This window comes from Clostridium sp. 1001275B_160808_H3, assembly GCF_015550425.1.
Taxonomy (GTDB): Bacteria; Bacillota; Clostridia; order Clostridiales; family Clostridiaceae; genus Clostridium.
On record NZ_JADNAT010000017.1, the window covers coordinates 1 to 57,671 of the forward strand.

Here is a 57,671-nt window from a genome sequence, read left to right on the forward strand (position 1 = left end):
GAAATGTGTAAAGATGAAGCTAGACACGGACAAGCATTCAAGGGATTATTAGACAGATATTTCGGACAAAACTAATTTGCCTGATTATTTATAGGGTATCGTTTAAAAAAGAGTGTTGTATTATTACGTTAATACAACACTCTTTTTGTAATGTGAAAATGAGGATGTTTTATATACAAAAATACAATATATAATCTCTTTAAATACTTATAAAAAGTGGATATAATTATAATAAATGATGTATAATGGACAGTGGATAATTGATGAATAAGATTCTTAGGAGTTTAGGAAAATATGTTTTTTATATTTTATAATTCAGCTTTGCTGAATTTTTTCATTAGTTATGCATTATTACTTATCAATTAGAAGTATTCTTGGAGGTGATAAGATGAGCGCATCTATTTTATTTATAATAGCCTATACCATTAATATTTTATCTGCAATATCATTAATATTTATAGAAAGAAAAGAACCTACTACTACATGGGCATGGTTGTTAATATTATTAGTTCTTCCAGGAGTTGGATTTATAATATATTTAATTTTTGGTCAAAACTTAAATAGACAAAAGATATTTAGAGAAAAGAAAGTAACAGATGAGAAAAAGGCAAAAGATTTAATTGAAAAATTTAAAGAAGAAAAAAGAGCAGAAAGAATATCAAAAGAATATGTGGATCTTATAATGATGAATTATAATCATTCAGGAGCATTATATACAACAGGTAATAGCATTAAGAGTTACATTGATGGAGAAGATAAATTTAAGGACTTAATAAATGATATTAGGTCTGCTAAAGATTTTATACATATTGAATATTATATATTTAGATTAGATGGACTAGGAAAATCTATACTAAATGAATTAAAGAAAAAAGTAGATGAAGGTGTAGAAGTAAGACTTTTAATAGATGGAATGGGGTCTAAGTCCATAAGAAATAAAGATATAAAGTACATAAGAAGCTTAGGAATAAAATTTGCAGTATTTTTCCCAGGAATATTACCATATATTAATATACGTTTGAATTATAGAAATCATAGAAAGATTGTTGTAATAGATGGAAACATTGGTTATGTAGGTGGCTTTAATGTTGGAGATGAATATATAAACAAAGGAAAGCAATTTGACTTTTGGAGAGATACGCATATAAGAGTTCAAGGAGAAGCTGTAAATGAGCTTAACAAGAGGTTTATTTTAGACTGGGATTATGCGTCAGAAGAAGAGCTTAAAAGTTATGAAAAATACTTCAATAAGCAAGAAAGCTATGGTGATGTTGGAATACAAATAATATCATCAGGTCCTGACCATAAAGAAGAATATATAAAGAATGCATATATGAAGATAATTAATAATGCAAAGAAAAATGTATATATTCAAACTCCGTATTTAGTGCCAGATGAACCAATGAAAGAAGCGCTGAAGATTGCAGCATTATCTGGAGTAGATGTAAGACTAATGGTACCAGGAGAGCCAGATCATTTCTTTATGGAATGGATATTAAGTGCTAATATTGGAGAATTAATAGCGTGTGGAGTTAAAATATATAGATATCAAAAAGGTTTTATACATTCAAAAACTATGGTTGCTGATGGAAAGGTGTGTAGTATTGGTACTGCAAATCTAGATATCAGAAGTTTTCAATTAAATTTTGAGATAAATGCATTCATATTTGAAGATAAATTTGCAAAGGAACAAGAAAAAATCTTTTGTAAAGATATTGAAGAGTGTAATTTAGTAACTATGGAAGAGTATAATAATCGAGGAAGATGGTTAAGGATAAAAGAAGCCTTAATAATGTTAATTGCTCCAATATTATAAAGTTAAAAATATATGAAGCTCTTTCATTATATTGACAAAAGGTTGCTGTTTGGTATAATTAGGTAAAGAAATTTTGATTACTTAAGAGGGCTCATTTGAGGTCTCTTTTTTAATATAAAAATCTAAATAGCTTAGTTTATATAGATTATTATCTAAATCATCAAATATTAATTATCAGATATTAATTAATAAAAAGGGGGCAAGTTCATGATAATTATTTTAAAACCAAAAACAACTGAAGAGGAAATAAGAAAGCTTACAGAAGAACTTGAAGTACAAGGGGTAAAGGTTAATCCTGTTATAGGAACAGAATTAATAATCTTAGGACTTGTAGGAGATACAAGCAAAATAGATCCTCTTAAAATTGAAGCAAATAATAATGTTGAAAAGGTAATGCATGTGCAAGAGCCATTCAAAAAAGCTAATAGGTTATTCCATCCAGATAATACAGTTGTAAAAGTAAATAATAGTGAGATAGGTGGAAATAAAATAGCTATGATAGCTGGACCATGTTCAGTAGAAAGTGAAGAGCAATTGACATTTATAGCAAATGAAGTTAAGAAATTAGGGGCAAATTTCTTAAGAGGTGGAGCTTTTAAACCAAGAACTTCACCATATAGTTTCCAAGGATTAGAGTATGATGGTTTAGAATTATTAAAAATAGCAAGGGAACAAACAGGGTTACCTATAGTTACAGAAATAATGTCACCATATGATGTTGAGATATTTGAGAGAGATGTAGATGTAATTCAAGTTGGAGCAAGAAATATGCAAAACTTCGATTTGTTAAAAGAATTAGGAAGGACAAATAAACCAATACTATTAAAAAGAGGCTTATCTGCGACGATAGAAGAGTTTTTAATGAGTGCTGAATATATAATGGCTGGAGGAAATGAAAATGTAATTCTTTGTGAAAGAGGAATAAGAACATTTGAGACTTATACAAGAAATACATTAGATTTAAGTGCAATACCAGCAATTAAAAAATTAAGTCATTTACCAGTCATTGTAGATCCAAGCCATGCAACAGGAAAAAGATATATGATATCACCTCTTGCAAAGGCGGCAGTTGCAGTAGGAGCAGATGGCCTTATAATAGAGGTACACAACGACCCAGCTAAAGCTTTATGCGATGGTCCACAATCAATAAAACCAGAAGATTACGGAACATTATTTGATGAATTAAAAGCTATTGCAGCAGCCGTTGGAAGAGAAATATAGGTCAATGGATAATGGACAATGCATAATTAAGGAATAAACTCCTTTAGGAGTTTATGAATTAAGAAATATTTTTTTATAAACTTCGGAGAAGTTTTTCCTAAATTATCAATTGTCCATTATGAATTATCAATTGTAATTGTCAGTTGTCCATTATCAATTATTAATTGGAAAGCAGGTGTTTTAATGAAGTTATCCGTAAATTTAATTCATAGTAGCTATGATATTATTATAGAAAAAGGAATAATAAATAAATTATCAAATGAGATAAAGAATCTTTTTAAAGGTAATAAGATATTTATTTTAACTGATAAAAATGTTGATAAGTTTTATGGGGAGCTAGTATTAAATAATTTAATTAGTGCTGGCTATGAGGTTAAGAAGGTAGTACTTGATCCTGGTGAAGAAAGTAAGAGTTTTTTCACTTTACCTTTAATTTATGATGAGCTTTTAAATTTTAAGTTTACTAGAAGTGATTTAATTATGACTTTAGGTGGAGGAGTTATAGGAGATTTAGGTGGATTTGTTGCATCTACTTATTTAAGAAGTGTACCTTTTGTACAAATACCTACAACTTTATTAGCACAAGTAGATAGTAGCGTAGGTGGAAAAGTTGGAGTAGACTTAGAGAAAGGTAAAAATTTAGTAGGAAGTTTTTATCATCCTAAGAAAGTAGTTATAGATCCAGAGGTTCTAGAAACTTTAAGTGATAGAGTATTTAATGATGGAATGGCAGAAGTTATTAAATATGGTTGTATAAAAGATAGAGAGTTTTTTAAAAGTCTAATCAATTATAGTGATAAGAAGGAAGTTATGAACAATATAGAATACATCATTCATAATTGTTGCAAAATTAAGACAGAAGTTGTGGAAAAAGATGAAAAAGATACTGGGGAAAGAATGCTTTTAAATTTTGGTCACACAATAGGTCATGCAATTGAGCAGTATTATAATTATAGTAAATATACCCATGGAGAAGCTGTTGCAATTGGGATGTATGAAATAACTAAATTAAGTGAAGAATTAGGAATAACAAAGAATGGTACAAAGGATATAATTAAAGATATATTAATAAAATATAATCTTCCATATGAACTAACAATAGATATTAAAGAAATATTAGAAACTATGAAGCTTGATAAGAAAAACTTAGGAAACAATTTAAATTTGATTTTCTTAAAAGAAATAGGCGATAGCTTTATATACAAAACAACAAGTAAAATATTTCAGAAAAATGAAGAAATGGAAGAATGAAAGAATTAATGAAATAACTCGGTAAACAGAGTTATGATTATATAGGTGAATATTAGAAAAGAGAAAAAGAATGAAAAGGGAAAGAATGAGAAGTAAAATATAAGAAATTAATAGTGAAAAAATTATTACCATTAACTTTTTCGTTTTTTAACTCTTTAATTCTTCCCATTACAAATAAGGTGGTGTTTTATGAATAGTTTAAGATTATCGAAATCTAGATTAAATGGAACGGTGAAGGTTCCACCTTCTAAAAGTATGTCACATAGAGCTATTATTTGTGCTGCTTTAGGGAGTGGGACTTCTGTAATAGAAAATATAGATTATTCAGATGATATTAATGCAACTATAGATGCAATGATTGCATTGGGAGCTGTTATAGATAGGGATACAAATAAGGTGACAATAAGTGGGATATATAGAGAAGATTCAATAATCAATCCAGTTAGAGCGATTGACTGTAATGAGTCAGGCTCTACTTTGAGATTTATTATACCTATATCTTTATTATTTGCTGGAATGACTAAGTTTGTTGGAAAAGGAAACTTAGGTAAAAGACCTTTAGACACATATTTTGATATATTCAAGGAACAAGGTATCAAATATCATAGTGTAGAAAATGATTTAAATATGATTGTCAAGGGGGTATTACAGCCAGGAGAATTTAATTTGCCTGGGAATATAAGTTCGCAATTTATCACAGGACTTTTATTTTCACTTCCTTTATTAGATGGTGACTCTAAAATCAATATAAGTACTAGAATAGAGTCAAAGGGATATATTGATTTAACATTAGATTGTATGAAGGATTTTGGAATAGAAATAGAAAATAAAGATTACAAAGAGTTTATAGTTAAAGGAAATCAAAAGTATATATCTAGAAACTATAGAGTTGAAGGCGATTATTCGCAGGCAGCATTTTATCTTGCTGCAGATGCACTTGGATCAAATGTAACTATTAGTGATTTAAAAAAGGATTCCCTTCAAGGAGATAAAGAAGTAATAGATATACTAGAAAGAATGGGAGCAAAATTTATAGTTGATAGGAATCATATTAAGTGCAAAGTAGAAGAAGAATTGGCATCCACTATAATAGATGCATCACAATGCCCAGATATAATTCCAGTAATATCATTAGTAGCAACACTTGCAAAAGGAAGAACTGAAATTGTTAATGCAAGCAGACTTAGAATTAAAGAGTGTGACAGATTAAAGGCTGTGGCTACTGAACTTAATAAGTTAGGAGCTAAAATAGTAGAAAAGGAAAATGGTCTTATAATAGATGGTGTAGATGAACTTGAAGGTGGAGTACAGGTTTGGAGCTGGAAGGATCATAGGATAGCAATGACTTTAGCGATAGCATCAACTAGATGTAAAAATCCTATTGAATTAACTGATTATGATTGTGTAGCAAAATCTTATCCAGGCTTTTTTGAAGATTTTAAAATGCTAGGAGGAAATGTAGATGAGTGGGGTATGGGGCAATAATATAAAAGTTTCTATATTTGGAGAATCCCATGGAAATGCCATAGGAATTAATATAGATGGTTTGCCATCAGGTTTTGAAATAGATATGGATAAAGTTCTTTTAGAAATGAATAGAAGAGCTCCAGGGAAAAATGCAATGTCAACAGCAAGAAAAGAAAGTGATCTTCCAGAAATATTAAGTGGATATTTTGAAGGCAAGACTACAGGAACACCTCTTTGTGCAATAATAAGAAATGCTGATACAAGGTCAAAAGATTATAATAAAACAAAGGATTATATGAGACCTGGGCATGCTGACTATACAGGATATATGAGGTATGATGGATTTAATGACTATAGAGGTGGTGGTCATTTTTCAGGAAGAATAACTGCAAATTTAGTTTTTGCAGGAGCTGTATGTAAGCAGATATTAGAAAAAGAAGGTATATTTATAGGTGCTCATATATCTTCAATAAAAGATATAGAAGATAAAGATTTTAATAGTACAAATATATCTAAAGAGCAGATATTAAATTTAAGAAAAATGGAATTACCATTAATTGATGATTCTTTAGCTGAAAAGATAAAGCATACTATATTACAAGCAAAGTATGATGGAGATTCAGTTGGAGGTACCATAGAATGTGCTGTTACTGGAATAAACCCTGGAATAGGTAATCCATTTTTCGATTCAGTAGAATCTACATTAGCTCATTTAATGTTTTCAGTACCAGCAGTAAAAGGAATAGAGTTTGGTAAGGGATTTGAAATGACTAACATGTTTGGGTCAGAATGTAATGATGAATATTATTATGATGGAGATAAGATAAAAACAAAAACTAATAATAATGGTGGAATACTAGGTGGAATTACAAATGGAATGCCTATATTATTTAAGGTTGCAATAAAGCCTACAGCATCTATTATAAAAGAGCAAAATACAATAGATATTAATACAAATGAAAATGTTAAGTTTAGAGTTGAAGGAAGACACGACCCATGTATAGTTCAAAGAGCTGTACCTGTTATTGAGGCTGTAACAGCAATAGGCTTACTTGACTTAATAAAGGGGAGATAATTAATGAGTGAATTAGAAGAGTATAGAAAAGAAATTGATTCTATAGATAAAGAATTAATTTCTTTATTTGAAAAAAGAATGGATGTTGCAGTTAAGGTTGGTGAATATAAAAAGAAGAATAAGTTACCAATTTTTAATGGTAAAAGAGAAGAAGAAGTTATAGAAAAAAATATAAAAAAGCTTAATAATAGTTCATATATGGACATTGGAAGAAGCTTTTTTGAAAATTTAATGGAATTAAGCAGATCCCTTCAATCTAATGTAATACAAGAAAATAATAATATTCAAAATAACCTAATTGGAGAAAACTCAAATTTTATATTTGGATATCAAGGAGTTAAAGGATCTTTTAGTGAAGAAGCTCTTTTAAAGTACTTTAAAAACTGCGATAATGCAAAAAACTATGATGAGTTTGTAGATGTATTTGATGCTTTAAAAAATAATGAAATACAATATGCAATTTTACCTATTGAAAATTCATATACAGGAGCAATTACTGAAGTATATGATCTTCTGGTTAAGTATGGATTTTATATTATTGGAGAAGAATGCATTAAAATAGATCAGCATTTAATTGGAGTAAAAGGATCAGATATAAATAGCATACAGGAAATATATTCACATCCTCAAGGATTTGAACAGAGCAAGAAGTTTTTAAGTAGATATCAAAATATGAAGTTAATACCATATCATAATACAGCAATAAGTGCTAAGCTAATTTCAGAGTTAAAAGATACTAAAAAAGCTGCTATAGCAAGTAAAAGGGCAGCACAAATTTATGGACTAGATATATTACAAGAAAACATAAATGATAAAAAGGATAATCATACTAAATTTATAATTATAGGAAAAGAATTAAAATATAATGATGAATGTAATAAAATTAGTGTAGTATTTTCTTTGGAAGATAAGGCTGGTACACTTTATAATTTATTAAGATACTTTGCAGAAAATAATATAAATATGATTAAGATAGAATCAAGGCCAAATAAGCATGAATCTTGGAAGTATTTACTTTATGTTGATTTTGAAGGCAGCCTAGAAAATTGTGAAGTTAAAAATGCTTTAAAACTTATAGAACAAAATAGTGGATACTTTAAAATTATTGGAAGCTATAAGGCGAGTTTATAGTATATAAATTAACTCTTAGCACATAAGTAAGATTAATAATAAAATATAAGCTGAATTAAAAAATAATAAACTATAATTTTTAATATAAGGGTTACTTTTTAGAGTATCCCTTTTAATTTTTTTAAAAGGTAATAGTTTAGAAACTTAATATACTAATAAATTTTTTGCTTATTAGTATATAATTTAATGAATAAATGTATTGCCTATAAGGATTTAAGCTATGGATGAAACTTATAATCTTTATAAATAAAATAATAAAAAAATAGTAGTAATTAGAAAAATTTAGGTGTATAATTATAATATAAATAATATTTAGAATTTTAAGAAAATAATATTGAAATTAAAAAAGAAGGAAGGGTAACCTTTCTTTTAAAATTACCATTCTTATAAACGTTTACAAAGTGATAGGAGGCATTTTTATGGTGGGTTTTGATGTGAGGGAAATTAAATTAAATGATTATGAGGATATTCATAGGCTTAATTCAAAGCTAGATTATTCAAACATAAAATCCATAGCAGAAGATAAAAGTTCTATAGTTCTTGTAGCACAATTAAATGATGATGTTATAGGTTATGTTAATAGTAATCTTATTGAGGACATAAATTATAATAAAAGATTAGATATTAACGATATAATTGTTGATGAAAAATATAGAGGATTAGGAGTAGGGCATCAACTAATATTAGAGCTTGAAAAGAATGCAAAACAAAATGAAGTAATGTATATAGTAAACAGTAATAAAGAATATAATGAAGAAGAAGTTAAATTTTATAATAGACAAGGGTTTAAATTAGATAATAAAAGGCAATTTATAAAAAATGAATATATTCAATAGCATATAAGCAGTGATACTTAGAAAGTGTTTCACTGCTTTAATTTTTTAGAAAAATCTTTTTTTAATATTCAAGTTAATATTCTTTAATTTATAATGATATTAAGCAAATCAAAGTGTATATGTCTAAGATTATGATGATTTAATAGAATCAGAACTATAAATAATATTGTACATATCCATTTTTATAAAAAATATTTGATTATGTTATAATATTTATAATCAAGAAAATAGTTAAATAACATAATATAAATTAAGATAGAGATAGGGGGGACGGTTATGGAGTTTTATGGATTATTAGGAGAAAAGCTTTCACATAGTTTATCACCAGAAATTCATAGTGAATTACTAAAATTTATAAATAAAGATGGGGCATATAAATTATTTGAAGTGGAAAAAGAAAGACTAGAAGAGTTTACAGAAGCTTTAAAACTATTAAAGATAAAGGGTACAAATGTAACTATACCCTACAAAAAAGATATAATGAAATATATTGATAAGATATCAGAAGAAGCAGAAAAAATAGGTGCAATAAATACTATAGCTTTAGAAAATGGAAAGCTATATGGATATAATACTGATTACTATGGTTTTGGATATATGTTAAAAGTTAATAATATAAGTATAGAAGGAAAAAGTGCAGTTATTTTAGGAAATGGAGGAGCTTGCAGAGCAGTAACGCATTATTTGTTAGATAATAAAATATCGAATGTTAAGATTGTAAGCAGGAAACCAAAAAAAGAAGAATTTGATTTACAAAATGTAGATTTAATAACTTATGAAGAATTAAAAGAAATCAGTGGAGATATTTTAATAAATTCTACTCCTGTAGGCATGTATCCTGATATTAATGCATCACCAGTATCAGAAGATGTAGTAAAAAATTTTAATGTTTTAGTTGATTTAATATACAATCCCATGGAAACTAAGTTTTTGAATATAGGGAATTCATTATCTAAAAAAACTACTTGCGGATTATATATGCTTATAGGTCAAGCAGCTAAGGCACAAGAAATATGGCAAGGTATATCGATTGATGAAGAGATAATAAAAGAAATATATGAAAAATTAAAGTTGAAGTTCATCTAGTTATAGGAGAATATAAATGGATAAAAATATAATTTTATTAATTGGAATGCCTGGATGCGGTAAAAGTACTATAGGTGAGGAGTTATCAAATAAAATAAATTATGACTTTTGTGATATGGATAAATATATAGAAGAAATATCTAATAGTACAGTAAAGGAATTATTTAATATTAGTGAAGAATATTTTAGGGATTATGAAACAAGATCTTGCAAAGAATTAAGTAATAAAAGTAATATAGTAATTTCTAGTGGTGGTGGAGTAGTAAAAAGAAAAGAGAATATAGATTTCTTTAAGGATAAAGGAATAATAATATTTATAGATAGACCAATAGAAGATATTTTAAGAGATGTTGATATATCATCAAGACCACTATTATCAGAGGGTAGGTCTAAACTTTACAACCTATATTCTGAAAGATATAATTTATATAACGATTATTGTGATGTGAGAATAATTAATGATACAACTATAAAAGAAACTTTAGATAAAATCATTAAAATAATTTAGCAATAAGTATTTTTAGGAGGGGTTAGATGAAGGTACTAGTTATAAATGGTCCTAATTTGAATATGTTAGGAGTAAGAGAAAAAGAAATTTATGGAACTAAGGACTTTCAAGATGTTTGTAATTACATCAAAGAAGAGGGGCAAAAAAGAAATATTGATATTGAGTTACTTCAAAGCAATATTGAAGGTGAAATAATCAATGGAATTCATAAGGCATATTATGAAAAATATGATGGTATAATAATAAATCCTGGTGCATATACACATTATAGCTACGCTATAATGGATGCAATAAAAGCAGTAAATATAAATACTGTTGAAGTTCATTTATCAAACATACATGCAAGAGAGGAATTTAGGCATAAATCAGTAATAGCAGCAGCATGTATAGGACAAATATGCGGTTTTGGAGAATTTGGGTATGTAATGGCCATGGAAGTGCTGAAAAAATGGAAAAGTTAAAAGTGAAGAGTTAAAAATATAATTTTAGAAACTTTTGAGAAGTTTCTTCATAAATTGTCAATTATCAATTATAAATTTTTAATTGTAAGAGTAGTATGGAGGGATAGGTATGATTATTGTAATGAATCCGAATTGTAGTGAAGATGAAGTATTGAAGGTTAAGGAAGAATTGGAGAGTAAAGGTCTAGGAGTTCACTTATCACAAGGAGAAACTTTCTGCATTTTGGGTGTAGTTGGGGAAACTCGATCTATAGATTCTGATAAGCTTCTTAGATTTGCTGGAGTAGATAAAGTTCTTAAAGTTGAAGAGCCTTATAAAAAGGCTAATAGATTATTTAAGCCAGATGATACAGTAATTGATGTAAAAGGTAGTTTAATTGGAGGAAATAACTTAGCTATTATGGCAGGACCTTGTTCTGTTGAAAGTGAAGAACAAATAATAGAAATAGCTAAGAGCGTAAAGGAATCAGGTGCAACATTTTTAAGAGGTGGAGCATTTAAGCCAAGGACTTCTCCATATAGTTTTCAAGGGTTAGAATTAGAAGGTTTAGAACTTCTAAAAAAGGCTAGGAAGGCTACAGGACTACCAATAGTAACGGAAATAATGTCAACAGATTATATAGATATATTTGTTAGAGATGTAGATGTAATTCAAGTTGGTGCAAGAAATATGCAAAACTTTGATTTATTAAAACAACTAGGTAGAACAAACAAGCCTATTTTATTAAAAAGAGGTTTATCTGCGACAATAGAAGAATGGTTAATGTCTGCTGAATATATAATGGCAGCTGGAAATGAAAATGTAATATTATGTGAAAGAGGTATAAGAACATTTGAAACTTATACAAGAAATACATTGGATTTAAGTGCAATTCCAGTAGTGAAAAAGAAATCACATCTACCAGTTATAGTAGATCCAAGTCATGCAGCAGGATACTGGTACCTTGTAGAACCATTAGCTAAAGCTGCAATAAGTGCAGGAGCTGATGGATTAATGATAGAAGTCCATAACAACCCACAATGTGCATTAAGTGATGGACAGCAATCAATAAAGCCAGAAGCTTTTAAAAAGATAATGGATAAAGTTAAGATACTAGCAGAAATGGAAGGAAAGAAATAATTGATAATGCACAATTGACAATGGACAATTAGGTAATAAACTTCAGTAGTAGTTTAGGAAAATAGAATTTCAACGGACAATTGAAAATTAAAAATGGATAATTAAGGAATAAAATCCTAAAGGAGTTTAGAAATTAAAAATACTAAAAAACTTCGGAGAAGTTTCTCCTTAATTATCCATTGTACATTATCAATTATCAACTGGAATTGTCCATTGTCCATTATCAATTATATTTAGTTGGGGTGTTTTTATGAGAATTTTAATAGTAGGGCTTGGTGTTATAGGTGGAAGTTTTGCTATGGCGCTTAAAGCAGCAGGATATGAAGAAGTCTATGGAATTGATAGTAATTTAAGTACTTTGAGCAAGGCAGAAGAACTAGGAATAATTAAGAAGGGCTATGTTAATGCTAGTAAAGTTGTAGGAAAGGCTGATTTAATTATTCTTGCAATATACCCTATGCTTATTAAAAGATTTATTGAAGAAAATAGAAACTTATTTAAGTCAGGGGCAATAGTTACTGATACTACAGGAATAAAAAAGCTTTTTATTGATGACATATTAAATATATTACCTTCAGATATAGATTTTATATTTGGACATCCTATGGCTGGGAGAGAAAAGAGAGGTATTGATTATGCATCTAAGGAAGTTTTTAAAGGGGCAAATTATTTAATAACTGTAACTGATAAAAATAAAGAAGAAAATCTAAAGGTTCTAGAGGATATTATTTACGATATGGGGTTCAAAAGAATTAAAAGGATAGATCCTATATTTCATGATAAAATGATAAGTTTTACAAGTCAGCTTCCTCATGCAATAGCGGTTGCATTAATTAATAGCGATGAAGAAGGTAGAGACACAGGAAGTTTCATTGGTGATAGTTATAGAGATTTGACTAGAATTGCAAATATAAATGAAGATTTATGGAGTGAATTATTTATTGGAAATAAAGAAAATTTGATAGAATCAATAGATAATTTTATAAATGAGATAAATTATATAAAATCAGCTCTAGTTGAAAGTGATGAGAAAAGATTAAAAGAATTATTTATAAAATCAAGTAAAAGAAGAGAAAAATTATAAAAATTAAGCTGCTTCCATAATTAGAAGTAGCTTAATTTTTATAATATTTTTTCAATATAAAGGTCAGTAGTTTTACTTAAGTCAATGAATTCGTCTTCACATAGTAAAAGTGGAGATGAAATGTTATTTAAGTTCATTTGAATTATTTTACACTTACTTTTATTATTTAGTAATACATTTTGTCCTATATAAAAGTTTGCCATTCCTTCTAAAAATGTACAACATAGGCTATAGTCTAGTTTTGTTAGACTTTCATCTTTTATGATCTTTAATGATTCTAGTGGCTTTTTTCTTTGCTTATATATTCTATTTGAGTTAATTGCATCAAAAGTATCAGCTATTGCTATAATTTTAGCAAAATCATGAATTTGATTTCCTTTAAGTCCAAGTGGATATCCAGTTCCATCACATCTTTCATGATGCATTAAAACTGCATAAAGTACTGATTGACTTATAAATGGAATTTGCTTTATTTCATTATAAGCAATAGTAGGGTGAGTTTTTATTATTTCAAAATCTTTTTTAGAAAGAGGATCTTTTTTTCTTATTATATCTTCATCTAATTTTGTTTTACCAAAGTCATGTAATAAAGATGCATAAATAAGTGAATGAAGTTTATTATCAGTTAATCCGTGCCATTTTCCAAGTAAATAACTTAATGAAGCCACATTTACAGAGTGTCTATAGATACAATCTTCATCGCTACCATGTAGAACAATATTTTTTAAAACACTACTGCTAAGTTTAAGTTCCTGAGATAACTTTTTTGCGTATTCGTTTATTTCATTTGTATTTGATGCTTGAAGAGTTTTAGCATTATCAAATATTAGCTTAACATCTATAGAAATATTACTAAGGGTTTTTTCAGCTTTTTTTAAAGCAATTGTTTCTTTTGAATTATCTTGATCATTAGTATATATTTCAACAGTGTCAAAAGCACAAATAGAATTTAGTTTATCTAACATTTGTTGATTAATTGTTATTCCTTCGCCAACAAGAACAGTTCCATTAGATACTATCTCACTAGCTATGACCATGCCTGTTTTTAAATCTCTCACATTTATAAATTTCTTTCTGCTACTCATTAAACTAACCTCTCATAATAAAATTTTATATGGCAATTACATCTAATACAGTTTTATACATTTAATACAAAATTATGGTTACATGTTATATTTCGGACACCGATACTGAAATATTATACTTATTACAAAAATTTGTCTAAATATACAATATAGATATATGACCATTTTGAATAAATAACTATAATATAGTAATTTAAATAGTGGAATAAGTTACTTTGTTTCTATTTTCATTATGATATAATATTTTATATGATTTTTAGAGGGAGTGTATTTAGATGAAAGAATTAGAAACTAGAATAATTGATATAGATGTTGATAGTATAAGAGAAAAGCTTAAATTATTAGGAGCTGAAAAAGTAAAAGAAGAATATCAAACAAATAATATATATGATTTTGAAGATAATAGACTATTAAATGTAAAAGGATATGCAAGAATAAGAATAACAGATGATAGAATGTCAAATAAAGAAGTAGTGTATATGACTACAAAAAAAATGTTAAGCCAAGAAACGTTTAAAGTTATGGAAGAAAATGAAACTATAGTTGAAGATAAAATAGCTGCAGAAAAAATATTTTTATCTTTAGGATTGAATTTAAAGCAATCTATCAAAAAATATAGAGAAAGCTATAAATTAAATGAATCTTTAGTAGAAATAGACATAAATGATAAAAGCTTTTGTCCATTTCCGTATTTAGAAATAGAAACTACGTCAGAAGAAAAATTAGAAGAAATACTAGAACTACTTGGTTATACAATAAATGACACAACATCAAAAACAATTTATGAAATATTAGAGGAAAAAGGCATAACATCAAAGAATGGAAAAGGACTTTAAAATTAAGATAATAATGTAGTATTTTGTATTTATCTGTAACAAAAGTTGAGCCTCTTTAGTAAATTATAATTAAGGAATCTAAATACTAAGGAGGATATATATATGGACTGGTTTAGTGAACTTAATCCAGTTATTCAAGGATTATTTGCAACTTTATTTACTTGGTTTATTACAGCTTTAGGAGCATCATTGGTTTTTTTCTTTAAAAAAGTAGATAAGAAAGTTTTAAATACAATGTTAGGGTTTGGTGCTGGAGTAATGATGGCTGCTAGTTTTTGGTCTTTATTAAATCCAGCAATAGAACTATGTAATGAACTTGGATATAGTGGATTTGTTATTCCATCACTGGGATTTCTTTTAGGGGGACTATTCTTAATTTTTGCTGATAAATTGATGGATTCATATTCTTATGGTGTAATTACCAACAAAGGAGAGGAAGATTTACCTAAAACAAGCAAATACAAAAAAAGTATACTTCTAGTTCTGGCAGTAACGCTTCATAATATTCCAGAAGGTTTAGCAGTGGGTGTTGCATTTGGTGGTGTTGCAGTTGGAATACCAGGAACATCATTAATAGCAGCAATGACTTTAGCCTTAGGAATAGGACTACAAAACTTTCCAGAGGGAGCTGCTGTATCTTTACCATTAAGAAGAGACGGTATATCAAGATCAAAAAGCTTTTTATATGGTCAAGCGTCAGGTTTAGTAGAACCAATAGCGGGTGTAATTGGAGTAATAGCTGCATTATCAGTTAGAAGCATACTACCATTTTTATTATCATTTTCAGCAGGAGCCATGATTGCTGTTATAGGTGCAGAGTTATTACCAGAAGCATCAATGGAGAATAAAAAACTAACAACATTGGGTTTAATATTTGGCTTTATAGTCATGATGGTTTTAGATGTTGCTTTAGGATAATATAAGTAATGATGGAATTTAAAAGATTATAAAGAAGAAATTCTGTCTAAAAATTTAGACTAGGCTAAAATTGTTAGACAAAATTAAAAGGTAGAAAGAAAATCTTTCTACCTTTATATTTAATAGAATTATGCTTTGTTAACTGATCCGAATAATTCCATTTTTTCTTTAACTGTAGCTTTTATAGCTTCAAATCCTGGAGCTAAAAGCTTTCTTGGGTCAAAGCCTTTTCCTTGAAGGTCTTTTCCAGCTTCAATATACTTTCTAGTACCTTCAGCAAATGCTAATTGACACTCAGTGTTAACGTTGATCTTAGCAACACCTAAAGAAATAGCTTTCTTAATCATTTCTTCTGGAATTCCAGTACCACCATGTAATACTAGAGGAACATTGTTTGTAACATTGCTTATAGCTTCTAAAGCATCAAAGCTTAATCCCTTCCAGTTTTCAGGATATTGTCCGTGGATGTTACCAATACCAGCAGCTAACATAGTTACTCCTAAGTCAGCAATTGCTTTACATTCAGCAGCATCAGCAATTTCGCCTGCACCTACAACTCCATCTTCTTCTCCACCGATTGAACCAACTTCTGCTTCTAAAGAAAGTCCTTTTTCAGAAGTTAATCTAACCATTTCCTTTGTCTTAGCTATGTTTTCATCGATTGGATAGTGAGATCCATCAAACATTATTGATGAGAATCCAGCTTCCATAGCTTTTAAAGCTCCTTCATAGCTACCGTGATCTAGGTGAATTGCAACAGGGACAGTGATGTTTAACTCTTCCATCATGCCATTTACCATTCCAACTATAGTCTTGAAACCACACATGTATTTAGCAGCTCCTTCTGAAACTCCTAATATAACAGGTGAATTATTTTCTTGAGCAGTTTGTAAAATAGCTTTAGTCCATTCTAAGTTGTTAATATTGAATTGACCTACAGCGTATTTTCCCGCTTTAGCCTTGTTTAACATTTCTTGTGCTGAAACTAACATGGTATAAACCTCCATAATTTTAAATTTTATTACAATATAAGCTGTAAAGCTAAAATATATCAAGAATATATATTCTACATATTTATTCTTGTCAATAGTATTATAACCCAAAATAAATTTAATTGAAACAAAAAAATTAGAAATTAATTTCTAGTGTATAAATATTATGGCTATTTAACTAAAATTTATTAAACCATTGTTATAAATTGCGACTTAAACATAATGATATGTATTAACTTTCCGATTTTTATATAATATCTAGTTATCTTAGCCTTTATATTCGCAATTTATATTAGAGGTTAAAAAATAATAAGTTTTAGTATAGAATATATAATGAAGAAATGACTGGGGGAAGTGCAATGGAAAATTTAGAACTAGTAATATTTGATATGGATGGATTAATATTTGATACAGAAAGACTTTCTTATGAATCATGGAAGGAAGCTGCAAAGGAATTTAATATAGAATTTGATTTAAATTTGCTATATAAATTACTTGGAACTAATCATGAAAGTGTTAGAAATACTTTACATAGTGAGTTTGAAAATAAAATAAATGTTGATAATTATATAATGGAAAGAAATAATATTTATTTATCAAAAATAATGAATGGTGAAGTAGAAAAGAAGAAGGGAATAGACGAGTTATTAAAATATTTAACTGATAAAAATATAAAAAAAGCTGTTGCTACATCTTCAAATAGGGAAGTAGCTTATAGGCTTTTAAAAGAGGCTGGTATTTATGATTATTATGATTATATATTATGCGGAGATGAAGTCAAAAAATCTAAGCCAAATCCAGAGGTGTTTTTAAAAGTTGCAGAAAAGCTAGATATACCTGCAAATAAATGTATGGTACTAGAAGATTCAGAAGCAGGAACGATAGCAGCAAGTAGGGCAAGAATGATTCCAGTTATCATACCAGATTTAAAAGAGCCTAGTGAAGATATTGAAAAGTTAGCATTTAAAAAGCTAAATAATTTAGAAGAAGTAGTTAATTTAATTGAAACTTCATTTTAATTTTGAAGGAAAATATTTTTCAATTAATAACATGAATAATTATTAATAAAATCATACTAAATAATTTATAAACTTATTTAAATAAATAGAAATGTTTTTTAGTGAATAGGAAAATTATAATTATATATTATTCTTATATAAGTTGCAAAAATAATAAATTTATTTAAATATTCTTTAATAAATATAATTAGATAAATATAAAAATTATTGCAACTTATATATCTAAATTATTTAAGAAATATTATAGGTGGTGTACTAATGGAATATATAAATGATATAAATATACAAGAGGCTGTTATACATATTGTTGATTCTAATGGGGATGAAGCAATTCTAAATGAATATAACCTTGAATTAAATGAAGAGACATATAAGTTTCTGCATAGACATATAGAAAAATGTTTTAAAGATGAGGAATTAAAATATGCAGTTTTTAACCAAGAAAGAAATATAGTAAAAGAAGTAGTTCAAGATTATTTAAATGGAATAGATAACAATTTAATAGGATTATCACAAGAGCTTGCAAGGCAATTGTTTATAATAATGAAGGCAAATGTAAATATACCTTCATGTGATTTAATAATAGTTTCATTAATTACAGATCAAGGTCCAATGATTGGTATACTTAAGATGGATTATGTTAAGAATTTTACTCACCAAGTTGGGTTTAAAGAAAATAAAATAGGAATAGATATAGTTCCACAATCAGCAGGACTTCCAGGTAGTAGTCAAAGGATACAAAAAGCAGCTTTTATTAAACCTATAAGAGAAAATCAAAGATATGATTTAATGGTTATAGATAAGCAAAGAAAAAGTAAAGAGGAAGAAGAATATGGAGCAAATTACTTTATAAGCAACTTCCTAGGATGCTCAATAATTAGTAGTGAAAGGGATATGACTAAAACATTCCTAAAAGCAGCTGAAAATTGGACTAGAAGTAATATAGTAGAAGATGCAGATAAAGCAGAGAGAATAAGGACTACTGTTAAAGCAAAGTTAAAAGAAGAAGATACTATAAATATAGATGAGCTTTCTAATGAGCTATTTAAAGAAAATCCACAAGTAAAAAATGATTTTTCAACCTTTGTAAAAAGTCATGGCTTAGAAGATGAAGTTGCTGTAGATAAGCAATGGATTGAAAAAAAGTTAAAGAGAGTAAGACTAAAAATTGACAAAGATATAGATTTATACATAAATGAAGAAGCTTATCATGATAATACTAGATTTGAAATACAAAGAAATGGTGATGGAAGCATCAATATGATAATAAAACATGTTATTAATTATTTAGAGAAGTAAGAAGATTGCAAAGCAATTTATTTAGTTAAAAGTTAATAGTGAAAAGTTTGGGATGTTTTGCTAGTCAAAACTTAAATTCCAAGTGTTAGACAGCACTTTTAATAAAAAGGACAGTATCTAGATTTACGTAAATTTAGATACTGTCCTCTTTGCTAATATTTAGATTTTTATATTCAACATGGTTGAATTATTTTACTAATTCTTTCACTTTTCACTATTTTGTTTTGCAAAATCCTACCATTCACCCGGATAAGCTATAATAGTAACGGTTACTGTTCTTCTACCAAATGCAATGCACTCTGCTTCAGAATTCATATATAGGTCTATTTTATTGCCTTTAATAGCACCACCTGTATCAGAAGCTATTGCATATCCATAACCTTCAACATGAACTTTGGAGCCTAGGGGTATTACACTTGGATCAACTGCAACTGTACTTAGTCCATTAGGATCATGTACTGGTTTAAGGCCTGTTGCAGTAAAGCCATGTCCAGTGTAAGCTGTAGCAGTCATAGAATACGATCCTAAGCTATTATTAGTATTGTTATTGCTATTGTTGTTACTACTATTGTTAGTACTAGCATCCCCCATAAAATTGGAAGTTGGCGGTGGAGTTTCACTTAAGGCTATTTTTTCATTGCCTAAAGCAATTGCAGCATTAGCTAATCCTATAACATAATCACTATTAAGCTGAGGTAACATATATTGTAATGTGTTAACTGCATCCTGAACTTCTGAAATTGATGAAGAATCTGAATTTATAATTGATAATGGATGAGAGATTAATTTCTCTTCGTTAGCTTCAATTATATTCATTATTTCATCTTTTCTAGAATTTAAATCATCTAAAAGTTTTTGTTGTTCTTCCTTTTTCTCGCTTACTTCAATTAAGTTATTTTCAATTGATTCTTGAAGTTTTTTTAAGTCAGATTGCTTTTTTTCAATTTCTTTAGCATTTTTATCAAGAGCTTCTTTTTTTTCATTTATTTCAATAATCATTTGTTTGTCAACTGAAATTATTTTGCTCATAGCTTGTACTCTATTAAGCATATCAAAAAGATTTTCAGAAGTTACTAAGTAAACAATCATATCTGTAGCCATATTACTTTTATACATGGAACGAACACGTCCATCAATAGTTTTTTGTGTTTCTTCAATTTCTAGCTTTGCTTCTTCAATTTTGTGGTTAATAGTAATTATTTCATTTTCTGTATCTTCAATTTTAGAATTATTTTCTGTTAATTGAGTATTTAAATTTTCTATTTCAGTATTTAACTTACTAATCTCAGTATCTAATTCTATAGTTTCGTCATCTAATTGTTCATATTTAACTTTATTCTCTTGAATAGTTTGAGTATCCGAAGAATTTGGTTCTGCTAATACGAAATTGCTATTGTTGAAAATTAATAATAAAATCATACTTACAGATAATAAAGCTTTTTTTGTCAAAAATATACACCTCCAATTAAAACTAAGCAAAGGCTACAATAAATTATATAGGTTGTCCATATAATATTCTTATGATAGTGTATATCCTACAATAAATATTGGATATTGGCAAGTTTTATGTAGATATCATGGAATAAATGGTATATAGTGAGAATTTATTATAATATATTTTAATTTATAAAATGTTTATAAGAAAATAATTACTATTAACTTCTAATTGGATTGAAAGTAGTATATTTGCAAATTGCGAGTTAGGTGATATGTATTAACTTTCTGATTTTCATATAATGTAAAATATAATTCTTAATTATAGATGTAATAAGAGAAGTCCAAGCGCTTAAATAAACCCATGGACTTCTTTTATTTTTATTATTTTTCCTTTATTAATTTAACTAAAATAGCTTTTTGAACATGAAGTCTATTTTCAGCTTCTTCAAAAATTGTATCTGCATGCTTTTCTAGTATTTCTTCAGTTATTTCCTCTTCTCTATGTGCAGGTAAACAGTGAAGAACTATAGCATCACCTTTAGCAAGAGACATAAGTTTAGAGTTTACTTGATAAGAAGAAAAGGCAGCTAGTCTTTCGCTAGCTTCATTCTCTTTTCCCATACTAGCCCATACATCAGTTATAACTACATCAGCATTTTTAATAGCTTCTTCAGGATTATCAACTATTACAAAGTTTAAATTATTATTTTTAGCAATTTCTTTTCCTTTTTCTATATAGTGATCTTTAACCATATAATTTTTGGGAATAGCTAGAGAGATGTTCATTCCAACAGTTAAGCAACCGACTATAAGTGATTGTGCCATATTATTACCATCACCTATATAAGCTACTTTCAAACCATCAAAAGTATTTTTATTTTCTCTAATAGTCATTAAGTCAGCTAAAACTTGGCAAGGATGTTCATCATCAGTAAGACCATTTATTATTGGAATACTAGAAGATTCAGCAAGTCTCTTTACTTCATCTTGAGCAAAGGTTCTTATCATTATTCCATTTAGATATCTAGACAATACTCTAGATGTATCCTGAATAGGCTCCCCACGGCCTATTTGTAAGTCACTTGAGCTTAAAAATAATGGGTACCCTCCTAGTTGATACATGCCAGCTTCAAAAGAAACTCTTGTCCTAGTAGAAGACTTTTCAAATATCATTCCAAGAGTTTTACCTTCAAGATAATGATGTTTAATACCATGTTTCAATTCATATTTTAATTGATCCCCAAGATTTAAAATATCAAGAATTTCCTCCTTAGATAAATCCTCCATTTTAAGTAAATCCTTATTCATAAAAACCCCCATTTTTACAATTGATAATGCACAATGCACAATGGATAATTAATGATAAACCTTTAGAGTTTAGAAAATATATTCTTAATTCAGCTGTGCTGAATTATTTCAATAATTATTAATTTTAATTGTCCATTATCAATTGTTATTACTCATTGCTTAATATTGCATTTATTATTTCTATTCCTTTTTTTATTTCTTCTTTTGTTATTATCAAAGGTGGTAGTAGCCTAACGACATTTGGTCCAGCTGTTAATACTAAAAGCCCTTTTTTTAGTGCTTTCTTTTGTATTTCTAAAGCTGGTATTTTTAGTTCTAATCCTATCATTAAGCCTTTACCTCTAACTTCTTTAATTAAATTTGAATCTATATCTTTAAGTAAAGAAATTAAGTACTCACCATTTTCCGTAATTTCATTTAATTTAGAGTTAGTACAAATGGTATCTAAAACAACCAATGCTCCAGAGCAAGCCACTGGATTTCCACCAAATGTTGTACCGTGGTCACCAGGTTTAAAGACGGTTGATAATTTTTCATTGCATAGAAAACCTCCTATAGGTAAACCTGATCCTAAGCCCTTAGCAATGGTAACTATATCCGGATTTACATCAAAGTGTTGATAACCAAATAGTTTTCCAGTTCTACCTATTCCACATTGAACTTCATCAAATATTAAAATAATATCTCTTTCTTTACATATTTTATAAACTTCTTTTACAAATTTATAATCTAAAGGATAAATTCCACCTTCACCTTGAATTGCTTCCATCATAACAGCACAAACATCATTAGATAATTTATCATTGAAATCATCTATATCATTTGCTTTAAAATGATCAAATCCCCCAGGAAAAGGAAAGAAGTAGTTGTGAAATTTATCTTGTCCAGTTGCTGTTAAAGTTGCTAAAGTTCTACCATGAAAAGATTGCTTTAATGTAAGAATTTTATTTCTATTAGCTCCATATTTATCAAAACTATATTTTCTAGATAATTTTATAGCGCCTTCATTAGCCTCAGCACCAGAGTTGCAAAAAAATACTTTACTCATTCCTGAAAGAGTAGTTATTTTATCAGCTAACTTTAAAGTAATCTCATTAAGAAAAATATTTGATGTATGTTGCAAAGTACAGGCGGTATTAGATATAGCTTTGCTCCATTCAGAATTCCCATAACCAAGGCTATTTACCCCGATTCCACTTGTAAAATCTATATATTCATTTCCATTATCATCATATAGCATACAGCCATTACCCTTAACTAAATTCACAGGAAGATAAGAGTAAGTTGACATTAAAGATAAATCATTAGACATATAAAAACCCCCATGTAAAAATTGACAATGGATAATTAACAATTAATAATTATTGAATTAAAAATATATTTCCTAAACTCGTAGAGTTTATACCTTAATTATGCATTGTCAATTGTCCATTATACATTGTTAATATATCATTGTTCCTATTCCTTCTTTTGAGAGTAGCTCTAAAAGTATTGAGTGGGGGAGAGTGCCATCTATTATATGTGCTTCTTTTACTCCCATTCTTATGGCTTCTATACAACAATCAATTTTAGGAATCATACCACTTTTTATTATTCCATCCATTTGTAGTTTTTTTATTTCATGTAGTCTTAGTGATGATATTAATGTAGCTTCATCATTTGGATCTATCATTAATCCAGGAACATTTGTAAGTAGCATTAATTTTTCAGCTTTTAGCGCTGAAGCTAATTTAGATGCACAGATATCTGCATTTATATTATAAGTTTGAGTGCAATTCTCGCTTGTTGCAATTGATCCTATAACAGGAATGTATCCTGATGATAATAAAGTAGTTAGTAGAGTTGTATCAATAGATGTTATTTCTCCTACAAATCCGAGATCAATTGATTTTTCTAATTTTCTTGCTTTTATAAATGAGGCATCTATGCCACATAAGCCGAGTGCTTTTCCACCAGCGCTTTCTATTAAGCTTACTATGTCTTTATTTACCTTACCTCCTAAAACCATTTGAACTATTTCTATAGTTTTATCATCTGTATAACGGAGACCATCTATAAATTTACTTTCTTCACCTATTTTATTCATAAACTCTGATATATGAGGTCCACCTCCATGAACTATAACAGGTTTTATTCCTACACATTGTAATAATACTATGTCAGTTGCAACACTTTTCCTTAGTTCATCACTAGTCATTGCATTTCCACCATATTTTATTACTACTATTTTACCTGATAATGATTGTATATATGGAAGTGCTTGAGTTAATACTCTTGCATGTTCAAAATAATTCAAAACTTAATACCTCCAGTTAACTTCTGTAGTCACCATTAATTTTTACATAATCATAGCTTAAATCACATCCCCAGGCAGTAGAGGAGAAGTTGCCATCATTCATGTTAATATGGATAGTAATTTCATCTTTTAATAATATTTCTTTGGCTTTAACTTCATCAAAGGAAAGTCCTATACCATTTTTACAAACATCAATTTTATCTACAGAGCTTTCAAATGTTAAATCTATTTTGTTTGGATCTATATTAATTCCTGAGTAACCAAGAGCACATAAAATTCTTCCCCAATTAGCATCACTACCAAACATTGCTGTTTTTACTAAAGGGGAGTTTATAACACTTTTAGATAATATTTCTGCATCTTTTTGAGATTTGCAATTATAAACAACACATTCAAGAAGCTTACTTGCACCTTCACCATCTTTAGCGATCATTTTAGCAAGAGTTATATTAATATTATTCAATGCTTCAATAAATAAGTAGTAATTTGTATCTTTTCTTTTAATTATTTCATTATCAGCAAGACCATTAGCTAATATCAAAACCATGTCATTTGTACTAGTATCACCATCTACACTGACTCTGTTATAACTTATTTTTGTGCTTTCTTTTAAAGCTTCCTGAAGCATTTCTCCAGAAATATTTAAATCGGTTGTTATAAAAGAGAGCATAGTTCCCATATTAGGTTCTATCATTCCAGAACCCTTTGCCATAGCTCCAATAGTTATTTTTTTGTTACCTATCATGAACTCTAAAGATAGCTGCTTTTTATAAGTGTCAGTTGTCATTATTGCAGTGGCAGCATCATCAAAACCATCTTTTGATAATCTATCTGTAAGCATTGGAATTCCATTTTTTATTGCATCTATATTTAAAGGAATTCCTATAACACCTGTTGATGCAACTAAAATATCACCTGTTTTTAGTTTAAGAGCCTTTGCTTGAAGTTCAGTCATTCTTTTAGCTTTTACTAATCCATCATCCCCATTGCATGTATTAGCATTTCCACTATTTATTATTATTGCTTGAGCTTTTTTATTAGATAAATGTTCCTTAGTTATATAAATAGGAGCTCCCTTAACTTTATTTTTTGTATATACTCCAGCAGCTGTGGCTGGGACTGTTGAATAAATAAGTGCTAAATCTAGATTTAAGTTATTTTTCTTAAGTCCACAATGAATTCCAGATGCAAGGAAACCTTGAGGAGCAGTAATTCCATTGTTAGTAACTAATTGCAATTGTAAAACCCCCTTATTACAATTAAAAAATTAAAATTAGTTTCCAGAAGAAACTAATTTTAATCCGTCTGTTTCTTCAAATCCCATAATTATATTCATATTTTGTATTGCTTGCCCCGCAGCTCCTTTAATCATATTGTCTATTGTGCTGATGATTATTAGTCCATCACCTCTATGATTTAAATGTAATGATATATTGCAATTATTTGTGTATTTAACATCTTTTATAGAAGCTGTATCACCAAGTGGAAGTATATTTACAAAAGGCTCATATTTATAAAAGTTAGAGTATAAATTATGAATATTTTCAATAGTTGTTTTTTCTTTGGGATAGCAGTATATAGTTGATAATATACCTCTATTTATTGGAAGTAGGTGAGGAGTAAAGGTAATATTTACATCCTCTTGTGCTATATCTGATAGGCATTGTTCTATTTCTGGAGTATGTCTATGAGAACCTATTCCATATGGAGAAAAGTTTTCATTTAGTTCTGGATAGTGAGACTTTAATGCAAGACCTCTTCCAGCACCTGTTGCTCCTGATTTTGAATCGCATATTATATTATCTAATTTAATTAATGAGTCTTTTAGTAAAGGCATTAATCCAAGTTCTATCGAAGTAGGATAGCATCCTGGATTAGCTATTATTTTATATTCTTTAATTTTTTCTCTGTTATGCTCAGGAAGAGCATAAATACTTTTTTTATGAAGATCCTTATATAAAAAATCTTTTCCATACCATTTCTTATAATCTTCTTCGCTTTTTAATCTAAAGTCTGCCCCAAGGTCTATAAGTACTTTATTTTCCTTATAAACTAATTCTGCAATTTCCTCACTAAGACCATGAGGAAGTGCAGCAAATATAATATCACATTTATTTATAACATCATTTTGGTTTTCACAAATTAAGTTTGTAACACCATATAGATTTTTATATATAGAAGATATTGGCTCACCTTCATAAGAAACTGAACTTATAGCTTCAATAGTAACTTTAGGATGATTTGATAAAAGCCTAAGTAGTTCAACTCCTACATAGCCAGTTGCCCCAATTATTCCTACTTTAAGCATTTTAAATCCTCCTTAGTATTTTTTATTGATTCTAAAAGTAAATTTAATTGAATTTTTACTGAAGAGGAACTTGGACCGCCAAAAACCTTTCTCTCTTCAACACAATTTACTAAATCTATTGCAGTATATATATCTTCTTCAAAAATAGGTGAGAAGTTTTTAAATTCATCTAATGAAAGATCATCTATGGCTAAATCATTTTTTATACAATAAAGAACTATTTCACCAACTATTTCATGTGCCACTCTAAAAGCTAAACCTTTTTTTACTAGATAGTCGGCAACATCAGTAGCATTTGTAAATCCACTAGAAGCTCCTTTTCTCATGCTTTCTTTATTAATCTTCATAGTATTTAACATTCCAGTGAAGGTTTTTAATGATAAAATTGCTGTATCTAAGGCATCAAATAAAGCTTCCTTATCTTCTTGCATATCTTTGTTATAAGCAAGAGGAAGCCCCTTCATAACAGTAAGAAGTGTTATTAAATCACCATAAACTCTTCCTGTTTTTCCTCTAACTAATTCTGCAACATCAGGATTTTTCTTTTGTGGCATTATGCTGCTACCAGTACTATATTCATCAGATAGTTCAATAAAGCTAAATTCATTTGTTGCCCAAAGAATAATTTCTTCAGAAAATCTTGATAAATGCATCATTATCATAGATAAGGTTGATAAAGCTTCTATTGCATAATCTCTATCTGAAACTGAATCTAAGCTATTTACGGTAAGAGAAGCAAAGCCTAAGTCTTTTGCTATCATATGTCTATCAAGGTTATAGGTTGATGTAGCAAGAGCTCCACTACCTAATGGCATTTGATCCAATCTTTTATAACAATCAAATATTCTACCTAAATCTCTTTTAAACATTTCAGAATATGCTAATAAATGATGTGCAAAGGTTATAGGTTGTGCCTTTTGCATATGAGTATATCCTGGCATTATAGTATTTACATTATCATTAGCCTTTTGATAGATAACTTCTTGAAGAGATAGAATATTATTTACTAAATCTTTTAAGGCACTTTTTAAATATAGCTTTGTATCGAGAGTTACCTGGTCATTTCTGCTTCTTCCAGTATGAAGTTTTTTTCCTTCATCACCAATATAGTAGGTTAATGTTCCTTCTATAAAACTATGGATATCTTCAGAAGCTTCATCTATTTTGATAACTCCGTTTTCTAATCTTTTTAATATTGTTTCTAGGCCAGCAGCTATTTTTATACTATCTTCTTTTGGGATGATATTTTGTTCTCCTAACATTTTTACATGAGCTAAACTACCTAAGATGTCTTCCTTATACATTCTTGAATCTACTCGTATTGATGAGTTAAAATCATTAACTAATGAATTAACTCCTTTTTCAAATCGTCCGCCCCAAAGTTTCATATTTATTTACCAGCTTTCTTTAGTGTTTCATTCATTTTTGCTTTAACTGTTATAGGAAGACCAAATAAGTTTATAAACCCAGCAGAATCTTTTTGATCATATACAGCATCTTCTCCAAATGTTGCATACTCTTCGCTATATAAGGAGTAAGGAGAAGTCATTCCAGCATTTATTATATTTCCTTTATATAATTTAAGTTTTACTTCACCAGTAACAGTTTCCTGAGTTTTTTCTATAAATGCGGTTAAAGCTTCTCTAAGGGGAGTAAACCATTGGCCGTTATAAACAATTTCTGCAAATTTTAATGCTACAATTTCTTTGTAGTGAGAAGTTTCCTTATCAAGGCAAATTTCTTCTAAATCTTTATGAGCTTTGTAAAGTATAGTTCCAGCTGGGGTTTCATAAACACCTCTGGATTTCATTCCAACTAACCTATTTTCAACCATGTCAATTATTCCAATGGCATTTTCTCCGCCTATTTTATTAAGCTTTTCAATTAAAGTAACACCATCTAATTTCTCACCGTTTAATTCAACTGGAATACCTTTTTCAAATTTTAAAGTTATATAAGTTGATTTATCAGGTGCTTTTTCCAATGTATTTGTTAGCTCTAAGATTTTATCATAGTTTGGCTCATTATTTGGATCTTCTAAATCAAGGCCTTCATGACTTAAATGCCATAAATTTTTATCTTTACTATAATTAGTTTCGTAGCTTATTGCTATTGGAATTTCTTTATCCAAAGCGTATTTAATTTCTTCTTCTCTAGATTTTATATCCCAAATTCTCCATGGAGCTATTATTTCCATGTCTGGCGCAAAGGCTTTAACAGCAAGCTCAAATCTTACTTGGTCATTTCCTTTGCCAGTACATCCATGACAAATAGCATCAGCTCCTTCAGCTAAAGCTATTTCAACTAATCTTTTACCGATTATTGGTCTTGCAAAAGATGTACCAAGAAGATATTTTCCTTCATAAATAGCATTAGCCTTAATAGTAGGGAAAATATATTCATTAACAAACTCATGAGTTAAATCTTCTATATAGCACTTTGAAGCCCCAGTTTTAAGTGCTTTTTCTTTTAGACCTACGAGTTCATCCTTTTGTCCAACATTACCAACTACAGCAATAACTTCACAGTTATAATTTTCTTTTAGCCAAGAAATAATTATTGAAGTATCTAATCCTCCTGAATAGGCTAGTACAACTTTATTAATTTTTTTCATATATTAAAGCCCCCTTGTATATTGCTAAGAATAAAAGAAAGAATATTTATAAATAGCAACAGTATATTTATTACTAATAAAAATTTGTTTGATTTATATGCTTCAATTATCTATTTAATTATCAAACATTTATATTTAAAAACATTTATAGATTTATTTGATAGAATTAGCAATATTGAAGCCATATTTGTTTAGATATTATATAGGCTACTAAAATATTAAAAGTAGTCAAATAAAAATATTCATATAGTTTGCGAGAAAACTATGTTTATAATTATACAGCTTATGGTATAATTATGCAATGGTATATTTGAATAATTATTCAAATATTTCGTATAAATCTTGCGCGATAATAGTATGTATATGATATTGATGCATTTTTATGAACTAGTTTATGAATGTTTTTTTATTTAAAAATTTTAAAATATGCTGTCATACAATTAAAATTAAAGGGATGTCAAAGACATCCCAAGTAATTTTTATTTCATATAAGCTTTGCATGTTTATAATTAAGTGCAAATTAAAATAAGATCAGATTGAATTAAAAAATTATTTTAAAATAAATTTTGTAAATTAGGCTTTTGTAGATCTTTTAAATGTTCGGCTGCATATCTTACTACATGAAGAGTTGCTAATGATTCAGCCTTATCTTCACCTTTTATATAAAGAGTTAACTTTAGGGATTCATTCATTAATGAATCATAATCAACATGATTTAGATATATTGCAGGAATATCAGCTTTTTCCTTAATTAATGATAATAGTTCAACTGAACTTTCATATGCTAAATATTCTTCGCCTTCAGCAAGAAGATCTTCTATTTCTTCACATTTTATCATTACATCATCACAAAGTGATACAAATTTAGTATCAAGAAAAAATAATCCTGTAATTAATACTATAAATAGGAGTATAGAAATAATGCTGTTTTTCATTAATTATCCTCCTTATCTGTATGAAGTTGGTAAATAAATTTACCTTTAGTATCTGTCATTGCAATTAACACATCTTTAATTGAGTTAACCTTATGTTTCTTTAGTTCATTTTGAATCCACTCATCAGTTTTATTTCCGGAAGTTAGTGCATTTCTATTTATTCTACCATCTAAAACATAAATAATAGGTAGTCTAGGCTCAGATGAACTAGTATTTTGAGAATTTGAGATTCCATCACTAGATTTATTAGAAGTTAGAAAGGACATTTGTCCGTTATTTTCTAATATACCAAATTCAATTTCACTTAAGTCAAAATATCCAGCAAGTCTTATTTCTTCCATAAGTTCATCTAAGTTAATTTGTTGTTTTTTTAGAGTTTCAAAATTTATTTTACCTCTATTTATTAATATGCAAGGTTCACCCTCTAAAATTTTCCTAGCTTTTTGGCTTTTTAGTTGAATTAATGATAATACCGTCTTAATAAATAGTAAAGTTATAATAGGAATAACGCCTAATATTAATGGTAATCGTGTATCTTGCATCGGTAATGCAGCTAAATCTGAAATCATTATAGTAATTACAAATTCATAAGGCTGCAATTCTCCAATTTGTCTCTTTCCCATTAACCTAACTACTAATATAACTAAAGCATAAAGAAAAATTGTTCTAATTAGTACAATAAACATAAAACCACCTCGTAAGAGATATTATTTGTATAAATGCATAGATTTATTCTTATATTAATAAGGTGAGTATTATATGAGTATTAATAAGGTAGTATTATGTAAGATATTTTTATAGATTTTTTGAACATTCAGTATATAATATTAAATAAGGATATTTAGAAAATATTGACAAAAAGTTTAGCTGGAGGAGGGCAATTATGAGTATTTTTAAGATAAAATACCAGGGCAAAGAATATGATGTTCAAGAGGGTATTACTTACAAGGAATTTATAGACACTTCACTAAAAATAGATTCAACGGATGTAGCATTATGCAGAGTAAATAGAAAGTATCATGAGTTGTTTAGAGTTATAGATAGAGATGGTGATATAGAATTAATAATGTTTGATAGTACTATAGGATATAAAATTTACACTAGGACATTACAGTTCATTTTTATAAAAGCTACTTTAGACCTTTTCGATAATTCAGTTATAACAATTGAACATAGTCTTGGAGAAGGGGTATTTGGTGAACTTCATAAGGAAGAAGTTTTAAGTACTGGAGATATAGATAAGATAAAGTTGAAAATGAAAGAGATTATCGAAAAAGACTTACCTATAAATAAGATAAGAGTAAAAAGAGAAAAAGCTATTGAAATATTTAAGGGATATGGAATGGATGATAAGGTTTCTTTATTAAATCATGTATCTTTTGAAAATGTAAATTTATATGAATTAGATGGAAGATATGATTATTTCTATGGTCAAATGGCATATTCAACAGGAGTGATTAAAGCATTTGATTTAATGTATTATGAGCCAGGATTTGTATTAAGATATCCAGAAAAAGATAATTTAAATTCTGTATCTGATTTTAAGGAAAATAGAAAGTTATCTCAAATTTTTATGGAAACAGAAAGATGGCTTAACATTCTAGGCGTTGGAGAAGTTGGCTCATTAAATGACAAAGTTGAAAATATAGAGTTTAGAGATTTAATTATGGTTTCTGAAGCTTTGCATGAAAAGAAAATAGCACAAATAGCTGATATGATAAATGAAAGAAAAGAAACAAAGGTTGTGTTAATAGCAGGGCCTAGCTCTTCAGGTAAGACTACTTTTGCTAATAGATTATCAGTTCAACTTAGAGTAAATGGGTATGTACCAATCCCTATATCATTAGATGATTATTTTGTAGATAGAGACCATACTCCAAAAGACGAAAATGGAGAATATGATTTTGAAAGTATCTATTCTTTAGATTTAGAATTATTTAATTCTAATTTAAGCAGTTTGCTAAGAGGAGAGGAAGTAGAAATTCCAAGTTTTAATTTTAAAAAGGGTGGAAGAGAGTGGGTTGGTAATAAGTTAACCCTTCCAAGCAATGGAATATTATTAATTGAAGGAATCCATGGGTTAAATCCAATTCTTACTTCATCAATTTCAGATAATCAAAAATTTAAAATTTATATATCTGCACTAACTCAATTAAATTTAGATAATCATAATAGAATAGCAACTACTGATATAAGAAGAGTAAGAAGAATCGTTAGAGATCATTTATCTAGAGGGTATGGAGCAGAACAAACCTTGAAGATGTGGCCATCTATTAGAAGAGGAGAAGAAAGAAATATTTTTGTTTTCCAAGAAGAAGCTGATGTTATGTTTAATTCAACTTTAGTTTATGAATTATGTGTATTAAAGAAATATGCACTAGAAGAGCTAGATAAAATTGGTCAAGACAGTCCAGTTTATTTAGAAGCAAGTAGACTAAAATCATTTTTAGGTTTCTTTAAAGAAATAGATAAGGATTATGTACCAACTAATAGTATATTAAGAGAATTTATAGGTGGAAGCGTATTTTATAAATACTAGAAAAGTGAAAGGATGAAAGAGTGAGAGAATGAAAGAATTTAGGAAATAATTTACCTTCGTTAAATTATGAAAGTGTAAAAAATCTTAAAAATTTTTATTTTATTTTTTTCATTTCTTAACTTTTTCATTCTTAAATTACTTATGGGGGTTTTTATGGTATTAATAAATGATTATAAAAAAGTAATTATAGAATTAACTGATGATGATTTCATTTATAAAAGTTTTTTTAGAAAAGTAAAAATAAAAAAATCAGATATTAGAAGTGTTTTTTATGATGAAGGCTATTTAGGAATACTAACTTATAGGGGGAAAATTTACTCGTTAAGTTTGGGTTCTCTTTTATGGAGTGAAAAAGGTAAGCTTGAAGATTTAAGAAAAGAGCTAAATAAGGAGAATATATTATTTGATTACACTAATACCAAAGTTTTTAAAGAAATTTTTCCTTTTTATTTAATTTCCACTTCTATTATAAATCTTATAGAAAAGCCTAGATTTGCGATATTAATATTTTTAATTTTTATTATAGGAATAATATATAGTAGAAAGGTTACTATATTTGAAAACAATGTATTTAATATTGATAAAGATGAATTGGAAGTTATAAGAAGAAAGAGTATACTTAAGTATAAAAGGCACGAAATAGATAAGATTAATTTAAAAAGAGAGTTAAATGGTATAACTACTATTTACTTTAAGAAAAATGATAATAAGTTTAGACTTTATTTTAAGGATAATCCTTACTTAATAAAAATATATGATTTAAGTTTAGTTAAACTCTTTGGTTAATATTTTTTATGTAATAAGTTATAAAATTAAATAGGTATAATAAATAATCAATATATTCATTTAATTAAAAGAGTGAAGCATTTATATTTAAGTTTTATATAAATTAGTAAAATACTAAATTTATTCATATACTATAATTTATTAGGTGTTCTACTTATACATTTAATAAGTAATAGCTTGTATAGATTTTTAATTAATTCCAATATATAATATGTATAGCAAAATTAAATACAAAAGGAGAAAAAATCATGAGTGGCATGGGTGTTTTTGATATATTAGGCCCTATAATGGTAGGACCATCTTCATCACATACTGCAGGAGCAGCAAGATTAGGTAAAGTTGCTCGAGCGATTGCAGGTGATGATGTTATAGAAGTGACATTTTTATTACATGGATCATTTGGAAAAACCTATAAGGGACATGGTACTGACAGAGCTTTAGTTGCAGGAATAATGGGAATGGATCCTTCAGATGAAAGACTTAGGGATTCACTTGAAATTGCAAAAGAAAAAGGAATAAAAATAACATTTAAAGACGAAGATTTAGGAGATTATCATCCTAATACTGTTAGATTTTTAATTAAGTGTAAAAATGGTAAAGAGTGTGATGTTATAGGAAGTTCAATTGGTGGAGGAAATATTGAAATCGTTGAAATAAACGGAAATAAAGTTAAATTCACAGGTGCTTATGCAACGATAATAACTTCCCATAGAGATATACCTGGAACTGTAGCAAAGGTTACAAATATTTTATATGATAATAAAGTTAATATTGCATTTTTAAATTTAGGCAGAAGTCAAAGAGGTAAAAATGCAACTATGACATTTGAAGTTGATAGTAAAATTTCAGATGAATTAATAGAACAAATAAAAGAAGTTGAAGGAATAGAAAAAGTAATCCTTATTAATAAAGTTGAGGAGGGTGAGTAGTTTGGATATAGCAAAATCTGGAGAAGAACTTGTACATATATGTGAAGAAAATTCAATTTCATTAAGTGAATACGCAATTATAAGAGAAATGGAAGATAGGGATATTTCAAGAGAAGAGGTATTTCTAAAAATGAAAAAAACTTTAGATGCCATGAGAAGTGGGGCAACTGAAGCAAGAGAAAAAGAAGTATATTCAGTTAGTGGGCTAATTGGTGGAGATGCATATAAAATGCAACAATATTTAAAAAAGGGAAACTCTTTAACTGGAGATACTATGGTTTTAGCGATGGCTATGGCATTATCATCATCAGAAGTAAATGCATCAATGGGGAAAATAGTTGCATGCCCTACTGCTGGTTCTTGCGGTATTTTACCAGCTGTTATTTTAACAGCTGGAGAAAGGCTTGGAAAAAATGATGAAGAATTAATGAGAGCATTATTTGCATCAGCAGCAGTTGGAATGATAATTGGAAGAAATGCAACTTTTGCAGGTGCTGAAGGTGGGTGCCAAGCCGAATGTGGATCAGCGGCAGCAATGGCATCAGCAGCAGTTGTAGAGATGATGGGTGGAACACCAAAAATGTCATTAGATGCAGCTGCTATAGTATTTAAAAATATATTAGGCTTAGTTTGTGATCCAGTTGCTGGATTAGTAGAAATTCCATGTGCTAAAAGAAATGCTTCTGGAGCTATGAGTGCATTATGTACAGCAGATTTAGTAATGGCAGGTGTAGAATCTAAGATACCTTTTGATGATGCATTATCTGCAATGTACAAAGTAGGAAGAAGTTTACCAGCTTCATTAAGAGAAACTGCACAAGGTGGCGTAGCAGTAACAAAAGCTGGATTAATGTTAAAGAAAAAAGTCTTTGGAGACAATTAATATTGTGATAAATATAAATAGAGTATGCTTATTTCGCATGCTCTATTTATATTTATCCACTAATATTTATTAATAAATATTTAGGAAGCGAAAGAGCACAAATTAATAGTTAATAGTGAAAGAGTTAAGGAGGTTTTACTACGTAAAACTTAAAGAATTAATTTGTGTAAAGCACAATATAAATTAAAAATCCCTTAAGGATTTTTCTATAACTCTATCATTTTTTCATTCGGCTTTCCTAAAATTAATGCAATAACTTATTCATTCTATAATTTTTCATTTAGCGAATATGAATTATCACCTTAATTCTTCGGCGTAAATTATTAATTATCCATTGAGTTTCCGTTCATCATATCTATATAATCCTCACCATAATTATGCATAGCCTGAAGTACAGGCATTATTTTTTCTCCAACAGCAGTTAGGCCATATTCAACTTTGGGAGGAACTACAGGATAAACTTTTCTGTAAATTAAATTGTCTTCTTCTAGGCTTCTAAGTTGATTTGTAAGCATTTTTTGAGTAACATTAGGAAGCTTTCTTTTTAAATCACTAAATCTAAGCGGTTCTTTGCATAAATACCATAGTATTAATATTTTCCATTTGCCAGAAATTAGCTTATGCACCAAAATCATTGGACATATCTCATGAGAGTTATTTGATTCGTTTATATAACAATCATTATGAGTTATTGAGAATTTCTCCATATAATTTCTCCTTATCTATAACATAAATTTCACAAAATTTAATCACAATAAAAATATAAGTTATACTATTTTAATTGAGAAGCAGTATCAATTTGGATACTATGTATAAAAAAAGTGTCTACTTGAAAAAAAAGAATATTTAAACTAGTATTTATATTATAGCAAAATACAAGTATATTACCAATGGTAATTACTATTAGGAGGACAAAATGAATAAAGTATTATATATAAAAGCAAATATTAAACCAGAAGGACAATCAAGAACATTTAGAATATCAGATAATTTTATAGAAGAATATAAAAAGAATAATCCAAATGATGAAGTAACAGTTTTAGATCTATATAAGGAAGGAATTGACTTTTTAAGACCAGAAGATTTAGCAGCTGTATTTGGAGAAAAAACTGAAGAGAGTAAGAAGCACCCAATTTTAAAATATGCTTATCAAATAGCTGAAGCAGATAAGATTGTTATTTCTACACCAATGTGGAATTTAGGAACACCAGCAATAGTTAAAGCTTATTTTGACTATGTAAGTGTAACAGGAATAACTTTTAAATATACTGAAAATGGTCCAGTAGGATTATGTAAAGCAACTAAGGCTTTAATAGTTTCTGGAAGAGGTGGAGATTATTCAAATCCAATAACTAAAGACCTAGAAATGGGAGAAAGATATTTAAAATCTATTTTAACATTCTTTGGTGTTAAAGATATTAAGAGCGTTGCTGCTGAAAACTTAGATGTATATGGAATAGATGTAGAAAAGATTGTTACAGATGAAATAGCTGAAGCAAAAGAAATAGCAAAGAATTTTTAATTTAAAGATTTAAGAAGAGATTCTAAGGATCAATAAAATAGATTAATTTCATCACTTTAAAATAGTTTTATTTTATGAATAGTATAACTTATAAAGCTAATAATAACTTTGTAAGGTGGTGATTTTAATGGATAAGAACCCAAGTATAAAATGTACAGTTGAACAATGTAAGTATAATAATACAAATGAAAAATATTGTACATTATCAATGATTCAAGTTGGAACTCATGAAAAAAATCCAACTCAAGTAGAATGTACAGATTGTGATTCTTTTGAATTAAGATAATAATTTTTTAGAATTACAAGCTAGATATTGGATTTAAATTAAATAAATCTAAGAGAAAAGAGAAAGGATAATTCCTTTCTCTTTTTATTTGTAAAATATATTAAATCTTATGACAAATAATTAGTGAATTTAAGAAGAATTATAGGAAATATTAAATTCATAAAATGGATAAAAATAAAGAATATAGGTAAAAATAATATTTGATATAAAAATGAAAATGTTATTTAGATTTATAGTTAACATTTTATAGAAATCCTTTTAGGAGGAACTATGAAAGAGATAGAAGATATTTTTACAGAATTATTAAAGATAAGTATAAGCAAATACATAATTGCAGGTATAGTCATAATTATAGCTTTAGCTATAAACAAATATATAATAACTAAGATTTTTGATTATATAATTAGGATAGTAAAGAGAACTAAAAATTTTGCAGATGATAGCTTGGTAAGGGCGTTGGAAAAGCCAATCAAGCTATATATAACATTATATTCTTTTTATGCATCATTAAAGATTATAGATTTCGATGGTCTGAATGTTAATACAGTTACAAGTGATAGATTAAAAAAAATATTTATAGTTATAGTAATATGTTATTTCTTTTACAATTTAACTCTAGAAAATTCTCTCTTATATACAAGAATGCATAAAAATGATGGAGGAAATACAATAGTATTTCCTTTTGTATCTATAATAATAAGATTAGTTATTATAGTGATAGGGGTAAGTTGTGTAGCTAGGGAATTTGGTTTTACGGGATTCATAGCTGGTCTTGGAATTAGTGGTGTAGCATTTGCACTAATGGCACAAGATACTTTTTCTAATTTATTTGGTGGAGTTATAATAGTATTAGATAGACCTTTTGCAATAGGTGATTGGATACAAACATCTCAAGTTGAAGGAATAGTTGAAGATATAACGTTTAGAAGCACAAAAATAAGGACGTTTTCTATGGCGGTTGCAACTGTACCAAATTCAAAGCTTGCAAATGAAAATATTATAAATTGGACACAAAGAAAACTAAGAAGAATACATTTTAAGTTCACTATTAAGTTTGACACTGAAGTTGAAAAAATTAAAAATTGCATAAGTAGAATTGAAGAATTATTAAATAGTCATGAAAAAATTGATAAAGATTTAATTATTGTAAGTTTTAATGAGCTATCAACTTATGGATTTGGAGTTTTTGTTTATTTCTATACTAATGAATTAAATTATAAATTATACGAAAAATTAAAAGAAGAAATAAATATGGATATATTAAGAATACTTAGAGAAGAAGAAGTAGAGCTTATGTTCTTTACTTTTAATTTTGGAAATGGATTAGAGAATAGAGGAGCAAATTGTGAAACGGAATGTACAGAACTAGAATCAATAAGAAATATAACTGAAGAAGAAAGAGGAAAATAGGGGAAATTAAAGCAAATGTTAAATTAAATTAATAATATATAAGATAGAAAGCATATTATATATTATTCTTAGTTTAGAGCTCAAGTGGGCATATGTAAGTTTGTTAATTAGTATTAAAAATGTTATGGAATAAGTAACTTATATATGTCCACTTTTTTTATGAAAATTTAGTGGTATAATTTAATTATTAAGTAAATTACATGAATTATAATAGAAGAATATATAAGAGGTGTTTATATGGGACTAAATAATAAAAAACTTACACAATTATCAACAAGATGCGGATGCGCAGGTAAGTTTACTCCAGATGGATTAGCAAAGGTTTTAAGTCATATAGAAGCCAATGTAGAGGATAGAGATCCAAATTTAATTGTAGGTTTTGATAAATCAGATGATGCTGGTGTCTATAAATTGTCAGAGGATTTGGCATTAGTTCAAACGGTAGATTTTTTTACACCAGTTGCAAATGATCCATATACATTTGGTCAAATAGCTGCAACTAATGCATTAAGTGATGTTTATGCAATGGGAGGAAAGCCATTAACAGCATTAAATTTAGCATGTTTCTCAGCAACTATAGGACCAGAAATATTAGCAGAGATATTAAAAGGTGGGGCTGATAAGATAAGAGAAGCAGGAGCAACAATAGCTGGTGGACATACAATTACAGATGAAGAAATCAAATACGGAGTTTCTGTTACAGGAATAGTTGACCCTAAAAAAGTAGTAACAAATTCAGGCGCTAAAGATGGCGATGTTCTTATATTAACAAAGCCTCTTGGATGCGGTGTTTTAACTACAGCTTTGAAGATAGAATTTATTACAGATGAAGAGTTTGAAGAAGCAGCAAATGTAATGTCAACTCTTAATAAAATTGCTTCAGAAGAAATGCAAAAAGTAGGAGTTAATTCTTGTACTGATATTACAGGATTTGGGTTTATAGGACATGCATATGAAATGGCAAATGGAAGCGAAGTTGAAATAGAAATAGATAGTAAAAAAATACCTATAATGAATAAAGTAATAGATTTAATAAAAGAATATTGTCTTCCTAGTGGAGCATATTCTAATGAAAAATATTTTGAAGAATGGGTAGACTTTAGTCCTGAAATTTCTGAGCAAATGAGACTTGCACTTTTTGATCCTCAAACATCAGGAGGACTATTAATTTCAGTTGAAGAAAGCAAGGCAAATGAATTATTAGAGAATATAAATAATAGAAGTCAAATAAAAGCAGAGATTATTGGTAGAGTAGTTAAAAAGGGAAGTAATAAAAATATAATAACAATAAGATAGTTAAAAAAATAAGTGAAGCTTATAATCTTCACTTATTTTTTTATATAATAACTTGAAATTTATTTAAGTTTATAAACATTTGTAAAATACTTAAAGGAAATATTTAAGAAACATGGTTAATTTAACAAATTTGTGTTCAAATATTTAACATATATACTATTTATTATATAATTATATTGTGGTTTAGAATTAGTATAGAAAAATTAAATAGGAATAGGGAGATAGTAATTGAAGCTGAAGGAGATTATAGGGATAAAAAATAAATCTGTAATATCTATAATTGGATGTGGTGGGAAAACAACTTTAATGTATTTATTAGCAAATGATCTTAAAGATGATAATAAAGTTTTAATATCAACTACAACAAAAATTCTCGTTCCAACAAGAGATGAAGTGGATTTTTTAGCTGTAGGTGAAAACCAATATCACTCTATAAGGGATAAGAAGAATAATGGAATTTACGCATATTCTAAAGCTATAACTAAAGAAAATAAATTTATAGGTATAAATGAAAGTGATATAAAAACGTTAACAAAAGATTTTGATTTTATATTATTAGAAGCTGATGGCTCTAAAAGGAAACCAATTAAGGGCTGGAATGATACTGAACCAGTCATTTCTAGTGAGACAAACTTAACTATAGGAGTTATGAGTCTTGAATCATTAGGATTAGAAATAAATGATAATAATGTGCATAGATTATGTGAATTTAATGATCTTACTAATAGTTCTCTAGGAGAAGTTATAAATATAAATCATTTTGTAAAAGTAATATTTAATAAAGATGGTTTGTTTAAGTATTCTAAGGGTGAAAGGTTATTATTTCTAAATAAGGTAGAGACAATTGATGAAAATAATTTAAAGTTACTTATTAAGGAAATTATCAAAAGAAATGAAAAGGATAAGTTGTTAGATAAAATTATATATGGAAGTTTAAAAAATAAAATTTATAAAATAGTGTTAATGTAGAGTTTATAGATTACTAATTTAGAAGAGATTTATTTAAGTGAAGTAGTAAAGTTAAAGATATATATTTATTTTAATATAAATGATAAGAAAGAGGATGGGAGCTATGGATTTAGGGACTGTAATAGTAAGAGGTGGAGGAGATATAGCATCTGGAACAATACAAAAGTTATATAGAAGTGGATTTAATGTATTAGTTTTAGAAATAGAAAAACCAACTGCAATTAGAAGAAACGTAGCATTTAGTGATGCTATATATAATGGAAAAGCTGAGGTAGAAGGAATAAAAGCAATTCGTGCATATAATCTAGATGATATAAATAATGCATTTAAGAATAAATTTATTCCAATAGTAGTAGATGCTAATGGAGAGTTTATTAATAAAATTAAGCCATTTGTAGTAGTGGATGCCATACTAGCTAAAAAAAATTTAGGAACCAATAAGGAAATGGCACCAATAACAATAGCACTAGGACCAGGATTTGAGGCTGGTGTTGATGTTGATGTTGTTATAGAAACAATGAGGGGGCATAACCTAGGAAGGTTAATATTTGAAGGTTATGCAATGCCTAATACTGGTGTACCAGGAGAAATTGCTGGTTATTCAAAAGAGAGAGTAATATATAGTGAAGCAAATGGAGTTATAAAAAATTATAAATTTATAGGTGACATAGTTAAAAAAGGTGAAGTTTTGGCAGCAATAGGTAATGAAAAAGTATTAGCACCTATAGATGGGTTACTTAGAGGTATTATAAAAGATGGAACAAGAGTTGAAGTAGGATTAAAAATAGGAGATATAGATCCAAGGTTAAAAGAAATAAATAATTATACTACAATTTCAGATAAAGCTAGAAATATAGGAGGTGGTGTATTAGAAGCTTTATTAATGATTAAAAATAAAAAAGGTATATGAAGTTTTTATTAATTATGTATAAAAATAATTCCTAATTAAAACATGAGAATTAGTCAAGAAAGGTATGGGATTAATGATAACAGCAGGGCTGATAACTGTAGATGATAAAGAATATAAAAAGGGAGATGATGATTATAGGGAAAAAATAATTAAAAGATATTTAGAAAATAGAGGGCATCAAATATTAAGATGTAAAATTTTAAAAAGTAATCAAGTAGATATAGAAAATGAAATGAAGTATATGAGTGATGAACTGAAAGTAGATTTAATACTAACAAGCGGAGGAATTGGATGTCGCCCAACAGATATTGTTCCAGAGGCAACAAGAAATATAATTATAAAAGAAGTAAGTGGTATTTCAGAGGGAATAAGATACTATAATTTGCAAATGAGTAAAAATATAATGCTCTCAAGAGGGGTTTCTGGTATTAGAGAAAAAACATTAATAGTTAATTTACCAGAGAATCCTAAATTTCTAATTTCATCCTTAGATTTTGCTTTAGGAACAATTGAATATGGAGTAGAAATGGTAATTGGTAGAATAAAAGATTGTGTTATATGATAAAAGAGGTGAACATATGAAAGTTATAGATGTAAGAGAGGCTATAGGATGTGCTTTATGCCATGATATTACTAAAGTAGTTCCAGGAGAATTTAAAGGTGTAGCTTTTAAAAAGGGACATATAATTGAGGAAAAGGATATAGATGAGCTTTTATCAATAGGAAAAGATCATATTTATATATGGGATGAAGATGAAAATTTAGTTCATGAAAATGAAGCAGCAGAATTTCTTAAAGATATATGTGCAGGTAGTGGATTGACTTTTTCAGAAGTTAAGGAAGGGAAAATAGAATTCTTTGCTGCTATAGATGGACTCCTTAAAATAGATTTAGATTTACTTGTTAAATTAAACTCTATAGATGAAGTTATTCTATCAACTATTAAGAATGATACAGTTGTTAAAAAGGGAGATAAAATTGCTGCAACTAAGGTTATCCCATTAGCAATTAAAAAAGAAAAATTACTTAAAGTTCAAAGTGTTGTAAGTAAAAAGATAATAAATGTTATTCCAATTAAACCGAAAAAAGTTGCAATAGTTACAACTGGAAACGAAGTGTATTATGGAAGAATACAAGATGCATTTAAAGGTGTTATAGAAAAGAAGATATATCCATATGGTTGTGATATTATTGGACAAACAATTATAAAAGATAATTTAGTAGAAATAAAAGAAGCAATAAATTATTGGCTTGAAAAGGGTGCAGAAATGATACTTTGCACTGGAGGAATGTCTGTTGATGCTGATGATTTAACGCCTAAAGCAATAAGGGAAATTGGAGCAGAAATTATTTCTTATGGTACTCCTATTTTTCCAGGCGCTATGTTCCTAATTTCTTATAAAGGAGACATACCAATATTAGGATTACCTGGAGGAGTAATTTTTTCAGAAAGCACTGCTTTTGATGTGATATTACCAAGAGTTTTAGCCGGAGAAAAATTAACTAAGTATGACATAGCAAGTTATAGTCATGGAGGCTTGTGCATTGCTAACGATTATATATAAGGTATAATAAAGATTTCAAATTTTAATAAGATATCTATATAATCGATATTAGCTACATATAATTAGTAGTTTGATAACTTATATTAAAGATTAAATAATATATTCGATTTTAATTTTTCTATTATGTTTAAGCAAGTTCTTTATCTATTTAATATACATATAGTTTTAATTATTTGTAATATTAATTGAAGCATATATAAAATTAGCGCTATAATTAAAGTATAAGATAAAATAAAGATGGTAAATTATAAAATGAAGAGGTGGCAGTATGAATGTTATAGATTGTAAGGGACTAGCGTGTCCTATGCCTGTTATAAAAACAAAGAAATATTTTGACTTAGAAGATTCAAAGGAAACTTTAGTAATAGTAGATAACGAGGTTGCTAAAAATAATATATTAAGATTAGCTAAAGGATTAAAGCTAAATAGTAGTTTTGAAGAAGAAAATGGATTATATACAATTCAATTAGCAAAGGGCGAATTTACTACAATACATCAAGATGTATATAAAGAAGAAATTGTTAATCAGACAGTTGCTCCAACTATATTAGTTTCATCAAATTTACTTGGTAATGGTGATGATAGATTAGGGGAAACTCTAATGAAAGTATATATTAATACATTAGCGGAAGCAGAGGTGCTACCAGAAAATTTAATGTTCATAAATGGTGGAGTAAAGTTAACTTGTTCTGGGTCAGATGTTTTAGATAGTTTAAATTCTATGAGAGAAAAAGGTGTAAACATAATAAGCTGTGGAGCATGCCTTGATTTTTATAACTTAAAGGACGAGCTTAAAGTTGGCGAGATTGGAAATATGTATCAAATTATAGACTTAATGAATAGAAGTGGAAATACTATAAAATTATAAATATAAAAGCTACGATAAATAGAAAATGCTTTGTATTTATATTTTTCAAAATTTTTTCATTATTTTATTTATAAACTGCATATTTTAATAGTAGAAAGTTATTGGAATTAGTAAATTTAATAAGATATAAAGGGGGTCGCGTTTCGTTACCACCTTTGCATATATAACCGATGAAGTGTCATGTGTAGTCTAAATCAATGTGATGATTTTTTGTCAATAAAACACAAAATTTTTAGTGAAGAATAGATAATTACACAGAATTATCTATTTTCTATATTTAATAAAATTGTTTAATCTTTTGATTGAATTTTTCATATAGCTTAATCATATCTAGCTCTGTTGAGTAAACTCCAACCTCATCTATTGGAATCCATTTAACGCCACTATTTTCATCTTCTTTTATGAAAAGTTCATCATTTTCATCAGCTTCTAATAAATAAGCAACTGATAAATGTAGGTGAGAAGCGATTTCTTTACCTTTTTTTATATGTGCAGGAACAGGTAAAACATCTAATGAAAAAATTTTATTATCTAATGCTTTTATATTTTTAACACCTGTTTCTTCTTTAGCTTCTTTTATAGCAACGTAAAGTAAATCTTCATCCCCATCAGCATGGCCACCAGTCCAAGACCAAGAGTTATATATATTATGATAAATCATAAGGACTTTTGTTTTATCTTTATTTACTATGTATCCAGAACTAGTGATATGGGCAAGTGGGTTTTCCCTAGTTAAAAGATTATTAAAATTATTTATTGCATATAAAATTGCTTCTTTATCGGCTATTTCCTGTTTAGTATAAGGTACATAGCTTTTAATTTCTTCTATCCAACTCATAAATTTCTCCTTTGAATTACTAATTTTATTAATTTTAATTATATAACAAAATATGTGATTAAACTATTAGCCTATAGAAAAATAAATATGTAACATATGAAAATATAGTCGAATAAAATATATCGATGTAGTATATGAAATAGAAACATCGGCATAATTTAAGTTCAGGATGTAAGAGAGGATACAAAATGCAAATTGGTATAAGGGCATTAGACGAGAGTTTGAACTTGCAGAAAAAAAAGAACCCTCTTATACACTGTATCTCTAATTCAGTTTCAGCAAAAGATCTAGCACAAGGAATTTTATGCTATAATGGTCACTCAATATTTAGTAATTCTACTGAAGAATCACCAGATATAACTTCAAAATGTGATTGCCTATTAATTAATTTAGAAGATTTAAATGCAGCAAGAGTAGATATAATAGAAAAAGCAATTAGAGTAGCAAGAAGAAAAGGTATCCCTGTAGTTTTAGATATAATGGGAGTTGATTTTTCGTTTTTTAGAAAAGAAATAGCATTAAGATTCATAAATAGATACAATATAAACGTCGTTAAGGGAAAGTTAGAGGAATTTAAAGTATTAATCCAAAGTGATGATAAATTAAAGAACAAAGACTTTACCAGTTCAAGGGTAAAAGAAAATATAGAGGTTAGAGTGAGCTTAAGAAGTTTTTCAAAAAGATTTAACACCATAACAGTAGTTCAGTGTGAAGATTATTATTTAACTGATGGATTTAGTGAGTTTTATTTAGAAGGTGAGCGAGAAAGGTTTAATAATATATTTGGTGTTGAATCAATATTGTGTGGATTAATTTCTGTAGGGGTTGCATCTGCAAGCAATAATGAACAAATATTTAGAGCCGTCTTAGTTGCTATTATGACTATAGCAGTAAGTGAAAAAATAGCTGTACAAAAGAACTTAAAACCTGAAAAAAATATATGGTTAAAAGAGTACTTATTAGATGAAATAGAGAATATAAATTCAGAAAAACTAAATAGATTAGCAAAAGTTGAATATTCATTTGTAAGATAAAGAAGATAAAATATTAACATCAAAAAGTAATTAATAAAAATTAAAAAGCTTTGGATATATCCAAAGCTTTTTTGGTTGCGGGAGCAGGACTTGAACCTACGACCTTCGGGTTATGAGCCCGACGAGCTGCCAACTGCTCCATCCCGCGATATTAAGTTACTAACCTTAGTCAGTGAATTAAGTATATCATTATTATAACATAAAGTAAAGGAAGATATGCAAAAATTTTTAGAATTTTTTTAAAAAAAGTACTTGAAAAACGTTTACAGATGGTTTATTATATAGTTAACCGATTTAGTAAACCGATTTACTAAAAAATAATTATTTAGGAGAGAGATTTATGAATAAGATATGTGTACTTGGAAGCATGAATATGGATTTAGTTTTAAAGGTTAAGGATATACCACAAGTAGGAGAAACTATTTTATCAAAATCTTTTGAAAAGATATCAGGTGGAAAGGGAGCAAATCAAGCAGTAGCAGCTAAAAGAAGTGGCTCAGAAGTAGTAATGATATCTAAGATAGGTAGAGATGATAATGGCTTAATACTTAAAAATAAATTAAAAGAAGATAATATAGATGTAAGTTTTATATATGAAGATGAAAAAGAAGCAACAGGAATGGCAATTATAATGGTTAACGATAACGGAAACAATTCAATAATAGTTGTTCCAGGATCCAATATGACAATAAATGAAGAAGAAATTAATAAATCAGAAAAAGCATTAAAAGAAAGTGATATATTAATATCTCAATTTGAAACACCAGAAGAAATTACTTTTAAAGCATTTAAAAAGGCTAAGGATTTTGGAAAAGTAACAATACTAAATCCTGCGCCAGCTAAAAAAATAAATGATGAACTTTTAAAAGTAACAGATATTATAGTACCAAATGAAACAGAAGCAGAAGTTTTAACTGGTATAAAAGTAGAAAATTTAGAAGATGCAAAAAAAGCAGCAGAAGTTTTCTTAAATAAAGGAGTTAAATTTGTAATTATAACTTTAGGATCAAGGGGAGCTGCAGTAATAGGAAAAGAATTTAGTGAAGTAGTACCAGCATTTAAAGTAAATGCAATAGATACAACAGCTGCAGGAGATAGCTTTATAGGAGGCTTAAGTTCAAAGTTAGATGTGAAAAATCTAAATAAAGAAAACCTTATAAAAGCAGTAACATTTGGAAATAAGGTATCATCAATAGCAGTTCAAAGAAAAGGAGCACAACCTTCAATACCATATTTAAAAGAAGTGGAAGAGGTTTATGGAGAGGAGTAATACTAATGAGAAAGACATCATTATTAAATAGTAATTTAAGTTCAGTAATATCAAAAATGGGACACACAGATATGTTAGCAATTGGTGACTGTGGTTTACCAATACCAAATGAAACAGAAAGAATAGACCTAGCATTAATAAATGGAATTCCAACATTTATGCAAACTTTAAAAGCAACATTAGAAGAACTACAAATAGAAGAAGTAATATTAGCAAAAGAAACAGAAGATATAAGTCCGAAACTTTTTAAAGAAATAAAAGAAATTATAGGAGATGTAAAAATAACATTTGTATCTCATGAAGAATTGAAAAGAAACTTAAAGGAATGTAAGGCAGTAGTTAGAACAGGTGAACAAACACCGTATGCAAATATAATTTTAAAATCAGGAGTTGTATTTTAGTTAAGGAGGGTATTTATATGAGTACAAGAATACCAATGCTAAGAATGGAGGGAGTATCAAAGATATTCCCAGGGGTTAAGGCCCTAGATAATGTTGATATAACAGCTTATGGTGGAGAAGTTACAGCTTTAATGGGTGAAAATGGAGCTGGTAAGTCTACATTGATGAAGATATTAAGTGGAGTATATCAAAAAGATGAAGGTAAAGTATTTATAGATGGAGAAGAAGCACATATCAAAGGAATAAAATCAGCAGAAGAATATGGTGTTACTATTATCCATCAAGAAATGAGTGTCTTAAATAACTTAACAGTTGCAGAAAATATATTCTTAGGAAATGAAAAGTATCATAAGTTTACTGGGAAAATAAATAAAAAGGAACTTATAGAAAGAAGTAAATTATTCTTAGATCAAATAGGTGCAAATATAAATCCAAATACTCTTGTTTCTAGCTTAAATGTTGGGGAAAAGCAAATGGTAGAAATAGCAAAAGCTTTAACTAAGAATGCAAGAGTAATAATAATGGATGAGCCAACTACAGCTTTAACAGAAGTAGAAACTAAGAATTTATTTAAAGTAATAGACAGCTTAAAGAAAAAAGGAATTGCAATAATTTATATATCTCATAGAATGGAAGAAATATTTGCTATATGTGATAGAGTTGAAGTTCTTAGGGATGGAAAATATGCAGGGAATGCCTTAATTAAAGATATTGATAATGACAAATTAATTTCAATGATGGTTGGGAGAAAAATAGAAGACCAATTCCCTTACAGAGAAGTAAAGGTTGGAAAAGATATTTTAGAAGTTGAAAATTTAAATTCAAATGTTGGAATAAAAGATATAAGTTTCAGCGTAAAAGAAGGAGAAATCTTAGGAATAGCTGGTCTTATGGGATCTGGAAGAACAGAAGTTGCAAAAACAATCTTTGGAGAATATAAAAAGACTTCTGGAACAATAAAGATTAAAGGAAAAGAAATTGATATAAAAAATATTCAAGAAGCAATAGATAATGGAATTTGCTATTTATCAGAAGATAGAAAAAAAGAAGGCTGTGTTCTTAGCTTATCTGTAGCTGAAAATATGATTTTATCTAATTTAAAAAAATATGAAAGCAAAATGATGGCTATAGATAAAAATAAAGCAACAAAAGATGTTGATTATTACATAGATAAAATTAAGATAAAAACACCGAATAGAGATCAATTAATAAAAAATTTAAGTGGAGGTAATCAACAAAAGGTTATACTTGCAAAATGGCTTATGTTATCTCCAGAAGTATTAATAATTGATGAACCTACAAGGGGGATAGATGTAGGAGCAAAGAAGGAAATATACGAATTATTAAATGAACTTAAAGCATCTGGAAAGGCGATAATAATGATATCTTCAGATTTACCAGAAGTTTTAGGAATAAGTGATAGAATTCTTGTTATGAGTGAAGGAAAAATATCAGGAGAATTAAAAAGAGAAGAAGCTTCACAAGAAAGCATAATGAAATTAGCTGTTGGAATGAATAAATAGTTGGGAGGATACAATTATGAATATTAATATAAAAGAAACTGCATCTAAATACAAATCTCTTATAGGATTAGTGCTACTATGTGCGATAATCACATTTGTTACACCATCATTTTTATCACTATCAAACATTACTAATGTTTTTACACAAGTTTCAGTTAATGCAATAATTGCAGTAGGTATGACTTTTGTTATCTTAACTGGTGGAATAGATTTATCAGTTGGGTCAACTTTAGCAATTAGTGGAGCATTATCAGCATCAATAATCAAATCAACAGGAAGTGTTACATTAGCAATAGTAGTTGCAGCTTTAGTTGGTATAGCAATTGGTTTAGTAAATGGACTTTTAATATCAAAAGGTAAGTTACAAGCATTTATAGCAACACTTGCAACAATGACAATATTTAGAGGTGCTACTTTAGTATTTACAAATGGAACTCCAATTTCTAAGTTACCAGAAAAATTCGTTAATATAGGTAATGGAAAAATCGGATTCATGCCAATTCCAGTTATCATCACTGTAATCGTTTCTATAATAGCAATTTATGTTTTATCACAAACAAGATTTGGTAGATATCTTTATGCATTAGGTGGAAATGAAGATTCAGCTAGATTATCAGGTATAAACACAGATAAAATTAAAACTTTAGTATATGTAGTTTCAGGTTTTGCATCAGCAATTGCAGGGGTAATTATAACTAGTAGAATAGCATCAGCTTCACCAAATGCAGGAACAAGCTTTGAATTAGATGCAATAGCAGCAGTTGTTATTGGAGGTACATCATTAGCAGGTGGAGAAGGTAAAATAACAGGAACTTTAATAGGTGCTCTTATTATAGGAGTATTAAACAATGGATTAAACTTAATGAATGTATCACCATTCTATCAATCAATAGTAAAAGGATTAGTTATCTTAATAGCAGTATTATTAGATAAAAAGAGCAGAAAGAAAGCATAATTGAAATAGGAGGAGATAACATGAAAGGTATAAAAAAGATATTAGCATTTTCTCTATTAGCCATAATTTCAATGAGTTTCTTTATGGGATGCTCAAATAGAAATAATGACAAGAAGGTTGGAATAGTTTTATCAACTTTAAATAATCCTTTCTTTGTTAGCATGAAAGAAGGAGCAGAAAAAGAAGCAGAAAAGCTAGGCTTTGAGTTAATAGTTTTAGATTCACAAAATGACCCAGCTAAGGAAAGATCAAACGTAGAAGATTTAATACAACTTGGTGTAGTAGCCTTATTAATAAATCCAACAGATAGTGATGCTGTTGTTAAATCAGTAGAGGTTGCAAATAAGGCAAATATACCAGTAATTACTTTAGATAGGCAATCAAATGGTGGAGAAGTTACAAGTCATATAGCTTCAGATAATATAAAGGGTGGAGCTATGGCAGCAGAATTTGTTTTAGAGAAACTTGGAACTGAAGCAAATATAAATGTAGTTGAACTTCAAGGTATTCCAGGAGCATCAGCAACTAGAGATAGAGGGGCAGGTTTTCATAGCATCTTAGATGCCAAAGCAAATGTTAAGTTTGTCTCAAGTCAAGCAGCGGATTTTGATAGACAAAAGGGTTTATCAGTAATGGAAAATATACTACAAGGTAATTCAGATATACAAGTAGTATTTGCACATAATGATGAGATGGCTCTTGGAGCAGCCAAGGCAATTGGAACAAGTAATGCTAAGGCAATGGTTATTGGATTTGATGGAAATGATGATGCTTTAGATGCAGTTGAAAAAGGTGAGATGGTTGCAACAGTAGCACAACAACCAGATTTAATTGGAGCATTAGGAATTGAATTAGCATTAAAAATATATAATGGTGAAGCTGTAGATAAAGAAATAGCAGCTGACCTAAAAATTGTTAGTAATCAAAATTATTAGTAAAGTTGTCAAATAAATATTAATTAACTATGATATAATCGTATATGTAAGACTGCAATAAGGAGTGGAATTTATGAGCAAGGTAACTCTTCTAGATATAGCAAAACATGCAAATGTATCTAGAACTACAGCTTCGATGGTATTAAATAATAAAGATATAAATGTTTCAGAAGAAACAAGAAATAGAATTTTAGAAGCAGCCAAAGTACTAAATTATATACCAAATTCGTTAGCAAGAAGTTTAAGTACGAAAAAAAGTTATACTATAGGCTTTATTATTCCAGATATAGAAAATCCATTCTTTGCAGAAATGGCAAAAGCTATTGAAACAGAAGCAGAAAAGCAAGGATATAGTGTAATCTTATGTAATACTTTTAATAGCAGCAAGAAGGAAGAAGAGTATATAAGATTATTAATAAGCAAACTAGTTGATGGAGTAATAATTGTAGCAAACGGTAAAAAAAATAATTCTATAAATATGCTAAAGTCCAATGAAGTACCATTTGTTGTTGTAGATAGACACATTGATGAAGTAGAAGATGTAAATGGTGTCTTTTGCGATAATGAAGAGGGCATAAGAATAGGTATAGATTATTTAATAAAAAAGGGATATAAGCAAATAGCTTTTGTGGGAGCTACTCAAAATGAAGTAAGCTCAAATTCAAGACTTAGATACTTCGAAAAAATATCTAAGCAATATAATGTTTTTAATGAGTTTTTATTAGAAGAAGATGAAATTTCATTACAAGGGGGAATAAATGCAACAGAAAGACTTATAAAGAAAAATAATAATATTGATGCAATATTTTACAGTAGTGATATTATGGCAATAGGTGGAGTAAAATGCCTACTTAGAAAAGGTTTAAAAGTGCCAGAAGATATAGGAATATTAGGTTATGATAATATAGGAATTTGTTCTTATATAGAACCGGAATTAACTACAATTGCACAGCCTATTTATAATATGGGAAAGGAATCCTTTAACTTATTAATGGATGTTGCAAGTAATAATAAGAAAGAAAATATTATTAATTTAAAACCGTACTTAGTAGAAAGAAAAACAGTAAAATAGATTTGGTGGTGTAAAATATGAATAAAGAAAATTTAATTTCTGTTTCTAAGAATGTTAGAAAAAACATAATAGAAATGCTTTGTGAATCAAAATCTGGACATCCAGGTGGATCATTATCTTGCGCAGATATAGTAACATATTTATATTATGAAAAGATGAATATAGATGTAAATAATCCTAAGTGGGAGCAAAGAGATAGATTTGTATTAAGTAAAGGACATGCAGCTCCAGCACTTTATTCAGTATTAGCTGAAAAAGGATTTTTCCCTAAGGAAGAATTAAAAACTTTAAGAAAAACAGGTGGATTACTTCAAGGACATCCAGATTCTAAACATGTTCCTGGCGTTGATGTATCAACAGGATCACTTGGACAAGGAATATCTAATGCTGTAGGAATGGCGTTAGGATTAAAAGCCCAAAATAATAATGCTAGAGTTTATGCAGTATTAGGAGATGGAGAACTTCAAGAAGGTTTAGTTTGGGAAGCATCAATGGCAGCAGCTCATTATAAATTAGACAATTTAGTTGCAATAGTTGATTTTAACGGATTACAAATAGATGGTAAAAATGAAGATGTTATGGGAATCAGTCCTTTAGATGAAAAATTTAAAGGTTTTGGATTTAATGTAGTTGAATGTGATGGACATGACTATGAAGAATTACATAAAGCATTTAAGAATGCAGAAGAAACAAAAGGCAAACCAACAGTAATAATAGCTAAAACAGTAAAAGGTAAGGGTGTTAGCTTTATGGAAAATCAAGCAGGTTGGCATGGACAAGCGCCTAATAAAGAACAAACAGAACAAGCTATTATGGAAATCATGAAATAGGAGGGATTTATAATGGGTAAGGCAACAAGAGAATCATATGGAATGGCGTTGGTTGAATTAGGAAAAGAAAATGATAAAGTTGTAGTTCTTGATGCAGATCTTTCTAAGTCAACGAAAACATGTGATTTTAAAAATATGTTTAAAGATAGATTTTTTAATGCAGGTATAGCAGAGCAAAACTTAATGGGAATGGCAGCAGGTCTTTCGAATGTAGGAAATATACCATTTGCTAGTACTTTTGCAGTATTTGCTACAGGTAGAGCTTTTGAAGTTATAAGAAACTCAATATGCTATCCAAAGATGAATGTTAAGATAGCTGCAACTCATGCAGGTATAACAGTTGGAGAAGATGGTGGGTCACATCAATCTGTTGAAGATATTGCACTTATGAGTGCACTTCCAAATATGACTGTAATAGTACCAGCAGATCATAGAGAAGCTATGCAAGCTACAAAAGCAGCAGCAAACTTTGAAGGACCAGTATATTTAAGATTTGGTAGATGCAATACAGAGGATATATTTGATGATAACTATAAGTTTGAAATAGGAAAAGGTGTGGAACTTAGAGAAGGAAACGATGTAGCTATAATTGCAACTGGAATGATGGTTCAAAGAGCTATAGAAGCATCTGACAAATTAAAAGAAGAAGGAATAAATGCAAGAGTTATTAATATTTCTACTATTAAACCAATAGATAAAGAATTAATAATAAAAGCTGCAAAAGAAACAAAAGGAATAGTTACAGCTGAAGAACATTCAATAATAGGTGGTCTTGGAGCAACAGTTTCTCAAGTTGTAACAAGTAATCATCCTACAATAGTTAAAACAGTAGGAATAAAAGATACATTTGGTGAATCAGGAACTCCTGATGAATTAATGAAAAAATATGGTTTAACAAGTGATGAAATAATAAAAGCTGTAAAAGAAATTATTTAATATACAAGGTTAAAATAAGAATTTAACATTTATATAAGTTACTTAAATGGAAAAGATACCTTAATTTACATAGGTATCTTTTTTATTGCATGGGGAAATATAATATCATTAATATTGCATTAAATAATTATAATAGGGAAATTACATAATCGCATATTAAAGGAATAAATCATAAATTAATTAAATTTAATTTATTAGATATAAAATAAAAAGTTATTTAAGACAAGCTACAAAAATAACTAAAGTTAACTAAACTTCTTGCTAATATTAAATATAAATTTAGATTAAATAAAAATATATTTTTAAATTTTCAGAATACAATTTAAAAATTTGCAAAATTATGATAAATTATAATTAGAGGAATTATTTAGGGGGACAGTCGTAATGGATGTTATAATATATAGACTAGTTTTAAATTACTTAGAAGAAAAAGTAACAAGTGACCTGAAGGATGAATTTATAAATGCATCATTACATTTCAATATAAATAATGATATTTATAAAGAGTATTCACCAATACAAATTGAATGCATGATAAATAAAATATCATCAGAAGAAATAATAGATTATGTTGAGTTATGTTCAGTATATGGCTATATATTATATAGAGCTGTGGAACAAAATAAACTTAAAGCTGAAGATAGAATAGAAGTTCTACAAAGAGTTTTAGAAATAAGTAATTCCATAACGAGTTATTTAAGAATTATGATAAATGAAAATGAGTTATTTGAGAAATTATTAAATATAACAGAAAAACTTAATTTAACAAAAGAACAAAATGAAAAGATAATTAAAATGCTAAATTAAAGCCTTTGTAAAGGTTAACTTTATTTTGCTGATATAAAAGCGAAGATAAATAATATGTTCCATAAGCTAAATAGCTACATAAAGAAGTACTAGGCTTTGAAAAACTACTATGTCAAGAGTTTTGGTTAAGCTCACTACGCTCAAACAAACCAACAACACTAAGACATAGTAGATTTTCTTTCACCAAGTACTTCTAATTACTCGCTATATGCTTATTTCACATATTATTTACCTTCGCTATTGTTATATTATAGCAAAATACTGAAGGACTAATGAAAAGTGAAAATTTCACTCTTTAATTAACAAATAGTGTTTTAATAAATAGAAAATATGGTAGAATTTTAAGGAGAAAGGAGTGAGTAACATTATGAATAAAGCAATGGAAGTTTTAGAAAAATATTTTGGATATAACTCCTTTAGAGAAGGGCAAAGTGAAATAATATCAAATATTTTAAGAGGGCGAGATAGCCTTTGTATTATGCCAACAGGTGGAGGAAAATCAATTTGTTATCAAATTCCTGCTTTAATTTTTAATGGAATTACTTTAGTTATTTCTCCTTTAATATCATTAATGAAGGATCAAGTTGATTCTATTAATGATATAGGTATAGAGGCTGAATATATAAATAGTACTCAAAGTTTAGATGAAATAAAGGAAATATTAAAAAGATGTTATGATGGAGAAGTTAAACTTTTATATATAGCACCAGAAAGATTAGAAAGTGAATATTTTAATAAGCTATTAAGAAAGCTTTGGATAAGTCAAGTTGCAATAGATGAAGCACATTGTGTTTCTATGTGGGGGCATGATTTTAGAAAAAGCTATACATTTATAGCTCCTTTTATAAAAAGTTTAAACGTTAGACCTGTAGTTACTGCATTTACTGCTACAGCAACTACAGAAGTAAGAAAGGATATTTTTAAGCTTTTAGAACTTATTAATCCATATATGTACTTAGGTAGTTTTGATAGGGAAAATTTATCAATATGTGTCCATAAGGAAGAAGATAAAGCGGAGTTTGTAAAAGATTATATAAGAGATCATGAAGAAAGCTCAGGAATAGTTTATTGTGCAACTAGAAAAGAAGTTGATGCTTTATATTATTATTTGAAAGAAAGAGGAATAGATGCATCGAAATATCATGGTGGATTAAAAGATGATGAAAAAAATTACTATCAAGAAGAATTTTTAAAAGATAATTTTAATGTAATGATTGCAACAAATGCTTTTGGAATGGGAATAGATAAATCTAATGTAAGATATATAATTCATTTCACTATATGTAAGAACCTTGAAAACTATTATCAAGAAATAGGTAGGGGTGGAAGAGATGGAGAAAAAACAGAATGTCACCTTTTATATAATAGGGAAGATATTAGAACATTAGAATATTTAATATATACCACAGTTGGAAACACAAGAAAAGAAATTGAAATAAGAAAACTTCAAAGTATGGTTGATTTTTGTGAATATGATAAATGTTATAGAAGTTTTATTTTAAATTATTTTGGAGATGAAAATGCAAAGCCATATTGTAATAATTGTAGCAACTGTTTAAATAACGAAGAACTTAGGGATTTTACAATAGAAGCTCAAATGATTTTATCCTGTGTATATAGAACTAGAGAGCAGTACGGGATTTCTGTATTAGTTGATATTTTAAGAGGATTTAAGGGGCCTAAGATTATTCAAAATAACTTAGATAGGCTAACTACATATGGAATTATGAAGGAATACAGCAGTAAATTTATAAGAGATTTAATCAAAACTTTATTAGATTTAGGATATGTTAATTTAAAAGATGGTACATATTCAATGCTGAAATTAAATCCTAAATCAATAAGAGTATTAAAATCTCAAGAAAAAGTTATTTGTAAGCTAAGTGAAGATATTGAAGAAAAAATTGAAAATAAAGATTTATTTAATAAGCTAAAATTATGGAGAAAAGAAAAAGCAAATATACTAGGAATAAAACCATATATTATATTTTCAGATTCAACTCTTATTGAACTTGCTAATAAAATACCAAAGGATAAGGATGAATTACTTAGTATCAGAGGTATGGGAGAAAAGAAATTTGAAAAGTATGGAGATGAGGTTTTGAATATAATAAATAAATAAATAAATAAATAAATAAATAAATAAATAAATAAATAAATAAATGATTTTATAGGAGTCTTCTAATATCGAAAAACTTAGAAGGCTTTTTTTATTTACATTAAAATGGAAAATATGTTATGAAAATACCTATATGAATATATATTTTATATAGGTATTTAATGTATAATAATAGATAGATGTTATGTAAAGTAAATCTCTTTAAAATATATTTAGAGTATATAGATTTTTTATTAATTAAATGTGAATAATACTTAATTAATATAAGAAATAATATAATAAAAAAAATAAAATTTAAAATACAGAAAAAAATATGTAGAATTATTGCACTTTATAGGTGCGGTATGGTAAATTAATAAGGAAAGATTTATATTATGGAAAAATTAATATATAAATTCGTTGATAGTTTAGGTGAATATAATAATTATAATGATGAGCAAATAGAACAAATAAAATATTCTTTAAAAGTAATAGTATATGAATTGATAAAAATAATATTTTTAATTATAATTTTTTCAATTTTAGGATATTTTAAAGAAAGCTTATTAATACTTTTTATAATGTCAATTACAAAGCCTTTTATTGGTGGTTATCACGAAGATACACAATTAAAGTGTTTTACTGCAACATTAATTTTAATGGTAATTATAATAATTTTATTCGAAAACAATAAATTAAATTTAACTAGTTCCATTGTTTTAAATTTTATTAGTATATTTTCTGTTTATAATAAGGCGCCAATAATAAATGACAAAATGCCTATTACAAGGGAAAATCTTATTAGAAAAAATAGAAAAATTGGAATTATAAATGTAGTAATACTAACTCTGTTATCTCTTATGATGTTTGAAGTTAATTGGATTTCACAAATAATAGTTTGGACTA

Annotated in this window: 55 protein-coding genes, 1 tRNA gene and 1 pseudogene (1 of these 57 running past the window's edge); 42 read left to right on the top strand and 15 right to left on the bottom strand. The window is 28.1% G+C overall.

Annotated elements, in window-relative coordinates; all coding sequences use genetic code 11:
- The 13 genes and pseudogenes from I2A75_RS12905 to I2A75_RS12965 all read left to right on the top strand — a co-directional run.
- Nucleotides 1-75, top strand: a pseudogene (locus tag I2A75_RS12905) (NADH peroxidase); the annotation flags it as partial.
- Between the two features lie 313 nt (nucleotides 76-388).
- Complete coding sequence (gene cls / locus I2A75_RS12910; RefSeq protein WP_195265129.1) at nucleotides 389-1,816, top strand: cardiolipin synthase; 1,428 nt, start codon at nucleotides 389-391, stop codon at nucleotides 1,814-1,816.
- A 207-nt stretch (nucleotides 1,817-2,023) separates the two neighbouring features.
- Nucleotides 2,024-3,037, top strand: a complete 1,014-nt coding sequence (aroF, locus tag I2A75_RS12915) for a 3-deoxy-7-phosphoheptulonate synthase (protein ID WP_195265131.1) — start codon at nucleotides 2,024-2,026, stop codon at nucleotides 3,035-3,037.
- Between the two features lie 183 nt (nucleotides 3,038-3,220).
- The gene (aroB, locus tag I2A75_RS12920; RefSeq protein ID WP_195265133.1) at nucleotides 3,221-4,288 is read left to right on the top strand and encodes a 3-dehydroquinate synthase; all 1,068 of its coding nucleotides are present in this window, start codon (nucleotides 3,221-3,223) and stop codon (nucleotides 4,286-4,288) included.
- Between the two features lie 189 nt (nucleotides 4,289-4,477).
- Entirely contained in the window at nucleotides 4,478-5,773 is a 1,296-nt protein-coding gene (gene aroA, locus I2A75_RS12925) for a 3-phosphoshikimate 1-carboxyvinyltransferase (protein WP_195265135.1), read from the top strand.
- Nucleotides 5,751-6,830, top strand: coding sequence for a chorismate synthase (gene aroC / locus I2A75_RS12930; protein ID WP_195265144.1), 1,080 nt, complete (start codon nucleotides 5,751-5,753; stop codon nucleotides 6,828-6,830). The genes aroA and aroC overlap by 23 nt, the downstream gene beginning before the upstream one ends.
- Before the next feature lie 3 nt (nucleotides 6,831-6,833).
- A complete protein-coding gene (gene pheA / locus I2A75_RS12935) occupies nucleotides 6,834-7,961 on the top strand; it encodes a prephenate dehydratase (RefSeq protein WP_195265146.1) in 1,128 nt (375 codons plus the stop codon).
- Nucleotides 7,962-8,380: 419 nt separating this feature from the next.
- Nucleotides 8,381-8,797 carry a GNAT family N-acetyltransferase gene (locus I2A75_RS12940; protein WP_195265149.1) on the top strand — a complete coding sequence of 139 codons (417 nt, stop codon included), beginning with the start codon at nucleotides 8,381-8,383 and terminating at the stop codon, nucleotides 8,795-8,797.
- 276 nt (nucleotides 8,798-9,073) lie between these two features.
- Nucleotides 9,074-9,883: a shikimate dehydrogenase gene (aroE, locus tag I2A75_RS12945; RefSeq protein WP_195265150.1), complete on the top strand. Its 810-nt coding sequence runs from the start codon at nucleotides 9,074-9,076 to the stop codon at nucleotides 9,881-9,883.
- A 16-nt stretch (nucleotides 9,884-9,899) separates the two neighbouring features.
- Nucleotides 9,900-10,391, top strand: coding sequence for a shikimate kinase (locus tag I2A75_RS12950; RefSeq protein WP_195265152.1), 492 nt, complete (start codon nucleotides 9,900-9,902; stop codon nucleotides 10,389-10,391).
- A gap of 26 nt (nucleotides 10,392-10,417) precedes the next feature.
- Nucleotides 10,418-10,852 carry a type II 3-dehydroquinate dehydratase gene (gene aroQ / locus I2A75_RS12955; protein ID WP_195265154.1) on the top strand — a complete coding sequence of 145 codons (435 nt, stop codon included), beginning with the start codon at nucleotides 10,418-10,420 and terminating at the stop codon, nucleotides 10,850-10,852.
- 109 nt (nucleotides 10,853-10,961) lie between these two features.
- A complete protein-coding gene (aroF, locus tag I2A75_RS12960; RefSeq protein WP_195265156.1) occupies nucleotides 10,962-11,972 on the top strand; it encodes a 3-deoxy-7-phosphoheptulonate synthase in 1,011 nt (336 codons plus the stop codon).
- A gap of 250 nt (nucleotides 11,973-12,222) precedes the next feature.
- Entirely contained in the window at nucleotides 12,223-13,056 is an 834-nt protein-coding gene (locus I2A75_RS12965) for a prephenate dehydrogenase (RefSeq protein WP_195265157.1), read from the top strand.
- A gap of 38 nt (nucleotides 13,057-13,094) precedes the next feature.
- On the opposite strand, the gene I2A75_RS12970 is transcribed toward I2A75_RS12965, so the two are convergent.
- Nucleotides 13,095-14,141 carry an HD-GYP domain-containing protein gene (locus I2A75_RS12970; protein WP_195265159.1) on the bottom strand — a complete coding sequence of 349 codons (1,047 nt, stop codon included), beginning with the start codon at nucleotides 14,139-14,141 and terminating at the stop codon, nucleotides 13,095-13,097.
- A 275-nt stretch (nucleotides 14,142-14,416) separates the two neighbouring features.
- On the opposite strand from I2A75_RS12970, the gene I2A75_RS12975 reads away from it, so the two are divergent.
- Both I2A75_RS12975 and I2A75_RS12980 read left to right on the top strand, forming a co-directional pair.
- Complete coding sequence (locus I2A75_RS12975) at nucleotides 14,417-14,977, top strand: CYTH domain-containing protein (RefSeq protein ID WP_195265173.1); 561 nt, start codon at nucleotides 14,417-14,419, stop codon at nucleotides 14,975-14,977.
- Between the two features lie 102 nt (nucleotides 14,978-15,079).
- Entirely contained in the window at nucleotides 15,080-15,895 is an 816-nt protein-coding gene (locus I2A75_RS12980; RefSeq protein WP_195265174.1) for a ZIP family metal transporter, read from the top strand.
- A 128-nt stretch (nucleotides 15,896-16,023) separates the two neighbouring features.
- Here I2A75_RS12980 and fba read toward each other — a convergent pair whose 3' ends face one another.
- Nucleotides 16,024-16,887, bottom strand: coding sequence for a class II fructose-1,6-bisphosphate aldolase (fba, locus tag I2A75_RS12985; protein WP_195265176.1), 864 nt, complete (start codon nucleotides 16,885-16,887; stop codon nucleotides 16,024-16,026).
- A 359-nt stretch (nucleotides 16,888-17,246) separates the two neighbouring features.
- On the opposite strand from fba, the gene I2A75_RS12990 reads away from it, so the two are divergent.
- Both I2A75_RS12990 and I2A75_RS12995 read left to right on the top strand, forming a co-directional pair.
- Nucleotides 17,247-17,906 (top strand): HAD family phosphatase, encoded by a 660-nt coding sequence (locus tag I2A75_RS12990; RefSeq protein ID WP_195265178.1) that lies wholly within the window; start codon nucleotides 17,247-17,249, stop codon nucleotides 17,904-17,906.
- A 258-nt stretch (nucleotides 17,907-18,164) separates the two neighbouring features.
- The gene (locus I2A75_RS12995) at nucleotides 18,165-19,205 is read left to right on the top strand and encodes a nucleoid-associated protein (protein WP_195265180.1); all 1,041 of its coding nucleotides are present in this window, start codon (nucleotides 18,165-18,167) and stop codon (nucleotides 19,203-19,205) included.
- Between the two features lie 234 nt (nucleotides 19,206-19,439).
- On the opposite strand, the gene I2A75_RS18115 is transcribed toward I2A75_RS12995, so the two are convergent.
- The 10 genes from I2A75_RS18115 to I2A75_RS13045 all read right to left on the bottom strand — a co-directional run bounded on the left by I2A75_RS18115 (nucleotide 19,440) and on the right by I2A75_RS13045 (nucleotide 30,789).
- Nucleotides 19,440-20,654 (bottom strand): 3D domain-containing protein, encoded by a 1,215-nt coding sequence (locus tag I2A75_RS18115; protein ID WP_195265183.1) that lies wholly within the window; start codon nucleotides 20,652-20,654, stop codon nucleotides 19,440-19,442.
- Nucleotides 20,655-21,023: 369 nt separating this feature from the next.
- Nucleotides 21,024-21,950: an ornithine carbamoyltransferase gene (gene argF / locus I2A75_RS13005; protein WP_195265185.1), complete on the bottom strand. Its 927-nt coding sequence runs from the start codon at nucleotides 21,948-21,950 to the stop codon at nucleotides 21,024-21,026.
- A 148-nt stretch (nucleotides 21,951-22,098) separates the two neighbouring features.
- The gene (locus I2A75_RS13010; RefSeq protein WP_195265186.1) at nucleotides 22,099-23,262 is read right to left on the bottom strand and encodes an aspartate aminotransferase family protein; all 1,164 of its coding nucleotides are present in this window, start codon (nucleotides 23,260-23,262) and stop codon (nucleotides 22,099-22,101) included.
- A 129-nt stretch (nucleotides 23,263-23,391) separates the two neighbouring features.
- Nucleotides 23,392-24,246 (bottom strand): acetylglutamate kinase, encoded by an 855-nt coding sequence (gene argB, locus I2A75_RS13015; RefSeq protein WP_195265187.1) that lies wholly within the window; start codon nucleotides 24,244-24,246, stop codon nucleotides 23,392-23,394.
- Nucleotides 24,247-24,262: 16 nt separating this feature from the next.
- On the bottom strand, nucleotides 24,263-25,483 hold the full coding sequence (gene argJ / locus I2A75_RS13020) for a bifunctional glutamate N-acetyltransferase/amino-acid acetyltransferase ArgJ (RefSeq protein ID WP_195265188.1): 1,221 nt from the start codon (nucleotides 25,481-25,483) through the stop codon (nucleotides 24,263-24,265).
- Between the two features lie 36 nt (nucleotides 25,484-25,519).
- Nucleotides 25,520-26,554 (bottom strand): N-acetyl-gamma-glutamyl-phosphate reductase, encoded by a 1,035-nt coding sequence (argC, locus tag I2A75_RS13025; protein WP_195265190.1) that lies wholly within the window; start codon nucleotides 26,552-26,554, stop codon nucleotides 25,520-25,522.
- Nucleotides 26,542-27,942, bottom strand: a complete 1,401-nt coding sequence (argH, locus tag I2A75_RS13030; RefSeq protein WP_195265192.1) for an argininosuccinate lyase — start codon at nucleotides 27,940-27,942, stop codon at nucleotides 26,542-26,544. The genes argC and argH overlap by 13 nt, the downstream gene beginning before the upstream one ends.
- A 2-nt stretch (nucleotides 27,943-27,944) precedes the next feature.
- Nucleotides 27,945-29,168 carry an argininosuccinate synthase gene (locus tag I2A75_RS13035; protein WP_195265194.1) on the bottom strand — a complete coding sequence of 408 codons (1,224 nt, stop codon included), beginning with the start codon at nucleotides 29,166-29,168 and terminating at the stop codon, nucleotides 27,945-27,947.
- 554 nt (nucleotides 29,169-29,722) lie between these two features.
- Complete coding sequence (locus tag I2A75_RS13040; protein ID WP_195265196.1) at nucleotides 29,723-30,103, bottom strand: DUF4363 family protein; 381 nt, start codon at nucleotides 30,101-30,103, stop codon at nucleotides 29,723-29,725.
- A complete protein-coding gene (locus I2A75_RS13045; RefSeq protein WP_195265198.1) occupies nucleotides 30,103-30,789 on the bottom strand; it encodes a DUF421 domain-containing protein in 687 nt (228 codons plus the stop codon). The genes I2A75_RS13040 and I2A75_RS13045 overlap by 1 nt, the downstream gene beginning before the upstream one ends.
- Before the next feature lie 197 nt (nucleotides 30,790-30,986).
- On the opposite strand from I2A75_RS13045, the gene I2A75_RS13050 reads away from it, so the two are divergent.
- The 4 genes from I2A75_RS13050 (at nucleotide 30,987) to sdaAA (ending at nucleotide 35,240) form a co-directional block, all read left to right on the top strand.
- Complete coding sequence (locus I2A75_RS13050) at nucleotides 30,987-32,642, top strand: nucleoside kinase (RefSeq protein ID WP_195265199.1); 1,656 nt, start codon at nucleotides 30,987-30,989, stop codon at nucleotides 32,640-32,642.
- Nucleotides 32,643-32,795: 153 nt separating this feature from the next.
- Nucleotides 32,796-33,428 (top strand): hypothetical protein, encoded by a 633-nt coding sequence (locus tag I2A75_RS13055; protein ID WP_195265201.1) that lies wholly within the window; start codon nucleotides 32,796-32,798, stop codon nucleotides 33,426-33,428.
- A gap of 248 nt (nucleotides 33,429-33,676) precedes the next feature.
- On the top strand, nucleotides 33,677-34,357 hold the full coding sequence (sdaAB, locus tag I2A75_RS13060; RefSeq protein ID WP_195265203.1) for an L-serine ammonia-lyase, iron-sulfur-dependent subunit beta: 681 nt from the start codon (nucleotides 33,677-33,679) through the stop codon (nucleotides 34,355-34,357).
- Nucleotide 34,358: 1 nt separating this feature from the next.
- The gene (gene sdaAA / locus I2A75_RS13065) at nucleotides 34,359-35,240 is read left to right on the top strand and encodes an L-serine ammonia-lyase, iron-sulfur-dependent, subunit alpha (protein WP_195265205.1); all 882 of its coding nucleotides are present in this window, start codon (nucleotides 34,359-34,361) and stop codon (nucleotides 35,238-35,240) included.
- 323 nt (nucleotides 35,241-35,563) lie between these two features.
- Here sdaAA and I2A75_RS13070 read toward each other — a convergent pair whose 3' ends face one another.
- The gene (locus tag I2A75_RS13070) at nucleotides 35,564-35,947 is read right to left on the bottom strand and encodes a helix-turn-helix domain-containing protein (RefSeq protein WP_279325039.1); all 384 of its coding nucleotides are present in this window, start codon (nucleotides 35,945-35,947) and stop codon (nucleotides 35,564-35,566) included.
- A gap of 209 nt (nucleotides 35,948-36,156) precedes the next feature.
- On the opposite strand from I2A75_RS13070, the gene I2A75_RS13075 reads away from it, so the two are divergent.
- The 9 genes from I2A75_RS13075 to yedF all read left to right on the top strand — a co-directional run bounded on the left by I2A75_RS13075 (nucleotide 36,157) and on the right by yedF (nucleotide 44,066).
- Nucleotides 36,157-36,762 (top strand): NAD(P)H-dependent oxidoreductase, encoded by a 606-nt coding sequence (locus I2A75_RS13075; RefSeq protein WP_195265207.1) that lies wholly within the window; start codon nucleotides 36,157-36,159, stop codon nucleotides 36,760-36,762.
- A 127-nt stretch (nucleotides 36,763-36,889) separates the two neighbouring features.
- A complete protein-coding gene (locus I2A75_RS13080) occupies nucleotides 36,890-37,048 on the top strand; it encodes a DUF1540 domain-containing protein (RefSeq protein WP_142690777.1) in 159 nt (52 codons plus the stop codon).
- 270 nt (nucleotides 37,049-37,318) lie between these two features.
- Nucleotides 37,319-38,458 carry a mechanosensitive ion channel family protein gene (locus I2A75_RS13085; RefSeq protein WP_195265209.1) on the top strand — a complete coding sequence of 380 codons (1,140 nt, stop codon included), beginning with the start codon at nucleotides 37,319-37,321 and terminating at the stop codon, nucleotides 38,456-38,458.
- 237 nt (nucleotides 38,459-38,695) lie between these two features.
- Nucleotides 38,696-39,754 (top strand): selenide, water dikinase SelD, encoded by a 1,059-nt coding sequence (selD, locus tag I2A75_RS13090; protein ID WP_195265211.1) that lies wholly within the window; start codon nucleotides 38,696-38,698, stop codon nucleotides 39,752-39,754.
- Nucleotides 39,755-39,982: 228 nt separating this feature from the next.
- A complete protein-coding gene (yqeC, locus tag I2A75_RS13095; RefSeq protein ID WP_195265213.1) occupies nucleotides 39,983-40,723 on the top strand; it encodes a selenium cofactor biosynthesis protein YqeC in 741 nt (246 codons plus the stop codon).
- A gap of 79 nt (nucleotides 40,724-40,802) precedes the next feature.
- Nucleotides 40,803-41,633: a selenium-dependent molybdenum cofactor biosynthesis protein YqeB gene (gene yqeB / locus I2A75_RS13100; protein ID WP_243242169.1), complete on the top strand. Its 831-nt coding sequence runs from the start codon at nucleotides 40,803-40,805 to the stop codon at nucleotides 41,631-41,633.
- 64 nt (nucleotides 41,634-41,697) lie between these two features.
- Complete coding sequence (locus I2A75_RS13105; RefSeq protein ID WP_195265215.1) at nucleotides 41,698-42,195, top strand: molybdopterin-binding protein; 498 nt, start codon at nucleotides 41,698-41,700, stop codon at nucleotides 42,193-42,195.
- 16 nt (nucleotides 42,196-42,211) lie between these two features.
- Nucleotides 42,212-43,198, top strand: a complete 987-nt coding sequence (locus I2A75_RS13110; protein ID WP_195265217.1) for a molybdopterin-binding protein — start codon at nucleotides 42,212-42,214, stop codon at nucleotides 43,196-43,198.
- A 268-nt stretch (nucleotides 43,199-43,466) separates the two neighbouring features.
- Complete coding sequence (yedF, locus tag I2A75_RS13115) at nucleotides 43,467-44,066, top strand: sulfurtransferase-like selenium metabolism protein YedF (protein ID WP_195265219.1); 600 nt, start codon at nucleotides 43,467-43,469, stop codon at nucleotides 44,064-44,066.
- Nucleotides 44,067-44,343: 277 nt separating this feature from the next.
- Here the strand turns inward: yedF and I2A75_RS13120 are convergent, their stop codons facing one another.
- Nucleotides 44,344-44,904, bottom strand: a complete 561-nt coding sequence (locus I2A75_RS13120) for an NUDIX hydrolase (RefSeq protein ID WP_195265221.1) — start codon at nucleotides 44,902-44,904, stop codon at nucleotides 44,344-44,346.
- Between the two features lie 188 nt (nucleotides 44,905-45,092).
- On the opposite strand from I2A75_RS13120, the gene I2A75_RS13125 reads away from it, so the two are divergent.
- Entirely contained in the window at nucleotides 45,093-45,938 is an 846-nt protein-coding gene (locus tag I2A75_RS13125) for a hydroxyethylthiazole kinase (protein ID WP_195265223.1), read from the top strand.
- Nucleotides 45,939-46,010: 72 nt separating this feature from the next.
- Here I2A75_RS13125 and I2A75_RS13130 read toward each other — a convergent pair.
- Nucleotides 46,011-46,086, bottom strand: a tRNA-Met gene (locus I2A75_RS13130).
- A 192-nt stretch (nucleotides 46,087-46,278) separates the two neighbouring features.
- Here I2A75_RS13130 and rbsK point away from each other — a divergent pair.
- From rbsK to I2A75_RS13185, 11 genes are all read left to right on the top strand, one after another.
- The gene (rbsK, locus tag I2A75_RS13135) at nucleotides 46,279-47,208 is read left to right on the top strand and encodes a ribokinase (protein ID WP_195265225.1); all 930 of its coding nucleotides are present in this window, start codon (nucleotides 46,279-46,281) and stop codon (nucleotides 47,206-47,208) included.
- 5 nt (nucleotides 47,209-47,213) lie between these two features.
- The gene (gene rbsD, locus I2A75_RS13140; RefSeq protein WP_195265235.1) at nucleotides 47,214-47,609 is read left to right on the top strand and encodes a D-ribose pyranase; all 396 of its coding nucleotides are present in this window, start codon (nucleotides 47,214-47,216) and stop codon (nucleotides 47,607-47,609) included.
- A 17-nt stretch (nucleotides 47,610-47,626) separates the two neighbouring features.
- The gene (locus tag I2A75_RS13145) at nucleotides 47,627-49,132 is read left to right on the top strand and encodes a sugar ABC transporter ATP-binding protein (protein WP_195265237.1); all 1,506 of its coding nucleotides are present in this window, start codon (nucleotides 47,627-47,629) and stop codon (nucleotides 49,130-49,132) included.
- A gap of 16 nt (nucleotides 49,133-49,148) precedes the next feature.
- On the top strand, nucleotides 49,149-50,087 hold the full coding sequence (locus tag I2A75_RS13150) for a ribose ABC transporter permease (RefSeq protein ID WP_195265240.1): 939 nt from the start codon (nucleotides 49,149-49,151) through the stop codon (nucleotides 50,085-50,087).
- A 20-nt stretch (nucleotides 50,088-50,107) separates the two neighbouring features.
- Nucleotides 50,108-51,022 carry a ribose ABC transporter substrate-binding protein RbsB gene (gene rbsB / locus I2A75_RS13155; protein WP_195265242.1) on the top strand — a complete coding sequence of 305 codons (915 nt, stop codon included), beginning with the start codon at nucleotides 50,108-50,110 and terminating at the stop codon, nucleotides 51,020-51,022.
- A 73-nt stretch (nucleotides 51,023-51,095) separates the two neighbouring features.
- Complete coding sequence (locus I2A75_RS13160) at nucleotides 51,096-52,094, top strand: LacI family DNA-binding transcriptional regulator (protein WP_195265244.1); 999 nt, start codon at nucleotides 51,096-51,098, stop codon at nucleotides 52,092-52,094.
- Between the two features lie 17 nt (nucleotides 52,095-52,111).
- Nucleotides 52,112-52,924 (top strand): transketolase, encoded by an 813-nt coding sequence (locus tag I2A75_RS13165; protein WP_195265246.1) that lies wholly within the window; start codon nucleotides 52,112-52,114, stop codon nucleotides 52,922-52,924.
- A gap of 12 nt (nucleotides 52,925-52,936) precedes the next feature.
- Nucleotides 52,937-53,860: a transketolase family protein gene (locus I2A75_RS13170; protein WP_195265249.1), complete on the top strand. Its 924-nt coding sequence runs from the start codon at nucleotides 52,937-52,939 to the stop codon at nucleotides 53,858-53,860.
- A gap of 384 nt (nucleotides 53,861-54,244) precedes the next feature.
- Nucleotides 54,245-54,667 carry a hypothetical protein gene (locus I2A75_RS13175; RefSeq protein WP_195265251.1) on the top strand — a complete coding sequence of 141 codons (423 nt, stop codon included), beginning with the start codon at nucleotides 54,245-54,247 and terminating at the stop codon, nucleotides 54,665-54,667.
- A 367-nt stretch (nucleotides 54,668-55,034) separates the two neighbouring features.
- The gene (recQ, locus tag I2A75_RS13180; protein ID WP_195265253.1) at nucleotides 55,035-56,789 is read left to right on the top strand and encodes a DNA helicase RecQ; all 1,755 of its coding nucleotides are present in this window, start codon (nucleotides 55,035-55,037) and stop codon (nucleotides 56,787-56,789) included.
- A 371-nt stretch (nucleotides 56,790-57,160) separates the two neighbouring features.
- A protein-coding gene (locus tag I2A75_RS13185; protein WP_195265255.1) for an accessory gene regulator B family protein crosses the window boundary here: on the top strand, nucleotides 57,161-57,671 show its 5' portion. Its footprint extends 62 nt past the window's final position; only the first 511 of its 573 coding nucleotides appear in the window; it begins with the start codon at nucleotides 57,161-57,163; its stop codon lies off the right edge, out of view.

Bases quoted from the DNA above. Each gene is read 5' to 3' on its own strand.
- I2A75_RS13165 (WP_195265246.1), top strand. From the start codon at position 52,112: ATGAATAAAGAAAATTTAATTTCTGTTTCTAAGAATGTTAGAAAAAAC.
- I2A75_RS13150 (WP_195265240.1), top strand. From the start codon at position 49,149: ATGAATATTAATATAAAAGAAACTGCATCTAAATACAAATCTCTTATA.
- I2A75_RS13075 (WP_195265207.1), top strand. From the start codon at position 36,157: ATGAATAAAGTATTATATATAAAAGCAAATATTAAACCAGAAGGACAA.
- I2A75_RS12995 (WP_195265180.1), top strand. From the start codon at position 18,165: ATGGAATATATAAATGATATAAATATACAAGAGGCTGTTATACATATT.
- I2A75_RS12970 (WP_195265159.1), bottom strand. From the start codon at position 14,141: ATGAGTAGCAGAAAGAAATTTATAAATGTGAGAGATTTAAAAACAGGC.
- aroC (WP_195265144.1), top strand. From the start codon at position 5,751: ATGAGTGGGGTATGGGGCAATAATATAAAAGTTTCTATATTTGGAGAA.
- I2A75_RS13070 (WP_279325039.1), bottom strand. From the start codon at position 35,947: ATGGAGAAATTCTCAATAACTCATAATGATTGTTATATAAACGAATCA.
- I2A75_RS13120 (WP_195265221.1), bottom strand. From the start codon at position 44,904: ATGAGTTGGATAGAAGAAATTAAAAGCTATGTACCTTATACTAAACAG.
- recQ (WP_195265253.1), top strand. From the start codon at position 55,035: ATGAATAAAGCAATGGAAGTTTTAGAAAAATATTTTGGATATAACTCC.
- selD (WP_195265211.1), top strand. From the start codon at position 38,696: ATGGGACTAAATAATAAAAAACTTACACAATTATCAACAAGATGCGGA.
- I2A75_RS13080 (WP_142690777.1), top strand. From the start codon at position 36,890: ATGGATAAGAACCCAAGTATAAAATGTACAGTTGAACAATGTAAGTAT.
- I2A75_RS13035 (WP_195265194.1), bottom strand. From the start codon at position 29,168: ATGAAAAAAATTAATAAAGTTGTACTAGCCTATTCAGGAGGATTAGAT.
- I2A75_RS13170 (WP_195265249.1), top strand. From the start codon at position 52,937: ATGGGTAAGGCAACAAGAGAATCATATGGAATGGCGTTGGTTGAATTA.
- I2A75_RS12950 (WP_195265152.1), top strand. From the start codon at position 9,900: ATGGATAAAAATATAATTTTATTAATTGGAATGCCTGGATGCGGTAAA.
- I2A75_RS13050 (WP_195265199.1), top strand. From the start codon at position 30,987: ATGAGTATTTTTAAGATAAAATACCAGGGCAAAGAATATGATGTTCAA.
- aroF (WP_195265131.1), top strand. From the start codon at position 2,024: ATGATAATTATTTTAAAACCAAAAACAACTGAAGAGGAAATAAGAAAG.
- I2A75_RS12975 (WP_195265173.1), top strand. From the start codon at position 14,417: ATGAAAGAATTAGAAACTAGAATAATTGATATAGATGTTGATAGTATA.
- I2A75_RS13160 (WP_195265244.1), top strand. From the start codon at position 51,096: ATGAGCAAGGTAACTCTTCTAGATATAGCAAAACATGCAAATGTATCT.
- aroA (WP_195265135.1), top strand. From the start codon at position 4,478: ATGAATAGTTTAAGATTATCGAAATCTAGATTAAATGGAACGGTGAAG.
- rbsD (WP_195265235.1), top strand. From the start codon at position 47,214: ATGAGAAAGACATCATTATTAAATAGTAATTTAAGTTCAGTAATATCA.
- I2A75_RS13110 (WP_195265217.1), top strand. From the start codon at position 42,212: ATGAAAGTTATAGATGTAAGAGAGGCTATAGGATGTGCTTTATGCCAT.
- I2A75_RS13105 (WP_195265215.1), top strand. From the start codon at position 41,698: ATGGGATTAATGATAACAGCAGGGCTGATAACTGTAGATGATAAAGAA.
- I2A75_RS13010 (WP_195265186.1), bottom strand. From the start codon at position 23,262: ATGTCTAATGATTTATCTTTAATGTCAACTTACTCTTATCTTCCTGTG.
- I2A75_RS13085 (WP_195265209.1), top strand. From the start codon at position 37,319: ATGAAAGAGATAGAAGATATTTTTACAGAATTATTAAAGATAAGTATA.
- yqeB (WP_243242169.1), top strand. From the start codon at position 40,803: ATGATAAGAAAGAGGATGGGAGCTATGGATTTAGGGACTGTAATAGTA.
- pheA (WP_195265146.1), top strand. From the start codon at position 6,834: ATGAGTGAATTAGAAGAGTATAGAAAAGAAATTGATTCTATAGATAAA.
- sdaAB (WP_195265203.1), top strand. From the start codon at position 33,677: ATGAGTGGCATGGGTGTTTTTGATATATTAGGCCCTATAATGGTAGGA.
- aroB (WP_195265133.1), top strand. From the start codon at position 3,221: ATGAAGTTATCCGTAAATTTAATTCATAGTAGCTATGATATTATTATA.
- rbsB (WP_195265242.1), top strand. From the start codon at position 50,108: ATGAAAGGTATAAAAAAGATATTAGCATTTTCTCTATTAGCCATAATT.
- yedF (WP_195265219.1), top strand. From the start codon at position 43,467: ATGAATGTTATAGATTGTAAGGGACTAGCGTGTCCTATGCCTGTTATA.
- argH (WP_195265192.1), bottom strand. From the start codon at position 27,942: ATGAAACTTTGGGGCGGACGATTTGAAAAAGGAGTTAATTCATTAGTT.
- I2A75_RS12980 (WP_195265174.1), top strand. From the start codon at position 15,080: ATGGACTGGTTTAGTGAACTTAATCCAGTTATTCAAGGATTATTTGCA.
- I2A75_RS12965 (WP_195265157.1), top strand. From the start codon at position 12,223: ATGAGAATTTTAATAGTAGGGCTTGGTGTTATAGGTGGAAGTTTTGCT.
- cls (WP_195265129.1), top strand. From the start codon at position 389: ATGAGCGCATCTATTTTATTTATAATAGCCTATACCATTAATATTTTA.
- I2A75_RS12940 (WP_195265149.1), top strand. From the start codon at position 8,381: ATGGTGGGTTTTGATGTGAGGGAAATTAAATTAAATGATTATGAGGAT.
- I2A75_RS13125 (WP_195265223.1), top strand. From the start codon at position 45,093: ATGCAAATTGGTATAAGGGCATTAGACGAGAGTTTGAACTTGCAGAAA.
- I2A75_RS13145 (WP_195265237.1), top strand. From the start codon at position 47,627: ATGAGTACAAGAATACCAATGCTAAGAATGGAGGGAGTATCAAAGATA.
- aroF (WP_195265156.1), top strand. From the start codon at position 10,962: ATGATTATTGTAATGAATCCGAATTGTAGTGAAGATGAAGTATTGAAG.
- aroQ (WP_195265154.1), top strand. From the start codon at position 10,418: ATGAAGGTACTAGTTATAAATGGTCCTAATTTGAATATGTTAGGAGTA.
- I2A75_RS13175 (WP_195265251.1), top strand. From the start codon at position 54,245: ATGGATGTTATAATATATAGACTAGTTTTAAATTACTTAGAAGAAAAA.
- aroE (WP_195265150.1), top strand. From the start codon at position 9,074: ATGGAGTTTTATGGATTATTAGGAGAAAAGCTTTCACATAGTTTATCA.
- I2A75_RS13045 (WP_195265198.1), bottom strand. From the start codon at position 30,789: ATGTTTATTGTACTAATTAGAACAATTTTTCTTTATGCTTTAGTTATA.
- argF (WP_195265185.1), bottom strand. From the start codon at position 21,950: ATGAATAAGGATTTACTTAAAATGGAGGATTTATCTAAGGAGGAAATT.
- argC (WP_195265190.1), bottom strand. From the start codon at position 26,554: ATGCTTAAAGTAGGAATAATTGGGGCAACTGGCTATGTAGGAGTTGAA.
- rbsK (WP_195265225.1), top strand. From the start codon at position 46,279: ATGAATAAGATATGTGTACTTGGAAGCATGAATATGGATTTAGTTTTA.
- I2A75_RS13040 (WP_195265196.1), bottom strand. From the start codon at position 30,103: ATGAAAAACAGCATTATTTCTATACTCCTATTTATAGTATTAATTACA.
- I2A75_RS12990 (WP_195265178.1), top strand. From the start codon at position 17,247: ATGGAAAATTTAGAACTAGTAATATTTGATATGGATGGATTAATATTT.
- fba (WP_195265176.1), bottom strand. From the start codon at position 16,887: ATGTTAGTTTCAGCACAAGAAATGTTAAACAAGGCTAAAGCGGGAAAA.
- I2A75_RS13055 (WP_195265201.1), top strand. From the start codon at position 32,796: ATGGTATTAATAAATGATTATAAAAAAGTAATTATAGAATTAACTGAT.